This is a genomic window from Natroniella sulfidigena (genome assembly GCF_023223645.1).
Taxonomy (GTDB): Bacteria; Bacillota; Halanaerobiia; order Halobacteroidales; family Halobacteroidaceae; genus Natroniella; species Natroniella sulfidigena.
In genome coordinates, this window is sequence record NZ_JALKBY010000017.1 from 1 (window position 1) to 57,671 (window position 57,671).

Below are 57,671 nucleotides of genomic sequence, written 5' to 3' on the forward strand. Positions count from 1 at the left end.
AAGCTATAAATTTTTGATTGCTAATTTGATTTGATTGAGTTAGTAAATCTATATTTTTTAACAATGCAACGATAGTGCCTTTCGATATTAATTACATGAATTAAAACAACTTCTTTTAATCCTGTTAATTTAAGCTTTTTAACAGTATCGATCAAACTGTTAGCTCGTTTAGAAAAATCAGTAGCTAATAATATTCTCTCACAAATCATTTTCACAGCCTCCTATTTACAGTCTATTAAAAACGTACATTATCCATTATATTCTCTAAGTTTATAAAAATTACCTTCTTGTTAGGAGTAATTATTTTTTATAGCGGAATGTGGAACAATTATTATCGAAGGATTAGTAACAGATTTAGTTACTTCTTTAACCTGTTTAATACCATCATATTCTTTTTCTAGTTGAGCAATTGAAGCTGCATCTAAAGCACGCATTGGACAAGCTGCTACGCAAGTCGGCTTTTTGCCCTGCTTTACTAACTCGATACAATAATCACATTTAGCTACTTGCTTATCTTTTTTCAAATACTGAGGAGCATCATAAGGACAGCTTTGTTCACACTTTCTACAGCCAATACACTTTTTTTGCTCTATTATTACTAACCCATCTTCTTCTCTTTTAGTAATTGCATCTACTGGACAGACAGTTAGACAAGCTGGCTTTTGACAATGATTACAGCTTAAACTGATCCAATAAGCATAAACTTGTGGCTTCAAAGCAGCTCCTTGCTCTAGATAGCTACCACCTTCTACTTCAATAACCTCCCTGAAAAACTGGCCTACCCCTAAATTATTCTTATCTTTACAAGCTATTTGGCAAGCTTTACATCCCATGCATCGATTCTGTTCTATGGCAAATCCTAACTGCTTAGACATCTGCAACCTCCTTCTTATTTTAAATAGTACTGACCTCCACTAAGTTGGTATGTTGAGGATTGCCTTTAGCTAAAGGGGTTGGACGGTGAGTAGTCAAGGTGTTAATATTTCCTCCTCTATCCACTCCATCTTGATCAGGCTCCCACCAAGCCCCTTGGGGAATGGCTACAACTCCTGGTATTATTCTTGGAGTTATCTTAGCTGGAATCTGTATCGTTCCTCGATCATTAAATACTCTTACTTCCGCTCCATCTTCTATTCCTCTAACAGCAGCATCTTGAGGGTTAATCCAGATCTCTTGCCGAGCCACTTCTTCTAACCAATCATTATTATCATGAGTCGAATGACAACGACGTTTATAATGCCACGCAATACATTGGAGTGGATATTTTTCAGTTAATTGATCACTTGGCCCTTCCCAAGCTGGAATATACTTAGGTATTGCTGGAATCTCTTGTGGTTGATTCATCTTAAATAGACGTTTAGAAAAGATTTCAATCTTACCAGATGGAGTAGGAAATGGATTATTAGCTGGATCTTCAATCTGCTCCTTAAATGCTACCTTAGGCTCGTCATAACTCCACTTATAGATTCCACTTTTTTTAAACTCTTGATAAGTTGGAAATTCAGGGTGGTGTTTTTGAATTCCTTCTACAATCCACTTACACCAATCTTCCATACTCTTTTTACCTGCACTAAATTCTTCTTTAATTCCTAGTTTATCAGCTACATCAACTAACCAATCATATTCACTCCGACATTCAAATGGAGCATCAACAACTTTATTATTATAGATTACATAATCTCCATAGCCCCAAGGGGTTGAAATATTATTTCGTTCAAAGAAGGTATCCCCAGGTAATAAAATATCCGCATATTTGGCACTAGAGGTCATAAATAGCTCACTGACAACAATAAATTCTACTTTACTTTCATCTTTTAAGATCTGAGCTGTCCGATTACAATCGGAATGCTGATTAATTAAAGCATTACCAGCTAAATTCATGATCAATTTGATATTACTAGATAATTTATCAACACCTTTAACCCCATCTTCAGCTCCCATCTTCGTACCTCTCACAATAGCATCTGTCCATAAGAAGACAGGAATCTTAGCCTTAACGGGGTTAGGTGGAATCGGTACTTTAGGAACAGTCTGCCTGCTAACATAGCCAGCTCCTGAAGCCCAACCACCATTATTACCTACATTTCCAGTCATTGCTGCTAAGACAGTACCACCACGAACTACCTGTTCACCATAAGCATGGCGTTGTGGCCCCCAACCTTGGACTAAAGCTGCTGACTTAGCTGTTGCATACTCTCTAGCTAATCTTTTAATAGTATCAGCAGGTACTTTTGAAATCTCTTCAGCCCACTGCGGTGTCTTCGCTATATTATCAGATTCTCCTAAGATATATGATTTATAAGACTGAGCATCAGCAACGCCGTTAGGCATTTGTGATTGATCAAAACCTATACAATACTTCTCAACAAACTCCTGATCATATAAATCTTCTGTAATCATTACATAAGCCATAGCATCCATTACTGCATTATCAGTAGTCGGCAAGATTGAAATCCATTCATCTGCTAATGCCACAGCTGTATCACTATATCTAGGATCTACAACTATAATCTTAGCTCCAGCCTCTTTAGCCTGGTGTAAATGATACATCGTCGGGCCAAAGACAGTTTCGGCAGGATTATGTCCCCACAAAATAATTAATTCCGAATTGACCCAATCATCTAAGCTATTTCCTGTTTCTGTAGTTCCATAAGTATATGGCGTAGCATACTTTGTACAAGCAGTGCTATATGAGTTATATTTACCTAAATAGCCCCCATCCAAAGCAAGTAACCTCTCAGCTAAGCTCATAGCTTGGATTCTAGCATTATAACCCCAAGCATAATGAACGTAACGAGATGTTGGCCCGTATTGATCTCCAATCCTTCTAATCTCACTAGCAATAGTCTCAATAGCCTCTTTCCACGAAATTCGCTCAAACTTACCTTCTCCTCGCGGGCCAACCCTCTTTAGCGGATATTTCAAACGATGAGGACTGAAATTTGTCTTACGGTATGCTCGCCCCCTGACACAAGCTCTAGCCTGAGGAGTAGCTGGTTGATCTGGCTTTTGATCATCAGTACTTAAGCGAACTATGATATCATCCTTGACATGGGCTTTGATCAAACATCGCCCTCCACAGTTGTTAGTACCTCCAGTAGGTATAATCCGCTCTACCTCTTGAAACTCTTCTACAAATTCTCCTCTTTCCAAACCCCTACCCTTACAGCCAGTCAGATCTAAGCGTTGACCAACTTCCAACCCTACTAACTCATCTAAGTCAGAGATTAAGCCTTCTACTAATTTAGCATCTAGCTTTAAATACTGTAAAGTAAATAACGCTAATCCTGTATAAAAATTCTCTTCACTATTAGCAGTTACTCTAGTAACAAACTCATCTACCCACTGCAAAAGATGATCTGTTAGAAATTTGTGTTGTGTTTTAAGGAGTTTTAATAACCTATCTCGCTCCTTACCTTCAATAGCCTGCAAAACATCTGCAGTAGTTAAGGCCATAAACTCTAATTCCAAACCAAGGTGGTCATCAGGTTCTTTGATCTGACTAGCCAGCTGAAAGCCCCAGCATCGATAAAATCGCCGTACAGCTAAAGTATCTGCACTGAAGATAATATTTCCATCATTTCGATAGACTGATTGCCAAGGTGGAGCTACTAACTCCCCCGGGCCAACAAATAATCGTCGATATTCAGCTTGCAATTGCTCTAACTTTAAATTTGATAATTCAGAAATTTGAGTTACAAATTCAGTTAGATGCTCTACATCTAAACCCTGATCTCTTCCTAATTTAATTACTTGCTCAAAATAATTATCCTGTTTTAACTTTGTTAAGTCTTTGTAAGTAGGCTGACGATAAAAATATCTGCCCAATAGATTATAAATCCACTCTTTAATCTTAAGATCATCTATTACTGTCATTAGCTAACTTCTCCTTCCGATTGATACGAATTACAATTATTTTATCAAAAGAAGAGTCTTCTTTCTATTTTTTTGACCAATTTTCTTAAAAATTTCACTTTAATCCCTGCAAACTGAAAATCTCCTCAGAAATATCAGGCTCAAAATCTATCCCTGTAACTCTAAATAAGGTTTTAGAACCTGACCTTAACTTATAATCAATCAGCGATTCAGTCACATACCACCGTTTACCAAACTGCTCTACTTCTTCAGCTTCAATCGTTCTTAACAATCGTCCCTCGCGAGAATAAAGTTCTTCCTTTAAATAGACAAATCGCTCTTGATCAACCCACAGCTTTCTACGATAATAGGAGTTATTTACTCCATCTTTAGTCACACCTTCGATTAAATAACTAGCTCTTCCTTGATACTCCTGATGATCGATAATTTCAAAATCATACAACTCCAATAATTGCTCTTGTTCCATTAAATCCTGATAAGAAAAATCACTCCCTGCCATCCCTTGCTCTAACATCCGATTAGAAATCCTAACTGGATCATCTACATCAGGAAATGAAATCCATAAATCATCTTCAATCATTAAATATTTAGTCCCTTTATCAGTAGCATTAGTGAATTCAACCAAGGCTGAATTGCCAGCAAGATAAATAATTAACTCCTTAGTCATCTCTTTTCTATCAGTCTTAATAACCAGTTCAGATTCCATTCTTGCTTGCTCTACGTAATGATTATTATCTACCCGTTCTATGATCTCTTCAGCAGTCAACGCAGAAGCCTTTGGTGCTAATAACAAAATACTTGCTAATATTATAACTGCTAATAATCTGGTTTTATTCATCAGCAACCCCCTCAATATTAGTGTACAGTTTACAGTTTACAGTTGACAGTGGATACAATCTTTGTGGGTTTCATGGAGGGTCTTGATAAAGACCCGTAAGGATAGAAAAAATCTAAGAACTGATTTTTTCATCACGAAGGGTTCAAAGAACCCGAAGGAAAACCATTAAAGCAGAGAAACCACGAATCAATACAAGTTAAAATTAAAAAGTCTTAAATAACTTTAATAAGAACTTGATCTTCACTATTAATTGCACTTTAGTCCCGCAAGGCTTCACTAGGATCTAATCTCGCTGCTCGCCAAGCTGGAAAGATACACGCTATCGTAACAATCACTACCCCTAACAAGAAGCTCAAAAATAAATTTTGAAAGCTAAAATCAGTATAAGCAACTGTCTCTATTAATAGATCATCACTTAAAGCATCCATTGCTTCTCCATAATCAATCCCTCGTACTGAAAAAACCTTGGTCACTGCTCCTCCCAACAAGACCCCGCCCAAGCTACCAATTACTCCCATGAACATTCCTTCTAATAAGAAAAGTTGCCAAATCTCCCTCCTTTTAAGTCCTAGTGCTGACATCATACCAATCTCTTTAACTCTATCTCTAATTATCATCAACATGGTATTGATTAAGACGACACAACCCATCAACAAAAAGAAAATATAGATTACATTATAGATTCTTTCTCCAACCTTAAAATAATCGATTAGATTACCAGGTGCATCCCAAGGAGTAATGCTATACTCTACAGAACCCACACCTTCAAACAAATGCTTTGTTTCCATTAATAACTCCTCTGTTCGATTACGATGGGCTCCAATAAGCAGTAATTCTGTCGCTTCATCGGACATATTAAGCATCTGCTGGGCCTGAGCTAAATCAAGGACAAAGACATTACCATCAATCAAACCTAGTCCTGTCTCCAATGCTCCCACTATTTCAAATGTAGAACCTTGGAAGGAATCCAAGGCTGTATTGTATAAAATAGTAACCTCTTCTCCTACTGCTAGATCAAGTCGCTCTAGCAACCGTTGGCCCATAATTACCTCTTTACTATCTGCCAATGGCATCCGACCGGTCTTCAGTTGTTGGTCTAAGTCTATAGCCTCTATCTCTCGATCTATCTTTAACCCCCAGCCCATTACATTTGTCATCTCATCTCCTTGATTTACTGCCCCACCAAACTTGATTCTTGGTAAGAGGTATTTGGCTTCATCAATTTCAGCTAACTCTTCTTTCATCTTAGAAAGCCCCTCTTGGGCAAAGCCAGCTACTGGATAATTTAAAGAAAGTAACCGCTCCCGCCCTTGATAATCTTGATTAACAATCTTGACATGACCAGTATCATAATTAATATATGACTCATAAGTCGCTTCTAAATAACCTACAATATGTCCGCGGGCCATAGTAACTATGGCCACTACTAAAGCAATAGCAATAATCGAAACTAAAGTTCTTAATTTATGTCGACTTAAGTTTCTAGCAGCTATAACTAATAAATATTTCATTTAATTTGTTCCCCCTAAAGCATCGATTGGACTCTTGCAGGCGGCCCAATAAGCTGGAAAGATACTGGCTAATAAAGAAATAACAATAGAAAAAGTAATGATCAAAGTAAATGCTGAAGGATTGAAAACTCCATAAGTCCTCTCAATAACTGGTAAACCAAAGTCAGAATCTATTGCTCCCGTTAAATCTATTCCAAAATTGCTCAACCAATAGACACCAACTCCTCCCATCAAACTACCAAGCAAACTGCCGATTAGACCAATTCCTAACCCCTCGATCATAAAGACCTTAATAATCCCCTCTTCTTTCATTCCCATAGCCTTCATCATCCCAATCTCTTTAATCCGCTCTAAAGCAGCTAAAATAATCACATTTATGATCCCTACCGCTGCAATTAATAAAAATAAAGAACTAATAATTCGATTTTCAATACTATGTACCTCAGTTATAGCTACTATATCCTGAGCAGAATCCCGCCAGGTATAAACTCCATAGTCATCCGCCCCTGCAATTATATTATCCTTAATAAATTCCTTAGCCTTTATTACATTATTATTCTCTAATCTTAATATAACCTCTGTTGCCTTATTCTTTAAATTAAGTGCTGTGCTAGCTTTGTGATAAGGTATATAAACTTGATGCTCATTAATTTGAGGATTAGGAGTATTAACTAATCCCACTATCTCTACTTCTAAAGTATTAAAGGCCCCCTCTTGGGTTGTAAATACCAATAATAAGTAGTCGCCTATTTCAAAATCCATTAACTGGGCCAAATTCTCTCCTAATACCGCTCCTGATTGGTCAGCACTAAATAACTCCCCTGCTACCAGATGCTCCTCTAATTTAAAGACATCCTTTTTTCTGTCTCCATCAACCCCTACTGCCGTAATTGGCAACTCATCCAGTCCATTATTGATATTAGCCGAAAATCTAATTTGTGGTGCATAAGATTTCAATTCAGGAACTTGAGCAAGACTCTGCTGTAACTCATCATCAATCGCAATCAAATCACTCAATGGCAATTCAGCTTGTGTAGTCCAATAATTATCATCAACTAACTGTAAATGGCCACTTTCAAAGTCAATTACATTATTATAATAATTTCTTTCTAATCCTAAGACCAATGAATCAAACATAACAAAGAAAGCTATTCCAAAGGCTACAATCAGAGCCACTAATAAAGTTCTCTTCTTATTGCGAGTTAAATTTCTGATAGCTAACCTGACTAAAAACATAAAAATTTAACCCCTCTCATCAGCAATAATCTCTCCATCCTTTAATTTAATTACTCTTCTAGCCGACTCCATAACTAAAGGATCATGAGTAGAAAAGATAAAGGTAGTCTTTAATTTTTGATTCATCTCAACCATCACTTCTAATACATCAAGACTGGTTTCTGAATCAAGATTAGCTGTTGGCTCATCAGCTAGTACAATCTTAGGTTCCTTAACCAAAGCTCTAGCAATGGCTACTCTCTGTTGTTGGCCCCCCGATAATTCATTCGGTTTGCGATCAGCCATTTTTCCTAAGCCAACTGCTGTTATAATCTTCATTACCTGCTCTTTGATATCTTTATTTGATCTATCCTTTAACAATTTAAGGGCCAACTCTACATTTTCATAGACAGTTAAGACAGGTATCAGATTATACCCTTGAAAGATAAAGCCAAGATTTTCCCTTCTCAATAAGGCCAGTTGATCTTTATCCAAGCTACTAATTCCTGCTCCTTCTAAGTATACTTCACCAGTAGTTGGTTTGTCTAAACACCCCACCATATTTAACAAAGTAGTCTTCCCCGAACCAGAAGGCCCTGCTATAGAGGTAAACTCCCCTTTACCAACCTCTAAGTTTACCCCTCCTAAAGCAGCTACTTCTATCTCACCTTGACGATAAATCTTTTCTACCTCTTCTAGCTTTAACAACCCCATACTAATTCACCCTTCTTTTACTAAATCATTTATTGAGATCTATTCTAATTATTTACATAATGTATAAAAAATATTCTGAATTGAAATTTAATTGATATATAGCTTAAGTTTAAGGCTGAGGTTAAGTTTAAGTCAACCACTAGAAACATAAGGCTTAGACTTAGACTCAAACTTAAACTGAATTGTAATATAACCCTACAAAAACATGAAAAACACACCTGAAATCAGGTGTGCTTTAGTAAAATCAACTATCCAGTTTAGAAGCTGCCTGTTCATCTAGCACAAATGTAACATCAGGATGTAACTGTAGTACTGATGCAGGTACTTGAGGTGAGATACTTCCCTCAATTGTCTTCTTGATTGCATCAGCTTTCTCTAAGCCATTAGCCAGCAATACTACTTTCTTAGCCTGCATAATATTCTTAATCCCCATACTAATAGCTGTTTGGGGTACATCTTCTGGATTATCAAAGAATCTAGCATTAGCTTCTATCGTCTCATCATCTAATTTCACAAAATGAGTACCTACTTTAAATTCAGTATCAGGCTCATTAAATCCAATATGACCATTTCTTCCAATCCCTAGCACCTGCAAATCAATACCACCTTCTGCCTCTAACAGTTGATTATATCTGTCACATTCTGCAGAAACATCATCTGCCATCCCATCAGGAATATGAATATTCTCAGGTTTAAGATTGATATCTTTAAAGAAGTTTTCCTCCATATAATATCTATAACTTTGCTCATCATCACCAGATAATCCATAGTATTCATCAAGATTGAAGGTAGTAACATTCTCAAAGTCGATCATTCCTTCTTGATAGAACCTGATCAACTCTTGATACATTCCTACAGGGGTTCCTCCAGTTGCTAAACCAAGAATAGAATCTTTCTTAAGCCCTATCTGGCTGGCAACAATAAAAGCAGCTTTCTTACTCATCATCTCATAATCTTTAGTTTTAATAATTTTCATACCTCACAACTCCTTCAATTATAGTTGTTACAATTTCAAAATCTTCGTCAAACATTATAAGATCAGCATATTTCCCTTTCTCAAGGCTTCCTCGCTCAGAATCAACATTAATCACTTTAGCTGGATTTAAACTTGCAAAGTTTATCACTTGATTTAAGGATAGATCACTATTTTGATATACATTCTTTACTGCCTGATTCATTTGCAGAACACTACCTGCTAAAGTCCCATCAGCTAGTCGTGCACTATTATCTTTAACCTCTACTTTTTGCCCTCCCAAATCATAGACTCCATCTTCAAGACAAGCAGCTCTCATAGCATCGGTGATCAATACCAGCTGATCGTTTTGCTTTATCTTACTCAACAAATCATAGATAGCTTTATTTAAATGAATATTATCTGCAATAATTTCAGCACTTATTTCTGAATTCATAACTGCTCCAACTACTCCCAAAGCTCTATGATGTAACGGGCTCATTGCATTAAACAGATGTGTAGCATGTTTTACTCCCCTATTTATTGCTGCCGCTGCTTCTTCATAACTAGCATCCGTATGTCCTAGTGCCAAGACGACATCTTTATTCTCCAGTACTGAGTTTAAAAATAAAAATTGCTCATCTTCCTCTGGAGCATAGGTAATTATCTTGATCAAATCTAAATAATCCTTTATCAGTTCATAATCCGGTTTTTTAATATACTTTGAATTCTGAGCTCCTTTATATTTCGAGCTGATAAATGGACCTTCAAGATGTGCTCCTAAAATCTTAGCCCCGTCTAAATCTTTCTCCATAGCTCTTCTAATTCCTTCTAATGCTTGATATATAAGTTCAAACTCCATCGTCATCGTCGTAGGCAAGAATGCTGTTACCCCGCTTCGAGCAATCGAGTTACTAATCTCTTCTAATGCTTCCATACTTCCATCCATCACATCGAATCCTTTTGCTCCATGAATATGAAGATCTATCAAACCAGGTGCTACATAATTTCTTTGAGCATCAATAATTTCAAGATCTTTACTATCAAACTTCTTTTGATCAACTATATCTATTATCTTGTCTTCAAATATAATAACCTTTTCTTCAGATATTTTATCGGGAAAAATAACTTTACCATTAATTATTGCTTGCATACTATCACCTCACAACTATAGCATATTAAATTCCTTATTTATCTAACTTAAAATCTTCTACACTTGCCCTTGTCTTTTTAATGTAATTAGATATTATTTCAAAATCATTCTTGGTATAACCAACAAATAAAAGATCTATCGCAGTTAATTGAGCAATCCTTGATGTTATAGCTCCAACCCTGATATTTGATTCAGTACCTGCAACATCAATATTAATATCAGCTAGATCGCTTAAAGGATTTTGACCATATTTAGTTATAGATAGTGTAGTTGCTCCTTTTTGTCCTGCTTGTTTGAGTGCCTGATATATTTCAAGAGTCTGCCCACTATAAGAGATCCCGATTGCTAAATCATCCTCTTCAATATTAACAGCAGATGCAAGTTGGGTATGACTATCAAGATATGAGATAACAGTCTTTTTTATTCTCATTAACTTATATTGAAAATCTTTAGCTACTAATCCCGAAGCACCAACACCAAATATATATATTCTTTCCGCAGTATCTATTGCTTCAATAGCCTTTTTTACTTCTTTTTCATCTATAAGTTTCATAGTATTCTCAATTACCTCAATATTCTGATGAGCCAACTTCTGCATCGTCTCAGCTATCGTATCATTAACAGTAATATCTTCATAGACTTTAGTTTCCTTATTTTTACTTTCAGTTAAATCTTTAACTAGATTAATCTTGAATTCTTGAAAACCATTATATCCTACTTTTTTACAAAATCTAATTACACTTGCTGGGCTAGTACCTGCTAAATTAGCAAGCTTTTGCACCGAAAGATTAGATACCTCACTTTTATTCTCCAATACATACTCAGCAAGTTTTGTCTCAGATTGTGTAAAATCATCTTTCCTCCTTTTAATTTTTAAGACTACACTCATACTACTCCTCCTTAATTTGAAATTCGAACTTATCCCCTGGTTCTAAAACTTCTATCAACATCGCAGCTTCCGTTGCATCTGCTACTACATTTACTCTTGGATCTGCTGTTAAATTCTTCTTCAAAATCTGTAAATCTCCTTCATACCTTAAATATTTTTGATTATCTATTGTAACAGAATATTTTAATCTTTCAGTTGTATTATTAGGAAGAATCCTTCCCTGCTTGTAACCTCTAGCTTCCTGAGCTCTAATTATAAATTCTCCAGGATCTTTTCTATTGGTATAAGTCTGCTTTAGTAGATATCTTTCCTGTTCATTTAAATTAGTATGAGCTTTAATAGGGAGTAATACAGTATCTTTCTTAATTCTTGCTAACCTTAAAAGTTCATCATCAGAAGCACGAGAATCACCAACTAACACTAAATCAGTACCTAACTTAATTAAATGTTGAGCAGCAACCAAAGGATCACTGCCTCTATGTTTTTCAAGAGTCGGAAGCCCTTCATAAATTGGCCCTCTTGTTTTGTAATCAGAAGAAATAAAGGCTATCACCTTAATCCCGTATTGATTGAATAGTCTATTTCTCTCTTTAAATAACTCTTCTGACATCCCTGTCTCTCTTCTAGGATAATAGTTATAACAAGCATTAATTTTAGAAAGATCCCCGCCCGCTTTCAATATCTCTTCTAACTGAATTCGATCTAAAGTACTTGCATTTAATGTTATACTAAAATCACTACTATTGGTAAGTTCAGCAATCTCTTGCTTAGAAAAGCCAAAATCAAGCCGTAAAGAATCTAATTTATAATCTTTAAGTTCTAACCTTTCATAGTACTTTTTCGAAATATCAGCAATAATACTCATATTTAATTTGCTAGCCTCATTCAATAGCTCTAACATTTCAGCTTCAAATTCTTCACTAGCTTCTGGAATATGCAGTGAAGTAAATAAGTTATTAATTCCTAGCTCAGAAGCTTGCTGAATATATTCAATATTTTCAGTTAAAGTACTTTCCATCCCTGCAAAAACAGATATACCTATCATTTTATCTCTCCTATAAATAAAATAGTAAGGACGGCTCCTCTTCTATCTTTCCTAATAAAAGAACCGTCCCCCACTTTTAAATTAGTTTAATTCTGCAATCTCTTGCTCTTTGATGAAGAAATAAGTTATTACAAAACCTCCTAAATATGAAATTGCTAATCCTAAGAAGTAAGTTAACATTGACCCAGGCTGCATTAAAGGTATCGCTGAAATACCTGATGGCCCCCAAGCACTAGACATAACATCTTGTAACATAATAAATGCTCCACCAAAACCTGCTCCTAATCCAGCAGTAATAAACGGCTTTCCTAAAGGTAATGTAACTCCATAGATTAATGGTTCTCCAATCCCTAAAATACCAGCTGGTAAAGCTCCAGATATTATCTGCTTCAATTTATCATTATTTACTTTCTTAGCCTTCAAATAAATAGCAATTGCAGCACCTACCTGACCAGCTCCTGCCATCGCTAAGACTGGGAATAATGATACTCCACCCATACTCTCTAACTGAAGTGCATAAATTGGTATCAAACCATGATGTAAACCTAGTAAAACCATCGGCAAAAAGAGTGCTGCTAAAATAAAGCCTGACATAATATTTACAGCAGCTATCTCTGAAGAAACCAATAAACTCAAGAAGTTAACCATCCCATCAGAGATAAATCCAGATAGAGGCATCACTACAAAGACCATTCCTAAAGCCATAATTGATAAAGATATTACTGGAGTAAAGATTAAATCTAAGACATCTGGAACAATCTTTCTAACCTTCTTTTCAACTATAGAAAGAAGGAAGACACCTATAATAACCCCTATAATTCCACCCCTGCCTGAAATCAAGATTGACTCTAAAGGTGTTTCGGCATTATACATTCCAACTGCCTGAGAAATATCATCAATTTGTTCCATAATCGTTAAGGCACCTATCATTCCTCCTAAGCCTTCTGTAGCTCCAAATTGTTTTGCTGCATTAATCCCTGTAAAGATAGCAAAGTAACTAAGAAAAGCTCCTCCAAGTAATGATAAAATCAATTGAGTAATCTGCCAAAAACCTTCTGCAGGAAGAGTTCCTGTACTTTGAAAATTCGTTATTAATCCAGCAAACCCATTAAAAATACCTGCAGCTATAATGGCTGGAATCAATGGAATAAATATTTCCCCAATCATTCTTAATCCTTGCTTAAGCTTACTTTGTTTTTGTTTGCCCTTAACTCTATCCTTATTCTCTTCCCAATCCTCTCCTACTTCTAAATCACCTTCAAGATCAACATTCTTCTGCAAAAGATTCAAAAGTTTAGCTGCTTTTCCAGGGCCAACAACCACTTGAAGCGTCTCATCTTCGACAACTCCTAATACCCCATCTAGCTCCTTTAATGCTTCTAACTTAACCAAACTGGAATCATTTAACTTAAATCTTAAACGGGTCATACAATTTGTCACCTGCTGAATATTCTTTTCGCTTCCAACCAATTCAACAATTTTCAGCACTAACTCTTTGTTATTCATTATCTTCCCCCCCATTTTAATAAATTAATTAACTTAAGCCTGAGCGGCTTTGATAGCCTTGCTTAAATGTCCAGCGTTCTCTGCAAGAACTCTTTTAGCTTCTTCTAATTTCAACCCTGTCTTAATCATCAAAATAGCCAACTTAACATTATAATCAGTCTTTTCTAAATATTCAGTAGCTATTTTTCGCTCACTACCAGTAGCTTGCATAACTATCTTTTTGGCCCGTTCTACTAACTTCTGATTACTGGTCTGAACATCAACCATCAAATTCTTATAAACTTTACCCAATTTAACCATTGTAGCAGTCGTTAGCATATTTAAGACCATCTTTTGAGCAGTACCAGCTTTCATTCTTGTAGAACCTGTTATTACCTCTGGCCCTACTACAGGAGCTATTGAAATATCTACTATTTGAGCTAACTCTGATTCTGGGTTACAAGTCAGGCCAATAAGATCAGACCCAATCTCTTTAGCATACTCTAACCCTCCTATAACATAAGGGGTTCTACCACTTGCAGCTATCCCTACTAGTACATCTCCTGCCTTAAAGCCTATCTCTTCAAGTTGTTTAACTGCTTCTTCCTTACTATCTTCAGCTCCCTCAACTGCATTTCTTATCGCTTCTTCTCCACCAGCAATAAGCCCTTGCACCAACTGATCACTAACTCCAAAAGTTGGAGGACATTCTGAGGCATCCAAGACACCTAATCTTCCACTTGTCCCTGCTCCTAAATAGATCAACCTTCCTCCAGCTTCTAGCCTCTCAGAAATAAGCTCAACAGCAGTTGCAATATTAGGTAATTCTTTCTCTACTGCTAAAGCTACTTTCTTATCTTCTTCATTAATCATTTTGACTACCTCTAATGTGCTTGCTTGATCAATATTAACTGTGCCTTCATTTCTTGATTCAGTTACTAATTTGTCTAATTGCTTATTCACTTTATCACCCCATTGCAAATACTTTGTATACTAATATAATAACATCTTTGAAATAATATTTCAATAACTTTTTAAAAAATCAGAAATATTATTTCAGAAGTGTGCTAAAATTTATCTGCGTAATAAAAATAGACTAGCATTGGATAACGCTCCAACACTAGTCAGCTTTAAATACTTATTTTTTTAACTCTATCCTTTAATACTAGAGTAAAAAGTATAATCATTTTTTTCTTCCTTAGCCTCATACATTGCAGAATCAGCAATTTTAAGAAGTTGCTTTACTTTTTGAGCATCATCTGGATAAATACCGATCCCTATACTTGCTGTTACTGAAATTTTATTTCCTTTAATCTCCACTGGTTTAGCAAAGAGAGCAATTATTTTTTCTACCACATTCTTAACATCTGCTTTAGATTCGATATCATTTAGTAAAATAATAAATTCATCGCCCCCAATTCTAGATATAAAATCCCTTCTTCTTAAATTTGACTGCAATCTGCTCGCTACCTCACAAAGTAAAACATCACCTACATCATGACCATAATAATCATTAACCTCTTTAAAATTATCTAAATCAAGAAATAAAGTAGCAATTTTACTACCTCTATAATCAGCAATTTTAATCAATTTAGCAAATCTTTCTGTAAAGAACTTTCTATTTGGTAAATTAGTCAAACTATCATGATAAGCTATATATTCAGCCTGTCGTATTAATTTATCCATCAGATAACTAAAAGCTAAAAAGACGAAACTGATCAAAATAATATCAACTACAAATGATCCTCGCTCTCTTCTTAAGGTTGCTATCTTAGAACTATTATCATAACTAATCTCAGCAATATAAGAATTCCACCAATCGACCTCCCCATCAGCCAAGTAAACTAAATAAGGTATATAACGATAAATATTTGTAGCATTATCTTCAACTGTAATAGTTTCACCTTCAAAAAATGCCTCCTCAATAAACTCTTCTTTCTCTTCAAAAAGACCAGACTCTAAATAAGGCTCTTCATAATTTACCTTACGGCTCGATTTTTCTTCTATCCCTATATTTTTATAAAAAGAAATATCTTCAACCAAATCATAATTAGAACTTAATTGCTCAGCCACAGAGATCATATTAATCTGATCTATAATCGGAAGTTTTTCCTTGATATCAATACCTAATTGTAACAAGTATTGTTGATCAAAAGTAGGCATATAACTATATTTTTTCAATTCTCCTGTATTTAATGAAAGGTTCATCCGATCAACTACAAACTCATCTTTTGTTAAGCGCTCTTTAAGTAACTCGGCAAAAATAGGTACTTCCTTAAAATCAAGATTTAAATCTGGTTTGTAAGTTGTTGCTACAACCGTTAAGTCTTGATCTATAATATAAAGCTCATAACCTTCAAATTCAGCTTGTAAGCTCGTAAGATCCCAATTAGAAATGTCAGGCTCTTCTTTATACTTTTCCTGTAACAACAAAGAATATTCTTTCATTTCTTCATTCAAATTCTTTTCAAAGTTCTCATACACAATATTGGTATACTTAAAAGAATTTAAAATATTGCTTTCAATTAAAGATTTCTGAGTTTGATGTTCTTCCTTAATTGATTCAATCCTTTGTAGATACCCATGATAATAGATAAATACTAATAGCAAAAAGACAAAAATCACAATCACATATCTATTTCTTTTAATAATCTGCAACATCTACATCAGTCCTTTTTATACATATTTATACAAAAATATAAAATATCCTCTTCGATACTATAAAAATCATTATATACCCCTCTCTTATAAAATAAATTTATATTAGTTATTGATTTTTTTTATTATTTGTGCTATATTATAATCAAAAGTAATCTTAAGGGGGATCTAGTTTTGAATACAAATGTTAATAAAGAACAAGTAAGAGAAGATGCAGAAGAATTATTTAATAGTGGTCAATTTTACTGCTCGGAGGCAATCATCAGCAGTATTAAAGATCATTTTGAATTGGATATATCTGATCGGATCATTGCTATGGCTTCCGGTTTTCCTGTTGGCATCGGCAAATCTAAATGTGTCTGTGGTGCTGTCTCAGGTGGAGTAATGGCCATCAGTTATTTCTTTGGTCGTACTACAGGTGGGGATCCACGAGTTGAACATAATCTAAGACTGGTCCATGAACTCCAACAGAGCTTTAAAAATAATCATAACTACCTGTGCTGTAAAGTCTTGACCAAAGGATTTGATATGGCATCTGGTGAACATAAAGAACAATGTGCTTCATTTACCGGTGAGATTGCTGCTAAAGCTACCGAGATAATTATAAGAGAACTAAAAGCAGGTAATGCTACTGTGGAAGGAGAAAAATAATATGGTTGAAATCTTTAAACAGACTCCAGTACCAATAGCAGGGTTAATGCTCGGTCTAGCCGGCACAGGTAATTTAATTCTTTCTTATGGTAGTCATTATCGTTATTTAGCTGGAATATTAGCCGTAGTAGTATCCTTACTTATAATTGGAAAAATAATCTTTGCTCAGAAGGGATTTATCAGTGAATTAAAAAATCCTATCATAGCAAGTGTTGCTCCAGCCTTTTCTATGGCAGTTATAATTTTAGCCAGTTATCTAATCCCATTTACTAAACAGTTAGCTTTATATATCTGGTATGGCGGAATTATTCTTCATAGCTTACTAGTTATCCTATTTTCAATTCGTTTTCTCTTAAACTTTGATCTAAAGAAGGTCTACCCTAGTTATTTTATCGTTTATGTAGGGATAGTAGTTGCCAGCGTAACTGCCCCAGCTTTTGATCAAATTCAATTAGGACAGGCAATCTTTTGGTTTGGTTTTATTGCTTATATGCTCTTACTTCCGATAGTTACTTACCGGGTTTTCAAAATTGGAGAAATCAAAAAACCGGCCTTACCAACTATCTCTATCTTTACAGCTCCAGCAGGCCTTTGTCTAACTGGGTATATGAATGCTTTTCCGGATAAAAATATGTTAATCTTTGGCTGGTTACTTTTACTAACCTTAATAATGATCATTGCTGTTACAATTTATCTACCAAAGATGCTCTCAGTTGGCTTTTATCCTAGTTATTCAGCCTTTACATTTCCTTTTGTAATTACAGCTATGGGATTAAAAGAAGCTACAGAATTTTTAAAGCTGAAATTTGGTATTTCTCTACTTAATCATCCTACTCAAATAGTAGAAGCCCTAGCAGTCACCTTAGTCATCTTCGTCTTACTTAAATATTCAATCTACTTAACTCAAAACAGTAAAGAAAAAATTTATCAAAATAAAAAAGCTGCCTCTCGGCAACTTTAGATTAAACTTGTTTTAGCTCTTACTTAAACTCAGACTTAAATTTATTCATCGTTAAGTATTGGAATTTCAGAAATACTATCTAAAAAGCTTAAGACCAGATCCGGCCGATCAGTTATATAACCACTAGATTGAAAATAAGCTAATAGTTTAATCTGCCACAGTTCATTTATTGTATAAGGAAAGACAAATAGCCCTTGCTCATGAGCTTGAGCAATATACCAGGGCCAACTCATAAACCCCTTAGTACCTAAGCCATCAGCCAGCCCATCTGCTCTTTTCAACCACTTTCTCCAACTGCTTCTACTAATCATATTATCTGTAACCAATAAGAGTCTAGGTACTTGAGGGGCCAACTCTTTAAATTTTTGCAAACTTTTTTCACTAAAAGAGAAGAAGATAGTCTTAGCAAACTCTTTTTTTTCATCACTTTCCATCCAGCCCTCTTCTTCTAAAATAGCAACTACTTCTTCTTCAATCCCAGGATATTTCTCAGAGTCTTTGGTTTCTAAAATCAAACCAGGAGTATATTGCCCCCCTTGAGCAATCTCTATCAACTCTTCTAAAGTAATAATCTCCAACCCTTCATACCTTTCATCAAACCAACTCCCAAAGTCCAATCTTTTTAATTCATCATAAGTAAAACTTCCAAGTTTGTCCTCTTTTCGTTCAGGAAATACTTCTTCGACATTTGAGGTTCGTTCTAAAGTTTGATCATGAAAGACAACTATCTTCCCATCTTTAGTGCGCTGTAAATCTGCCTCTAGATAATCAACCCCCATATCCCGCGCCTTAAGATAAGCCTCAGCAGTAGATTCAGGAGCTTTAATGGAAGCTCCCCGATGGGCAATTACAGTTGGATAAGGTATCCCCCGCTTGGTGAGTATCTCTTCTCCACGCAGATCGGGATTGACTAAATAGTAAGCACCATAAAATAACAGCAACAGAGAAAATAAAATTACTACTCCTATAGCCAACTTTACTTCCATTTAATCACCCTTAGTATTAAAGATAATCCTTATTCTAAACGTTGTGTAGACATCATCTTCTGTCGCACATAATTAATAATCTGTAAAGCTTCATCCTTTTTAGCTTGCGGTAACCTTACATCTTCATTACTTTTATTCTTCAAATGACCGACCTGTTCAAACTGATTAAATTGTTTAACAAAAAGATGATCTTGATAAAAAACCTGAGGTAATTCATGTAAAAAGAGAACTGGAGCTTCTTTCTCAGATAGCAAAGAAGTACCAATAAATCCTTCCGGTTTTTCACTTACACCGATCAAATCCAAGAGTGTAGGTGCTAAATCAGTAATTGTACCTTTCTTTTCTATGCTCCCCGCTTCAAGCTCAGGATGGTTGATTAACAATGGAATATGCTCAGGCTTTTTGATATTTCTATCAACTTCAAAATTAATATTAGATGAATACTCTGGATTATCAACCGCCGCATCATGATCAGAATAAATTACAACTAAAGTATCTTCCTTTAACCCCCGCTCTTCTAATTGATCAAAGAACATCTCTAAGGATTTATCGACAAAAGAGATTGACTGAAAGAAGTCATGAACCAATTGATTTTCAATATCACTATACTCATCTATTTTCTGATCAGGAGGATAAAAGTTAAAAGGTGTATGGCTTGTTACCGTAATCATATAAGCAAAGAATGGACTATCAGCCTCCTCTAAATAATCCAAAGACTGCTTAAAGAAATCATAATCATTAATCCCTAAATAAAATTCTTCCTCTAACTCCATTACCTTATCGTCACTAGAAAAATCTTCTCTACTATAAAATTCATCAAATCCAAGTTCAGGATAAGCTTGATGGCGATTAAAAAAAGTTTTATCATTACCATGAAAGGCTAAAGTTTGATAATCTTTCTCTTTGAAAACTCTAGCTAAAGAATCAAATTCAGTCATATCATTCGCTTTAAAAACAAAGTTACTATTTGTCGGATAAAATGATGTTAAAAAAGAAAAGTCAGCATCAAAACTTCCATTTACATGCTTAGTATAAAAGTTTTCAGCATACAAGCTTTCCTCTTTTAATTGATTTAAGAAAGGAGTCACTTCCCGCCCATTATGTTTATAATTGATCAACTTTTCATCTAAAGACTCCACTTGAATTACAACTATATTCTCAACTTCTTCTATTAATGCTTCATCATCTAGCTCATCTTCTAATAAAAACTCAGGAGTTTCTAACTCAGTTGCATATGAATTCTCAAAACTAATAGCGTCATAAGCTTCATAGACATAAAGAGGGAGAACTCCATAAACATTAACAAATCCAGCACTACTTCTTTGATAAAGCTCCATTGGACTTTCATTCTCCAATAATGAGTTTGTAATCAAGACTTGACTACTCAATAATAAAATTACAATCACTATAACCGTTCTTAATCCTTCTTTTCTCTTACTAAAAAGTGTAGCCGCTTTAACTTCTTCTTTCTTTTTATCAGAAGAAAGAAGAAATCCTAAAAATAATAGATCCAAAATAAAAGCAAGATCCCACAGATTAATAATATGTCTGAAAAGAACCTTAATAGATCCAATTCCTTCACTTCTAGTCATATCAGTAAAGCTTAAATAATTGCCAAAATAACGATTATACCAAAGATTCGCTAAAAAGAATAAAGAAGATACTGTTAATAACAGTATTAAAGAAATTCGCCCTTTTTTTAATTTAACCACTGGCAAAAATAGATATCCACTAAATATAACCAGGACTAAATTCCTTAAAATAACACCTGTAATAGAAGGAACATTAAATATACGAACTACTAGATAATTATATTTAATTAGAAATCCAACTAGGAAAGTAATTAAAAAGTATCTTTCTTTTTTTGTTAAGTTCTCAAACTGTTTCATTAATATTCCCTCCTAAATAATTGACAGCTTTTAGAGCAATTATATGAAATTTAAAAGCTATCTAACAATGCATTAAAATTATATGACATTTTTATACTTTATGCAAATCAGATCTTTAAAAGTCTCCATCTTATCTAATCAAATATTTTGCACACTATATCTATCTTCTATACTTTTTTATTTAACTGTAATAAGATAATGACATACTTAAATACTCTCTTCTGCCTGATTTAAGATCCCAATAATCCCTCTTACTGACGCATAAACAGGAACAGCAAACAAAGCACCTAAAATTCCAAATAGTAACGTCGCAATCAAAATTACAAAAATAATAATCACTGGATGAATATCTAACCTACCACCTTGCAAGATCGGTCTTACTACATTTCCCTCAAATTGCTGAACAATTAACATCAAAAGAGTTACTTTAATTACCAAATCTAAACTGGTAGTTAAAGCAATAAATACTGCTGGTAAAACCCCAATTGCTGGCCCTATAAAAGGAATTACTGAAGCAACTGCCAGTATAATAGATAAACCAATTGCATTAGGCATCCCAATAATTATATATCCCACAAACATAATAGCCCCCGAAACAAGCCCCACCATTAACTGACTTGGAATATAAATTCCAAATACCGAATCAATGACCTGTAAAATCTTTTTGACTAAAGGACGCTTCTGTGGTGGAGCTATCTTTATTATACTCCGGGCCAACTTTTGATCATCTTTTAAAAAGTAGAGGACTAAAAATGGAATCAATAAAATTACTACTGCAAATTGAGTCAAAGAAGCAAAAACTCCAAAATAATCATAATCACTAATTCTATTCACCATATCTTGTACTAAAGAGGTAATCCTTCCTTCTAGATCAAATTCACCTAAAAACCCTAACTCTTCTATCTGTTCAAATGCTTGATTGATTACCCTTCCACTTACCTCATAATCAGAAAGAAAATTAATCAATCTCCTGATCTCAATATAAATTATACTCCCACCAAAATAAGTAATAAAGGCGATTAAAGCTAGCACCCCTACAAAAGTAATTAAAATCGATAATTCTTTATTATCTATCTGTTGGTGCAAAAATTTAACCACTGGTCGCAACATGTAATAGAAGAAACCAGCCAATAAAATAGGTAACAAGACAAGATAAATCATATCTTTTAGAGCATTTGTAAGATTAGGTATCTGTAAGCTCAAAAAGACAATCAACAAAATCATGATTATTCCTGCTGTAACTCGAAAAAACTTATCAGTAAACATTTGACAACCTCCCATCAACAAATAATTTTCTACTACCATCATATATATAAATTAATACTTTTCCCCAATATAACTAATTAACTATTACTTTTAGTTATATTTCTCTAAAACTTCCTAAATTCCTAGCAAAAATCAAAATACATTTTTTACAAATGATAATAAGTAAAAACCAGGCTAAATACCTGGTTTTTATCCGGAAGTAAATTCTTCTATTTTTAGACCTTACTATTTATTAAACAGTTGACTTAACTTCAAATGTCTCCTCAAACTTAAAATTTATTCTGCTTTTCCACTTATAATACTTTGCTATTATCTCTTTAGTATCTTTTGTTATTTGAATCTTTTTGCCACGTTTATAAAAGTCAATGTACCTTACTTCATTTTTAGGTTTAGGATTTCCATTAGCTTTAATTAAGACGACGGTATGACTATTATTAAGACCTTCATGCTCAAATAATACCCTAGCATAATGTGCGATCAAGTCTGTCTCTTCTTTTAGTTCCCTAATTGTAGCACTAAATCTACTCTCGCCTTGCTTTGCTTCTCCCCCAGGCAAACGATATCTATTCTTATTCATAGCAGTTAAGAGTATCCCTCTATCAGTCTCAACAATTGCAGTTCCTCTACGCCGTTTATTCACCATTTTTCCCCCTTTACTCTTAATTTAATAATAGTCAATCAATATAACCAATCCTGTAATTCACGATAATCACTGATATTTTCAAAATCAAATTTCAGTCCATAAAAATAACCATCATCTTTCTGATTTCTCCAAACAACCTCAGCAGATAATTTATTAAATGAAAGACCAATAAAACTTAAATCTAATTCTATCTTATTTGCAGAAATCTTTTTCTCACTAATTAACTTAGCACCAGTAGCACTTAAATTTTCAAGTAAGCCTACTCTTTCTTGAGCAGAAAAGAAATAATTGACCTCTTTGTTAATTTCTATCCTCTCAAAACCCCTTCGCTCAATATGCAATACGAAATTATCCAAATTAGCAAGACAGATAATTTCATCTTCCTCCATTCTTTTATCTGTGATAATAATCGGCAAGTGATAAATACCACTATCAACTCTAAAGGCTAGCACCAGTTTTTTCTCAAGTGTCAATTTTTCTAATAAGCTACTTTTATTCGATAAGAACTTCAAACTCATCCTTTTTTCAGCTAGTATCTCGTTTATTAGCAAAGAATACGATTGACCACCTATCTTTATTTCAATTTCCTTAGTAGATAGTCCATTTTCTTCAAAGAAAGCTTTCAAATCAAGGTCATCAATCAATTTTGTGGCCATTTCTTCCACCTCTATCCTAAAAAAAATTGATCATTAAATTTAAACTACTACATTTTAAATTCTATAAGATATAATATTCTCCTGCAAATTTAGTGAATTTTTTAACATTTATACTACTAAAAAATTATTCTTGCTAATTATCGTTTATGCTATTAATTTCATCTAAAAACCAAAACTCAATCTAAGAGTAGCTGTTGGCCCGTGAGTATTGCTCATTGGCCCACCTCGAACAGCTGAATCAGCAATTTCCCAATTATCACCAAAATCATGGGTCAAGATATATCCTACTCCCAGATCAACTCCAGTGAAAGCTCCAAATTGATAACGCAAATTTAGCCTTGGCTCCAATAAAGCAAACTTCTTTTCTAAGGTAGCAGTATTTGAACTTCCCTCTGCTGTCTTATCAACTATATCTTCAAAACCTTCTACACTATCATGTAATAAATCTAACCTTAAATTACCACCACCCAATAAAGCACCAACAGCAAGATCAAACTTTTCACCAACCCAAACTCCTCTTTCATACACAAATCCACCATAGTTAAGTTCTAAAATTGCTTCATTAGTTGTTCCAGTTTCATCCTTCTTACTTGTACTTGTTCTTCCATGCATACCAAAACCACCAAAACGACTACCATTTCTAATTCCAATACTTCCACCACCACCGATTAAGACTATATAATCATCAAACTGACCAAAATCATTGTCAATTATTTCATTTAAGTCACTTAAATCAAGCCCTACAACTCCCAACTGTGGCCCACCACCAATACGAAAACCTCCAGAATCAGAAAATTGAGAAGTAATCTTCTCTACCCTTTCTTCCTCTAGTTCCACACTTTTTACATCTTCTTCAGCACCAACAATAGTACTAGTTAAAATAGCTGTCAATAACATTATAATAATTAATAGCTTCTTCATACTTCCTACCTCCTTCTATAATTTAGACTTATTTCGCTTTATAGTAAAATTATACTAATAATTTTTAAGATTGTCACTCCTATCCCTTTATATCAGTTGACAGTGAACAGTTGACGGTTGACAGTTAAAACCATTTAAAACTTAAACCCAAAACCAATCTAAAGCTATAATTTTAAGGCTTTTTATAGCTCTTAAGATTTTAAGATTTTGATCTTAACTGTAAACTGTAAACCGTAAACTGTCAACTCAATATTGTAATAAAGTCCTATTCTATGGTATCGTAATTGAAGTATAAAAATCACCTTTTTAGCAAAAAATTATTAGTAAAACAGCTAAAAATTTAAACTAGGAGCTGATTGAGATTATTACCGATAAATCAATTAAAGAACTGGCTGAATTAATCGGTTCTACTGAAGAAACAATTCCCGGTGGCGGGCCAACAATTGCCATTACAGCCTTACTGGCAGTCCAATTACTAAAACTGACTTATAATATTAGTGATATCAAAAATTATCAAGAACAAAAGTTGGCCCTTGATCAATTAGAAACTACTTTATTACAAGCAGTTGATAATGATGTAGAAGCTTTCTTAGAAAATAATGAAAACCACTTTACAGACCAAGAACAATTACAAGAAATTATCGACATCCCCTTAAGTATAGTTGATAGTGCACTTACAACTTTAAAGATAGCTCAACAGATCAAACCTCAAATCAGCCCCACAGTCAAAGCTGATCATCAAGTAGCCATCTTCAACCTAATAACTAGCTGCAAAGGCGGAATCAGCATCATAGAATCTAATTATCACTTCTTCCCTGCAGAAAATGAATATCTAACAGAGGTTAAAAAACAAGTAACAGACTTTAAAAAACGACTGAACAACTATGAAAATACTGGTTGTTGATTGAATAAAAATTTAACTCTAACTACTTCTTTAACCTCAAATAGGGTAAGCACTGATCAGTGCTTACCCTATTAATTATATTTTTTTAGTTTCGGTTTTACTTAGACTTAAACTCAGACTTAGCCTAAAGTGGGCAATTGCCCACTTTATTCTTAATCTAATATTTCTGCCTCTTCAGGATTAGAAGCTGTTGCTAACTTCTTTTCTTCAGCAGAAGCAGTCTTTTCCGTCTGATCAAGCTCGACCTCCCGATACAACTTATAACCCCCACTTAAATTCTTAACTTGCTTAAACCCTCGTTGCATCAAAATCCTACTGGCTAAATAACCCCGCAGTCCAACAGCACAATAGATTACTACTTCTCGCTCCCGATCAAGTTCATCTAATCTATCTCGTAAACTATTAAGTGAAATATTGATTGCTCCTTCTAAAGCTCCAAACTTCAACTCAACCTCTCTTCGAACATCTAACAATATAACATCTTCTCCTAATTCATCAACTTGATCCCACTGTATTACCTCAACATCCCCATTGACAATATTCCCTGCTACATAACCTGCCATATTGACTGGATCCTTCGCCGAACCAAACGGAGGAGCATAAGCTAACTCCAATTCTTGTAAATCATAAACTGTCTTTTGATACCTTAATGCAGTCGCTAACACATCAATTCGCTTATCAACACCCCGTTGGCCAACAATTTGAGCTCCAAGCAACTTTCCTTCAGTCGGAGTAAAGAGTAATTTAATCGTCATTGAAGTAGCATTAGGATAATAACCAGCATGGCTCTTAGAATTAGTATAAGATACCTGATAATCAATCCCAGCTTCTGTAAGTCTTTGTTCATTACTTCCCGTCGTAGCTACCGTCAAATCAAAGACCTTAAGTACTGAAGTTCCTTGTGTCCCTTTATATTCCTCAGTTCTTCCAGCAATATTATTAGCAACAATCCTACCTTGCTTATTGGCCGGCCCAGCTAATGGAATATGAGCTGGTTTCTTAGTAACATAATCTTCTACTTCAATCACATCACCAATAGCATAAATATTTTGATCAGAAGTCTGTAAATAACTATCAACCTTAATTCCTCCTGTTACTCCCAACTCCAAACCAGCCTGCTCAGCCAACTCAACACTTGGACTAACTCCAATTGCTAATAAGACTAAATCTGCTTCTAATTCTCGCTCACTATCTAATTTAACTCTAGTCTTATCTTCTTGCTTGCTAAATTCTGTTACACCATCATTTAAGTACAACTTAACCCCTTGTTCTCGTAAGTGATTATGTACTATGGCAGCCATTTCATAATCTAGAGGACCCATTACCTGCTCGCCTCGTTCAACAACAGCAACATCAACTCCTCGTTCAACTAAATTTTCTGCCATTTCTAATCCAATAAACCCTCCACCAACCACTACTGCCTGCTCAGGCTGATTTTGATCAACAAACTCTTTAATCTGATCAGTGTCAGGAATACTCCGTAGACTGAAGATGTTTTCTCCCTCAATTCCAGGAATCGGAGGTCTAATTGGATCAGCTCCTGGGGCCAACAATAAATAATCATAATCTTCATTATAAGTCTCATTTGCAACTAAATTTTTGACCTTGATCTGTTGTTCTTGAGAATCAATTTCAACTACTTCCTGCTTAACTCGAACCTCAAGGTTGAATCTATCCTCCATTGCCTCTGGAGTCTGAATTAATAGATCACTCCGTTCCTCAATTACCTCACCTATATGATACGGCAGGCCACAATTAGCAAATGAAATATAGTCCCCTTTTTCAAAAAGAATTATTTCAGCTTCTTCATCAACTCGACGCAAACGAGCAGCCGCGCTAGCTCCTCCAGCTACTCCCCCTACAATCAAAACTTTTTTACTCATCATATCGCCTCCCTTTTTAATTTTACACTAATCTAACTACTACTAGTATAAACATCACAATCAAGATTAATCAAATTATTTAAAATAACTCTTTCTAATAAACAATAATCAATACCACCCCTATACCCCTCGGGAGTATATTAATTATAAGACTTTTCCCTCTTATTGTCAAGCAAAGTGTTGAACTAGTTTTGTAATAAATTTATGATCTGTTAAAATTATGATAAATATCACAAAATAAGCAGGGATTTTACTGATAGTTATTTAATTTATAGTATTAGTTAAAACTATATCTATTGTGAGGTGCTAGTAAATTGAATTTAAAACAATTATTAAAAGATAATTTTAGGCAGGAAGGAATAAATTTTGCAGAAAATTATATAGAGATTTTAAATAATTCTCATGATATTATAATTTATCTAAATTTAGATTATAAGATAGTCTGGGCCAACAAAGCAGCTCTAAAAGAGTTAGCTAAAACTCCTGATGAAATAGTAGGACATTACTGTTATCAAGCAATTCATAACCGTAATCAAATCTGTAAAGATTGTATCGCAAAAATGACCGAACAGACAGGAAAAGTTGAAGAAGATGAAGTTGTGCTTTCTAATGGAAATAAATATCTGATTCGAACATATCCCTTGAAAAATAATCAGCAAAAGTTAGCAGGAATTATTATTTCTGCTTTGAACATAACTAAGCGTAAGGTGTTAAAAGAAGAACTTGAACAGAGTAAATTAAAGACAAAAATCTTTGCTAATCTTTCCCATGAATTTAAAACACCACTCAACTTAACATATTGTAACACGCAGATGTTAGAAGCAAAACTTAAAGAAAATGAAAATTTTGCTAACTACAATAGATATCTCAATATTATCAAGCAGAATAATAGCCGCTTATTAAAGCTGATTACTAATTTAATTGACATCACTAAAATAAACTCTGGAGCTTACAAATTAAGCTTACAAAATCTTGACCTAGTAGATCTGATCAAACAAATAGTCTCTTCTATTGAAGAGTATGCTACAAATAAGAAGAGGAACTTAGAATTCAAATCAGAAATAAAGAGTAAAATAATTGCCTGCGATCCTTTAAATCTAGAAAGAATCATCTTAAACTTACTCTCTAACGCTATCAAATTTACAGATTCAAATGATGCCATAACAGTAAATATCCAAGACAAAAATAGCAAGGTTCTTATTTCCGTAAAAGACACTGGAATTGGCATTCCCAAAGATAAACAACAGATTATCTTCAACCGCTTTGGTCAAGTAGATAAATCATTTACAAGAAATAGTGAAGGCAGTGGTATAGGTCTCTCTCTTGTTAAATCACTCGTCGAAATTCATGGAGGAGAGATCTATTTTGAAAGTGAATACGGCATAGGTAGTGAATTTATTGTAGAACTTCCAGTAAAAAGATTAGCAGAAAATAATCAAAAAGAATTAGAAAACAATCATAAACACTCTTTTAACAAAGCAGATATAGAATTATCAGATATCTACTTTTAAAGAGAAGAATCCTTACTCTTGCCGATTCTTCCTCTGCTCTGCCCTCAAGTCCAGATATCTCTCCTTGGCCATCTGTTTATGAACATGCTTTGTTTTAGGATTATGTACCAGCTTACCCAATACTGATATAGCTTCTTTAATCTCACCATGTCGATAACATAACATAGCCAGTAACAAGGCCAACTTGTCCTCCTGATCAGACCCTTGCTGATTAGAAGAACTAAAATAAAAATCACGTAAATTCTCCATTGCTCTAAATGAAGCAGCAGAGGAGAGTTTCTCTTCTTCTAAATCTTCATAAATCCAGCTCAATCTTAACCATATATAAGCAAAATTATCCTTAGAAGCATCAATCAATTTATAAAGCTGCAAACTCACATAATAAGCATTAAAAACTTCTGTCAACTGGCGTGGTTGACTATAACCTACTTGATAATCATCTCCAAATAATTGTTGAATCTTAGCTTTGAATTCAGCTCTGATCTTACTCTTTTGCTCAGGCTCCAAATCAAAATAACTAGCTTTACGGGCTGTATAAAAACATTCTGGACAACACCATATTTTATACCACTCCGGTTTGAAATTTTTATAGATTGGTCGAAGATCATCTCTGATCTCTTGTAGTCGCAAACGAGATTGGCGAACCTTCTTCACCTCAATTTTAGCATTACAGACTGGACATTCTATCTCTTTACTATACAGATAATGATCAAAATTATCCTCAGTAATCTCAGAATAATCTCCATGTCCAGAAAGGTAAAGATCAATTCCCTCTTCAGCTTTAGCTGTCTGTTTTTGAACCTTCTCTTTTTCATCTGATCCTAAAACTTCAGTCAGTTCTGGCAAATCTATTACTGGCTTTTGAAGAATTTGAATTCGCTTACAAAGGCCAGTGATTAATTTTTGATTTAAGACAGGTTGTTTCTGCATCAATTCTTTCATCTCTTCAGCAGTAAATACAACTACTAAAGTATCCTGATAGGCAGTTGCTCGAGAGCTTCGTGTCCCCTCTTCTAACAAAGCTAACTCACCAAAGATATGCCCGGCTGTAAACCTAGTTACTTCTTCTTCCTGTCCATCTTTATTCTTAGTAAATAACCGAACTAAACCTTTGATAACCAGATAAATCTCTACTGCAGCTTCTCCATAACTGAAGATATCTTCACCTGCAGTTATCTGCCGACGAGTACGCTCCCCTAATGAAGTATTGATTGAATCTGCCATCTAACTATCGCTCCTTTCAAAATCATACCTTATAAATCATTTCAATCTATTATACCATAAAAATCCAAGCAATTTAAATTTATGCTTGTAGATTGAATTTTTTGAAAATAATGAATGTTTTAAATAAGCAGGATTTTTAATCACTTAAGCTTAAATTATAGATAGTTAAAGGATTATAAAATTATTCTCAGTTAAAATAAATATTGTAAATTAAGGAATATGATTGTTTGACAGCTCTTGATTATTGAGTCTTTAGATTTTTTGCTTTTGATACTTTAAATTTAATTGTGAATCGTTTTTATTACGAAAAGAAAGTTTGATAAAACTTGTAGATAGAATCGAAAGGCTATGCCTTAAACTGAGAGCATTATATAACTGTTGTGGGGTGTTGACAAAATGGATTTAAAAGAATTATTAAAAGAAGTTTTACATCAAGAAGGAGTAAATTTTGAAGATAATTATTTGGATATCTTAAATAATTCTCAAGATATAATAGTCTATCAAGACTTAGATTATAAAATAGTCTGGGCCAACAAAAGAGCTCTAAAGGAGTTTAGTAAACTAAGTAGCGAAGTGATAGGCCACCACTGTTACCAAGTAGTTAAAAACCGTGATCAAATCTGTGAAGAATGTATGGTCAAGAAGGTTGAAGAAACAGGAAAAGTTCAAGAAGCAGAAATACATAATCCCAATGGGAATAAGTATCTGTCCCGAGCATATCCTATCAAAAATGAGCAGGATGAATTAACAGGAGTTATTAAATCCTCTTTAAATATAACTGAGCGGAAAATTTTAAAAGAACAGCTTGAAGAAAGTAAGCTGAAGACAAAGATATTTGCTAATCTTTCCCATGAATTTAAGACGCCATTAAATCTGACCTCCTGTGGAGTACAGATGCTAGAAACAAAACTTAAATCTAACAATATCTTTGCTGAATACGAGAAATATATTGATATTATCAAACAGAACAATAAGCGCTTGTTACAGTTAATTACTAATCTAATTGACATTACTAAAATAGATTCTGGGGCTTATGAATTGAATTTACAAAATCATGACCTAGTAGACCTGATCGAAAAGATAGTCTCTTCCGTTAAAGAATATGCTACAAGCAAAGAGATAAAATTGCAATTTAAATCAGAAATAGAGAGTAAAATAATTGCCTGTGATCCTTTCAATCTAGAAAGAATCATCTTAAACTTACTCTCAAATGCCATCAAATTTACCGATGCAGGTGATCAAATAGAGGTCACTATCCGTGATAAAGATTCTAAGACCCTTATTTCAGTAAAAGATACTGGTGTTGGTATTCCTAAAGATAAGCAAAAGAACATCTTCAACCGCTTTGGACAAGCAGATAAATCTCAGGCAAGAAATAGTGCAGGAAGCGGCATCGGTCTCTCCCTCGTTAAGCTACTTGTCGAAATGCATGGTGGTGAGATCTATTTGGAGGGTGAGTATGGGGTAGGTAGTGAATTTATTGTAGAACTTCCCGCAGAGAAATTAAAAAAAGAAAATAATCAAAAAGAACTAGAAAAGGATCATGAATCTCTTTTAAATAAGGCCAATATGGATATCGCAGATATATATTTCTAAAAAGATTTAAAAAAGAGAAAAACCGTGTTATAATTAAATTGAGCTATTTAAAAATGAATAAAAGGAGGAACTACTTATGCATAAAATGAAGACCTTTATGCTAATGTTTGCACTATTTATTGTATTCATCTTTCTCGGTGGAGCTATTGCAGGAGAAGATGGGATGGTCATGGCCTTTATCTTTGCCTTAGGAATCAATTTCTTAAGTTATTGGCATAGTGACAAGATCGCCATCAAGATGACCAAAGCAAAACCATTGAGTGAACAAGAAGCACCAGAGATTCATGATATGGTGCGACGACTGAGTAATAAGGCTCGCATTCCAATGCCGAAAATTTATATTACTCCATCTAGCCAACCCAATGCTTTCGCTACAGGTAGAAATCCAGCTAATGGTGTGGTAGCAGTAACCAGAGGGATTGTCAATCTCTTAAATAGAGATGAATTAGAAGGGGTTATTGCCCATGAGTTGGCCCATATCAAAAATCGTGATACCCTAATCAGTACCATTGCTGCAGTAATGGCTGGAGCTTTGGCGTTTTTGGCCCGGATGGGAAGGTATCGCATGATCTTTGGCAGACGCCGTCGTAATAATGATGGAGGAGCTTTATTACAGATTGCAGCTATGATCTTGGCCCCATTGGCAGCAGTCATTATCAAAATGGCTATCTCTCGCTCCCGAGAATATTTAGCAGATCAAGAAGGAGCACGAATAGCAGGCAAACCCGATGGACTAGCCAACGCTTTACAGAAGATGCAACGCCATGTCCATGGTAAGCAGATGAAGGTCAATGAGGCCACATCTCATATGTTCATCTTAAATCCTTTCTCTGGTCGAGGAGGAATGACTAAATTATTTAGCAGTCATCCCCCAACCGAGGAAAGAATTCAAAAATTAAGAACTATGAGATAGAATAAAGTTGCCCAATGGCAACTTTAGATTAAGTATAAATCTCAGTTTAAGTCTAAGATTGAGCTTAAGTAAAATCAACAAATACAAACTAGTAAAAGTTATCTACAACCTCTAAAAACATAATTTCCTTAATGATAAAAAACACTAAGATTAAAACTTAAGTTTTAATCTTAGTGTTTTTTTAGTAAATCAAACTTTTAAAATTCTTCTACTAACTTTTCAGCTAGCCGATCCATATAACGGGTTATCTCATTTGAACCTATTCCTTCAGCAAATTCATACTCATATTCAATCTCCTCTAAGACACTATTATCTTCAACATCTATAATCTCCAATTCAAATTCTAAAGTAACTTGATCGGAGCTGGCATCAAGATCTGTAAGTTGGCCCATGATAATTTCTTGAGCACCTACCAGATTGGCTATATCTAAGCCAAGGGTTCTGTCTCGATTATCACTTAAGGCCTGACCTTGTTCATCCATTATCTGTTGGACATTCTTACGATCGATCATATAGAATTCATCAGTAATCTTAGCTTCTAAACGAGACTGTAAAGCATTGATAAATGTTCTCTCTAAACCAGATTGACCGGTTCGATTAAGCACAAAAATCAAGGCTCTTAAAGGTATATCTCCTTCAACTTTAGCTTGGGCTCGATGATAGCGATCTGCTAAATCTTGATAGTTAGGATCGACATTATAAGCTTCTTGATACTCCAAATATGCCTCTTCCCAATTACCTTGTACTTCAAAGCTATGTCCTCTGCGATAATGGACTGCTACCAAATCCTGTTCCATCTCATCTAATCTATTTTGAGCTCTAAAAGCAGTAGGATGGTATTTTAAAGCTAATTGATAGTACTTTCGAGCTTCTTCAAATTGTTCTGCTTCTTTAGCTTCATCCCCTAACTCAACATACATTGCTTCTGCTTCAACCCTAGCTTTTTCTAAACGGACTTTAGTATCTTCATAATCATCGACATATTCTAAAGCTGCTTCGTAAGCCTCTACAGCTTGGCCCCACTCTCCTCTACTAGCATAGGCTTGAGCTTCATCATATAAATCTCCTGCCTTAGATCTTCTATAATACCGTCTTCCAAAATAGAACAAGCCACCGACTACTACTAATGCACTTCCAACCTTAATGGCAGTATCAGAGTCAGAGCTACCATTATCATTATTAGAATTACTAGCTAATGCAGGTGCTGTAGTACTAAAGATCAATACGAATATTAAACAAAAGATAATCTGTTTTTTCATCTTCTAATTCCTCCTATCAATTCTTCAATTTACAATGTACAATCAAATCCAAAAAATAAGATAAAAACCAACTCCTAAGTATACTTAATCTTGGTTGTTATTTTTTGCTTTTACTAATTACTAATTACCAATTACTAGTTACTAATCGATAATAAAGACAACTGCTCTTCGCTCAACAATCCCATGTTCCTTATCTAAATCTCTAAATAATCTAGCATTATCAGAATCTAAAATCAGATCAGTTGGTGCCTCACCAGAACGATTTATTACACTAGCTGCTTCAATTATCAATGGATTGTCTCCCACTCTATCGATCCCCATAATCCCCTCTTCACTGCGAGAATAAGCAACTAAAGAAGATACATTATCTGGATTGTCAGCACTTACTTCTGTTGGCCCGTAAAGACTATAACCTTGGCTATCAAAAATTTGAGGATATAAAGCAGTTGCTACATCAAAGCCACGAGTATCTATAACTACCGAAGTATATTCGATCCCCCGTTCCACCTCTTCTTCTATTTCTATTTCCTCTCTAGGAGGAACTTCACGCCTTGGCTGATCAAGATGTTCTTCAACATCATCAATCCTATCTTGTGAATCTTCTCGAGCATCATCCTCTAAATAATAAGCTAAACCTTCTCTACCATCTAACGGTAACTCCATTGTTACTGTACTGATCTTCATATCTGGATCATATTCAGAATCGACAAATAAAGCACCTTCTATAAAACCACGTACTTGGGTCTCTACACGATCAGATGTTGCTATCATATCTTCCATAGTAGTCTGACTGTTAACCCTAACTCCATCAATAAACTCAGCAGCATTTCGGTAAGCATCAACTCTAGCAGCTCGCTGAGCCATTAACTTAGCTTGGCCCCCAATATGATGTTCAGCAGCCACACCTTGACCTTGAACTACAACAACCCCTCTCTCCCAATCAACTTCAGCAGTCTCTTCTTCAACACCAAAAGCTCCTGCCTCAAGATTGATCAATAATAATAAAGAAAGAATTAATACAGGTATATAAATCGCTTTTTTTAAATTCATTATCATTAACTCCCTTCAATTAGATGACAGTGTACAGTTTACGGTTTACAGTTGATAGTTGATAGTTGATAGAAAAAATCTAAGATCTGATTTTTTCATCACGAAGGGTTCAAAGAACCCGAAGGAAAATCATTTAAAGACCAAAATCAAGAACATCATAATCCTATAATCATAATAATTTTCAGCCTTCGTAATCTTTTTAGGTTTTGATCTTTAATTGTAAATTGTACATTGTCAACTGTACATTATATTACTCCTTACTTAAATTAATCTGACTACCAGAAACTCCAGTCACCTCAAGTGAAAACTCACTTTCATTTGCAATTTCTCTAGACAGCTGCATAGGCAGAATACTAGTATTTAGATCAAATCTGGCTGAACCTCCTGAAAAATCCCTTAAATAGACAGCATCAACAAAGCTCATCTCCTTTAATTCAGCTTCAAAATCATCAACATCTGAAAAGCTAATCCCACTAATAGTTAGTTGAACACTTCGTTCACCATCTGAGATAGCCTCAGAAACTACATCCAATAAGTACTCACCCATCTTGGCCCCTGCATTGGCCAATGAGTCTCTAGCAGCAGCAGTCTCTGTGATATCGATCCCACTCTCACTGACACCATGTGAGGCAACTAGCTCAGCTGTATCAGTCTCAACAACCTCAGTACTCAATGTAGCTCGATAGGAGTAAAAACCTTGCCTCTCTTCTACAAACTGACTAGTAGCTTCTCCAATCACCAACAGATCAGCATCATACTCTGCTCTCAACTCACGAAAAGCATCTGCATCACCAGCTAATGCCCGTCGGACTCCTTCACTATTTCGAGCTTGATCTACCTGGTTTTGATCGATCAATCTAAACCCAGCATCTAACAGTTGCCGAGTAATCTCTCTCTCTGCTGCAGGAGTTGAAATAGCTCTAGCACTATTCCACCTTCTTCTAATATACTCTTCACCAGGGATAACAACCATAACCCTTGGATCTCCTGCCCGATGAATAACCAGATCTAAAGCATCTAAATCATCTTCTAAAAGTTCTTCTTGTACCAAAGCTCTTATTTTTACATAAAAGACACCATCTTGATTCCAAGTATCTAAAACCTCATAATCAGCTACATAACCTTGTGCTTGGCTGAAAATAGAGTCCTCAATTAACTCATAATTATTAGTTTTGGTCTGACTATCTATAAAAACACCGACTCCTTTTTCTACTGCATTGCGAAAAGCATCCGTAGTTGCCATATCTCTAGCTTGGACTAGATTTCCAGCACTTATATTGGCCCTTCCTTCTACCTCTACATAGTTACCTTCTTGAGCAAAGGCTATTGGAGAAGAGAATAAAACTATAATCAAAGCCAGTAAGACAGCTCTTTTATTAATTCGCATTAAACTCACTTCTCTTTCAATCAAATTGTTTTTTATTGATATTAAGTTTAAGGCTAAGTCTAAGTTTAAGTAAAACCTAAGCCCTTATGCTTTTAACGGTTGGCTTAGACTTACCTTCGGGTTTATAAAAACCCTTCGTAATAAAAACCATTTCCTCAACCTTAGACTTAAGCTATTTTGTAATTAAGCTTCACTTTTCTCAATTAAAAGATATTCATCGGTATAGTAGCAATAATATTAAATCCTATTCCACTCAAATCAATCTCAGAATGAATACCTTCATCAACACTATTACCTGAGTCTGTATCCTCCCAATTATCAATAGTTGAACCTAACTGACCTTGCAGACCTGCTCTAATTCTAAAGCCCTGATCATAATCAGAATAATACTTTATTCCTGTTCCTAGATTGCCATAAAAGCCTGAGTCAGAAGCTGTTCCACTAGCCCCCATATGATTATCATCATGATCTTGCCTAGCAACATTAAAGCCAGCTCCAGCACTACCTAGTAGATAAAGCCTACCTGGAGTTAAAGCTTTCTCATAAACTCCTTCTACACCTATATCAAACATAGTTACATCATTTGCTCTACCACCAGAAAGAATTACATTCATTTCAGATTCAAAAGCCCGCTCCATAACTCCCCTAAATTCAAACATAGGCATCATTTTAGACTCCCCATCAAATGAGTAATTTCTAGCACTAAAACCGATCGCAGTCATTGTCTGACGATCATATGGAACCTCTTTAACTGTATCATTCTCCTCAATCGGCTCTTCTTGCCACAAAATCTTGGCCCGCGAATCATCAGAAATTACCTGTTCTACCTCGATCATTCCTACCTTCCTACCAAAGCCTGCTTCATCTTGACGCATAACATAATAACGATGACCAGTTCGAATTCCCATCTCTGCTCCACCAAGTAGATCTACATTATCTCTACTGACATTAGTCACAAAAGAAGTAATCGCAAACGCCTCACGAATTGGATTGCTTAAATCACTAATTGCTGCTTCTAAAGCCTCATTTCTGGCTTCAGTCCTATTATCTTCCGAAGAGGAACTCCCTTCACTTTGAAAAGACTGTAATACAGTCCCTGTCTCTACATCGATCAATTGGACAGTAACCCTAGCTTCACCATCATAATCACTCCAAGACCCGCTAGTAGTCAATCGATCAATATTTCCTACAAAGATTCGCTCGACTCCTAATACATTCCCAGCATCTCCTGCTGTATCACCATCTACGAAGCCGGACTTTTGAAAATGTTGTTCATCTAAAATACGATCAATCTCATTTCTAGAAATAACATCTACCCTATCTAAATCAATTAAAATTTGAGTTAGATAATTGGCTGCTGCTTGCTGATATTGGCTACTTCCTTCCCCTCCAAACTCCAAAACTGCAACACCATCTTCTGCAAATCCGGGAGTAGAAATAACAGATACAATTAATATAGCTAATAAAATAGTAATTAAACTACGCATTTTCCCCCAAAAATAATCTCCTAAAAATTTATTTCTTACTTCTTGATTCATTCTAAACCCCTCCTAGAAATATGTAAATCATACTATTAAGTATTCAATTCAATAAAACCACTTAAAACCCTTTATAAACCCAATTTTATTCTCAGGTTACATAAAACTACATTAGCTTTTAAAAAAATAAAACCTCTAAGCTCTTTTTAAAATACTGGAAACTTAGAGGTGTTATTATCTTTTAACATAACTAAAATTCAAGCATCAAATTCCCACCAAACTCAAGACCACTATAGTCATCCTCACCAAGCTCTAACGATCTATAACCCCCTCGAGCTACCAAGCTTATATCACTACCGAGTAATTTGGCTTCTATCCCCGCTTTGTAACCAATACTTGAATCTTCATCTTCTGAATAATGCCCAACAGAACCAACCAGATTTATACTCTCCTCTACCATAATAGTAGCAGTCCCTAAGGCTCCAACTATAGAAGTATCTATTTCATTATCATCTATAGTTAAATATTCGACCTCACCACCTACTGCCAAATCCTCTAATACCCATCTTCTCATTCCTCCATATACACCAGGAGCAGAATCATCAACAAAATCTATCTGGTTATTACTCCCCCCTAGATAACCTTCAATCAATCCCACTCTAGTCTCTTTCCACGGGTTTAATTCCTCTAATAATTCTCCTAATGCTACCGCTGGTGAGCTAAATAAGATCACTGTCGATACCACCAACATAACAACTAGCCCCTCTTTTTTCATTTTAACTCCCCCTTCCATATTTTTTAGTTTCCAAGTTCATCGCTCCCATTGCTAATCTAATTAAACCCAATCAACTATTAATTGATCTAACTTTAATCTAGGTCTCTGACTTCTTTCTTCCTGAGGATACCCAAGCGGTAATAAAGATACAATCTCTAAGCTATCATCTAGCTCTAAAAGTTGTTTCACTTTTTGTTGATTAAACATCATTATCCAACAGCTTCCTAAACCCAATTCAGTAGCCTGCAAAGTCATATTTTCAATAGCAATTGCACAATTCAAACGTAAGTAAGCCTTCATCTCCTCTTCAGCCTTCTGCCTACCTTTATAATTAGAAAAATCCATTTTCTCTAATTCTGTCCCCTTAAAAGCACCTGCCTTATGCAACTCTACGATTCTTCTTTGACGATATTGATCAGCATCCAACTTAGCACAGCAGACTATTACTGCAGGAGCTTCAGCTACAAAATCTAAAGTATAATCCTTTAACTTTTCTCTCATTTCCTCTGATTCCACCACTACAAATCTCCAAGGTTGAAGATTAGTCCCTGACGGGGCCAACCTCCCTGCTTCTAAAACCTTTTTAATATCCTCTTGACTGACTGGATCAGATTTAAAGTTTCTGATACTCCTTCTTTTCTCAATTGCTTCTTTAACCTTCATTATTCCACATCCTTTTAATAAATTTTAGCGAAAAATAAGATATAGATACCAACTGATCATTGTCAACTGGAGGCCAATCTTGATTATACTACTACTAAAGAAGGCCATTATCGTACCTAGTGCCCTTTTAAAAGCAGAAATCACACCAGTCTGCTCTACAAAAAAGGTTACTGTAAAGACCATTACAAACGGGCCAACAATAATCCCAATAGGCCCTAAAAGTAATGAACCTCCAATCAAGCCTATACTCCCCGCCAATATTGTCCATTTACTACCACCTTGCTTCTTGATAAAAAAACTATTCATAATAAAATCTGAGCTCAAATTTAATAGAGTAATTAACAACATGGCAATCCAGAAGCTAGTAGGTATACTTATCGGCGGTTCAAAGAATCTACTTAGAAAGAAAGCAACCCATAATAAGATAGTGTCTGGAATTAAAGGCACAACAACCCCTATTAGACTAGTAATAAATAAGATGGCTGTTAGACTTACTAAAAAAAGATTCATATTTCCCCCCTGTTCTCTAAATGATCTACCCTACATCTTCCTTTCCTCATATAGTTGCTTATACTTTTTAAACTCTTCTTTAAAAAGGCTCATCAAATGATCAACACTCTTACCTTCACCATAATATTTGTAAGCTACTCGACCAACTGCCCAAGTTCCTCCAGCAGCAATACCAGCACTGACAGCACTTCCTAAACCAGGAATCACATTTAATGCTTTAGCTGCTTGTTGAAAACCTAAAGCAGCACTCCCCAGCAGACCAAAAGAGCCCATAAATTCTTTAGCAGACTGATAATTAATATCCCTACCTGATAAGTAAGCAATCACTGTTACCAGCATAGCCTGCAACGGAGTTAAAACATATAAATCAGAAGTTGGGATTGGAGTAGCTCCTATAACTCCTGCTACCTTAGCAAAACCTGTAGTTAGCTCTTCAGATAAATACTCAGCAAGCCTTTCATACTCGATTAAATTAATTGCAGCTCTAACCTCTATATTACTTACTAAAACATCCAATAACTTATCTATATTATAAAAACCTTCAAACTCAATCTCTAACTGATTAGAAGAACTAACCCCTTCAGGATTAGCACTCCATTCAACATAAGCCGAAACAGGAATAATCTCTAAGGGATTAATATTATTTTGCTGACAAATCCTTTCTAATTCTGTAACCGACTTCTTTATATTTTCACGTTTCCTTGCTGGATAATTACTAGGCTTTTTATAGCGTGATGGCTCCAATTCATCAACTTGGGTTCGCAAAGCAACTATCGGTATTTGATTATTAAAGAGATTACTGATCATTTTTAAACTCTTTATATCTTGATCAAGATGACCTCTTTCTTTAGCTTTAGCCAAAAATAAAATTGCATCAGGAGAAAAATCTTCAATAGTTCTTTTTAAAGCTTCTTTTGCCTCATTATTATTTCGAGATTCTCCAATTCCACGTGTATCAATAATTTCAACAATAGTCTCTCCATTACTTTGATAATTATATTGAGTACTAGTTTGAGTTCCTATCTCTACATCACTAGTTTCAGCTAAATATTCTCCAAACATAGCATTGATTAAACTACTCTTTCCTGCTCCAGTTCTTCCAACCAAAACAAATCTAGGGGGACGTCGTTCTTTAACTTCAGTAATTAATTGATTTATCTGGTCATTATTGAATAAGTTATCGATAATCATTTCCCTAATCTTGGTTGGGATATTAATCGGAAGTGACTTTATTAAACCATCCAAATAACCATAAAAGTTTTCAATTTTACTCAGTCTTTCTTCTAACTCAATATTATCCATATTGATTACCCCTTTCTAAAATTGGCTTTTAACTAATTATATCATCTTTCAAGATTGATTATTATATTTCCTCTTTAGTAAAATAAAAATACTTGCTTCTAATTAAAAGCAATCCTAAAAGTAAAAAAGAGTTAGTATGACAACCCCAATTGTCTAATACTAACCCCCGGTTCAATTAATAATTTACAATGTACAATTAACAATTTATAGTTAAAGATCAACCCCTTAAATTCAAAGACTTTTAATTGTAAATTGTACATTTCGTCAATTGTCAAGTGTGAAGCTATTTTATAACCAAGCTAAACCCTCTCGCTAATTTAACAATATTTATCTAAATCTTTTTCATAATCTTTAATACTAGCCAACAAAGCATCGTCAAACCGCGGTTGTGCCCGTGGTAGATCATGTGTAGCTTCAGGTATATCGATCAACTTAGCAGTTGGTAACTTCTTAACAGTCTCATAAGCAATCTTGCGTAACCCTAACTGACTTCTTCCACCAGTATAGATATAGATCGGTAGAGATAGATCTGTAATTTTCTCAGAAGAATACTCCGCTGGATATTCTTCATTGATTAAACGCTCTGTCTCATCTAATACCTTTTGCCAAGCTAGTGAGTCTCGTAAATGCTCTGCAGCTTCAGTACCGATCATTGTCTCAAAAAATCCTTTAGCTAGCTCTTCAATCCCTCGCTCAGAACTTTCTTCAAACAGTGATTTAATCTTATTATTTAATGAACTTACCTCAGGATCATTAGAAAATAAACTAAAACAAGGTGGCTCTAATAAGTGCAGAGTCGATATCTTATCTGCTAGCTGGTAAGCTACTTCAATAGCTACTAGCCCTCCATAAGAATGACCAACAAGATGAAAAGAATCGATCCCTATCTCTTTTAAGATAGCTATAATATCTTGAGCATCCTGAGCAATAGTATATGGTTTTGGATCTTGAGGACTCTTGCCATGCCCTCTCCGATCACAAATAATCAACCGATACTGCTCACCAAGAGTATCTATCTGTCTCCTCCAAGTTAAATAGCCATTACTAAAACCACCATGGATTAAAACTAATGTATCTTCTGCTGATTGATTTAAGTCTCGATAAAATAAAGGTTTCTTCTGCATTTTTAGCTCCTATTTTAATTATTTGTTATAGTCATATCTGCTAGTTTTCGTCGCATCAACTTACCAGTAGCATTTCTAGGTAATTGAGGAACGAAATAGATAGATTTCGGCACTTTATAGCCGGCTAAGTGTTCTCGACAGAAACTAATTAACTCTTCTTGCTCAACTTCTGCCTCTGCTTTAACATATGCCACTGGTACGTGGCCCCACTGCTCATCAGCTTCTCCAACAACCCCAGCAGCTTCGACTGCTGGATGATTGGTCAGTACATCCTCTACTTCCGCAGGATAGATATTTTCACCACCACTAATAATTAAATCATGTAGGCGATCAACAACATAAAGATAACCTTCATCATCTAAATAACCCAAATCTCCTGTATGTAACCAACCATCTTGAATAGCAGTTGCTGTTGCCTCCGGCTTATTGAAGTATCCTTGCGTAATAGTTGGCCCGCGAACTATGATTTCTCCTACTGTACCAGAAGCTACCTGTTGGCCCTTCTGGTCGGCAATATAAAGTTCAGTAGGAAATAATGGTTTCCCAGCTGAACCTAATTTATCTAAGGCCTCTTCAGGGGCCAAAGTAGCTACTTGAGAAGTAGTTTCAGTTAAGCCATAGGTCTGAACTACAGGAGCCTTTATTTGAGCACAACGCCTTAAGAGATCCTCAGGTACTGGTCCTCCTCCTACTAATAAACAACGAAGAGTTTCAGGATAAGGTCGATCATTACGTTGATTTAGCATTCGTAAAAGCATATTACTGACCAATGAAATATGGCTTACCTTGCCTGCATCTATTGCCTGATTGATTATCTCTGGCTCAAAAGAAGAATGAAGCATCATCGGAATACCATAAATCACACTGCGGATTAAAATCGAAAGTCCCCCTACATGAAAGAGGGGCAGACAAGCCAACCAACAGTCATCATCATAAAGACCTAGATTAAGAAGAGAGCCCATAGCACTTGACCAATAATTTCCATAGGTCAATAAAGCTCCTTTAGGATTACCAGTTGTACCTGAGGTATAGATAATACTATGAATATCAGACTTTTGGTGTTGCTGCTGAAGTGAAATTTTTGCTTTGCTGTCTGGTAGTTCGGTAATTTTAACTTTTTCTTCTAGGTTCAACTTAGTTCCTAATTCTTCAGTCTGCTGATCATAAATTAATAATGAAGCTTCAACATCTTGAAGTTGAAAATTTAACTCTGAAGTAATTAGGCGGGTGTTCAAAGGAACTAGGATAGCTCCTAGTTTATTCAAAGCATAGATAACTCGCACAAAATCTAGACTATTATACATTAAGACAGCTACCCGATCTTTAGAGTTTATTCCACAAGCAGCCAACTGCCGGGCCAACTCTATAGCCTGATTGTTAAGCTCTGAAAATGACCAGTGCTTATCTCCAACAATTACTGCAGTTTTGTCAGGTGAAATATGAGCCCGCTTACTGAGCCAATCTTTCATAACTAACGCCCCTTTCTAATCTAGAGCAGACTGATAGCAAACAACACTCCGAAGATTAGATGTAATTTACCAGTATTTTTTAAAGTTAGATTAAGTACTGTTCCACTCTTTTGAAAAACATCCTTAATCAATTGACCACCCAATGGTAAAGTTAGAAGTGGTAACCAGAAAAGGTTAGTAGCCAACATTCCATTAATCCATAATAAAAGCGGAACAAGATATGCTCCTACAATCAAAAGAGTAAATTGAAAACAAGTACCCTGTCGCCCTAAACGTACAGCCAGGGTTCTTTTATTTGCTTTACGATCTGTTTTAATATCCCGTAGATTATTTACAACTATGATAGCTGTTACCAAAAACCCAACCGGTAGGGAAATATAAAACGAAAATAAATTAATACTGCCAGTATGAAGATAAAAAGTCCCCATCACTGCAACCAATCCAAAAAAGATAAAGACAAAAAGATCCCCCAACCCATGATATGCTAAAGGCCACGGGCCAGCAGTATAAAGAATCCCTGAAATGATACCCGAAACACCGATCACAAAAATTGGCCAACCACCAATCTGGATTAGATAGAGACTGGCTAAAAAAGCCAGTCCAAAAGTAATCCAAATTCCAGCAGTAACCTCTTTGATCGAAAGAAGACCAGTCTGTGTCACCCTTGTTGGGCCAAGACGTTCTTCAGTATCACTACCTTTTTTGAAATCATATAAATCATTAGTTAGATTCGTTCCTATTTGAATTAACAAAGTTACTACAAGTGTTACTATAGCTGCTGATAGATTAAAATAACCAAATCTAATGGCAGCAGTTGTGCCTACCAGCACTGGCACTATTGCTGCTGGTAGTGTCGGTAACCTTGCTGCCATTATCCAAGCTTGAACCTTAGTTACTTCATCTAGCTGTTGATTAATTCCCATAAGATACCTCTCCTTTCTTCTGCTTCGCTAGCTCTATATTATTAAGGAAAGCGAGGGAATTGACCAAAGTCAGGCTTTCGCTTTTCTAAGAAAGCATTCTTTCCTTCCTGAGCTTCTTCTGTCAAGTAATAAAGAAGTGTTGCATCTCCAGCTAACTGCTGAATACCTGCTAGTCCATCTGTATCAGCATTGAAAGAAGCTTTAAGGAATCGTAAAGCTGTTGGGCTCTTTTCTAAGATTTCGTTGGCCCATTTAATCGTTTCTGCCTCAAACTCTTCAAGTGGTACTACAGTATTCACAAGTCCCATATCCAAAGCTTCCTCAGCAGAATACTGGCGACATAAATACCAAATTTCTCTAGCTTTTTTATGTCCTACAGTCCGGGCCAACAATGTTGCTCCATACCCAGCATCGAAACTACCGACCTTAGGGCCAGTCTGTCCAAAGACCGCATTATCTGCTGCAATTGTAAGATCACAGATTAAATGTAATACATGACCTCCACCAATAGCATAACCTGAAACAGCAGCAATAACTGGCTTAGGCAAAGTTCTAATCTGACGTTGTAGATCGAGTACATTTAACCGAGGTACGCCATCATCACCAATATAACCTCCATCTCCTTTTACATTCTGATCTCCTCCGGCACAAAAAGCTTTCTCTCCAGCACCAGCCAAAATAATGACACCTACTTCATGATCTTCTCTAGCTCGAGCAAAAGCATCCATCAACTCCATAACTGTCTCTGGTCGAAAAGCATTACGAACCTCCGGTCGATCAATGGTAATTCTAGCAATTCCTTGATATGTCTCATATACAATATCTGTGTAATCTCCAAATGATTCCCAATTTACTTCCATGATTTACACTTCCTTTCATTTATTTTGTGTCAGTGTGAGTAATGAGTGTCAGTTAAAGTCAAGAACTTAAAAACACCTTGAATTAAAGGTTTTGTACTTATGTTGTTTCACTCACACAACCACTAACCACTCACACTAGATATTAATAAACCTTTTATTTTAAATAATTACACTCAGCTTAACTTATTTATATAATATTACTTTGTCGCAAGGCAGCAGTCACTACCTCCCACATTTCACGATGTCTAGCTGCATTTATCTCTCGGTCAGTACAAACTTCAATAACCTGCAATCCACCATCTGACATGCTAGCTTCAATGGCACTATTAAACTCTGGCCAAGTATCTGCCTTGATAAATTCCCCTTGATACATCTGAACAGCATGCTCAAAATCAAGCCCAATCGGTGTCCCAAATAACTCTTCAAAGTATTCAGGATAATTAGCCTGGGGTAGAAATGAGAAGATTCCCCCTCCATCATTATTAACCACGATTATCGATAGATCCAATTGATGAAGTTTGGCAGCCAATAGACCATTGAGATCATGATAGAATGATAAATCACCAATCACTAAGATCACTGGATCATCAGTAGTGGTACTTACCCCTAAAGCAGTAGAGACAACACCATCGATCCCATTTGCTCCTCGATTAGCTACTAACTTAATCTCTTTATCAGTATTAGCAAAAAATGTATCCAAATCACGTACCGGCATACTATTTCCAGCAACAAGGGTTGCCTTATCAGGAAGCAATTCTGCTAACTCAGTAAAGATTCGACCTTCAAATAGGTCATCATAATCAGACAATCTCTCTTCTATTGCTTCCTTACTAACTTGAGCAGCTTTTAACCAACTTTCACTCCAGTCAGTATGCACAGTTGAATGCTTTCTACCTTTTAACTCCCCTGCTAACATTGAGCAAAAAGAGTCTGGATCTACATAGATAAACTCACTTGCTAAGGCAGTAGGATCATGCCAACCAGCTCCACCATCAATCACAAGCTGTCTCGTATACTGATGCTCCTTTAAATACAGAAATACGGCCTTAGAAGTAGGCATCGCTCCAAAGCGAATGATAACTTCCGACTGATAAGAATCACAAAACTCATGATTTCTCAAAAAAGCATCATAATTATCAATCACAAGTTCTTGATTATGCTTACCACAACGGATTTGTGATAAAGGATCAGCCAAAATTGGAAAGTCAAGTTGATTGGCCAACTCAATAACCGAAGTCGGTAGCTCTTCACCAATTTGAGGGCCACAGACAATTAAGCCTTCTTCCACTTTGTCCAGTTCAGTAGCCAACTCTTCTAATTGTGCTTGAGCAAGCTTAGGATCTGCCTGTGTAACAGTAACATAACCTTGATTATTTTCACGTCCATTCCGCCCCAGAGATTTTGCTTGTTGAGCCTGATTCCCCGCTAGCGGTACCAATGGCTTACGGAATGGGAAGTTTAGATGTACCGGCCCAGCAGGAGAATGCTTAGCAGTAGCAACAGCTCGTCCTGCTGTAGTACGAACATAACGTAACATATCTTCTGTTGCCTCAGGCAAAGCCATTTCAAGAGACCACTTGGCATGGCTTCCATATAGATTCATCTGATCAATAGCTTGAGGAGCCCCTATATTCTGTAATTCAGGAGGACGATCAGCAGTCAATACCACTAGAGGAATTCGAGAATAATTAGCCTCAATAACCGCTGGTAAAAAATTAGCAGCTGCAGTTCCTGAAGTACAGACTAAAGCCACTGGCTCTTGATTAACTTTGGCCCTACCTAAAGCAAAAAAAGCAGCTGAACGTTCATCTATATGCCGCCAAACCCTAACTTCTTGATGTTGAGCCAAGATCATAGCTAGGGGTGTTGATCTAGAGCCAGGACATAAGCAGACATCTTTCAATCCAGCTTTGACCAATTCATCAACAAAAGCTGTAACATAATCATGAGTTATTTGCTGTTTATTCATTAAAATCCCCCTTTAATGCAGACAAAATTGGTTTTAACTTAAGATATGTTTCTTGGTATTCATCTTCTGGCTCTGAATCAGCTACAATTCCACAACCAGCATACAGGTAAGCATTATTTTCCTCTAATAAAGCAGAACGAATAGCTACTGCAAATTCCCCATCTCCAGCAACATCAGTCCAACCGATAGGAGCACTATACCAACCACGATCAATACCTTCCCTCTTACGAATAAGTTCAATAGCAATCTTTTTAGGCAATCCCCCTACAGCAGGAGTAGGATGTAACTCTTTGATCACATCAAATAAAGAAGCCTCATCTTTTAATCTACCTCTTACTGGAGTATGTAAATGTTGCACATTTTCTAATTTCAATAATCTTGGTTGATCAGGAATCTCAAGTTCTGCAGCTACCCTCTTTAAGGAATTACGAATACTTCTGAGCACTATCATATGTTCATGATAATTCTTTGTACTATTAAGTAATCTACTACCCAATAGTTGATCTTCTCTCTCTGACACTCCTCGAGCAGTAGAACCAGCCAAACAGCTTGTTTGGAGTTGATCGCCTGCAAATTTGACCAACCGTTCAGGTGTAGCCCCTAAAAAACATTCACTTCCTTGACCAACTGCAAAGATATAACAAGTCGGATACTGACTCTGTAATTGATCAAGAATACGGGTAGCCGAAAAATCCTGTTCAGCCTTAACATGTACTTGACGGGCCAACACAGCTTTTTCTAACTGCTCATCTTTTATATCTTCAGTAAGCTGTTCTACTGCTGCTTTCCACTCTAGTGCCTCATCTTCATCATCTTGTAACTCAACCTCATCAGCAACAGTCCTCTTCCAACTTCTATCGCTAGCTTTACTTTCAATCAAACTCCACTCTTGTTCTATTTCTTCCAACAGTTGATCAGCCTTACTATCCGGTTCAACCATAATATTTGTAGTCAGCCAATATTCTCCCTGAGATATAGTTAGGAGAAATTTTGGTAGAACCAATAGGGCATCAGGGTAGTTGGCCCAAATAGTAGATGATTGATGTTCAGGGTCAAAATTAAAACCACCCATTAAGAGTGGCCCTGTACCCTTCAATTGGGTAGCATTCTCTATAATAGCCTCTTCTAAAATCTCAGACCAAGCTTTTTTAACTACAGAAAAACGCTCTTTACCTTCAGCAGCTATAATCTGACTAGCTCCTAAGCCGACTAAATAAAAATCCTTGCTAGGCCTGCCCCAAAAAAGAACTTCTTCAAATAATTGACGTCCAGCTGCAAAATATGTAAGGGGCTCAAAAACAGATAACTGTCGACTACAGCTAACTAGCAAACTTCGTTCTTCTTGGCGAGCTTGATTAATCCCTCTTTCTAGCAATTTGTATAAATCTTTATGTATCGAAAAAACCGTATTAGTAATAGACATTATTCTCATCTCTTTCTGTCTCTTTACTTTTTATGTAAGTAATTTATATTAGAATTCAACTTAATCAATAGTTTAACACTAATTAAAATTAATATGTGTAGTAATTATTAATAATCGATGCTAGCAAACAAAGGATAGATTACTACAATAAGTCCCTTGATGTGGCTTCATGTACAGCTTTCTAACCATAATTATAATATCATAATTATTAAATTTTTGCAATTAATATCTTATAGTTGTTAATTTTTAAAAACAAGCTAGATCTTAAGATGATATGTAATCTTAACCAAATTAAGTTTAAGGTTAAGTCTAAGTTTAAGTAAGACCTAAGATCTTATGCTTTTAATGATTGACTTAGCCTTAAACTTAGCCTTAAACTTAGCCTTAAACTTAGCCTTAAACTCAGCCTTAAACTCAGCCTTAAGCTCAGCTTTAAACTTAGTTAACAAACTCCTCTTTCCTGACCGTATATTCCTCCAATAAGTCTCGCTTCACCTTAAATCCTAACCCTGGCCCTGTTGGCAGTTCAATATAACCATCTTCGGACAATGTCACTTCCGGAGTAATAATATCTTCCTCCCAATATCTAGCCGAGGCTGAAATATCACCTGGCAAACTAAAACCTGGCAAACTAGATAAAGCCAACGCATGGGCCCGACCAACGCCAGATTCAAGCATTCCTCCACACCAGACAGGAACTTCTCTTTCCTGGCAAAGTTGATGAATCAACAATGCCTGCCTTAACCCTCCAACTCTAGCAATCTTGATATTAATAATCTGACAACTACCAAGCTCTATGGCCTTCCGAGCTTGGGCAACACTCTCTATACTCTCATCTAAACAGATTGGAGTACCTATCACCTGCTGTAATTTAGCATGATCAATAATATCATCCTGGGCCAACGGCTGCTCAATCATCATTAATCCAAAACGATCTAATCTCTTTAATCGATTAGCATCAGCCAGTGTGTAGCTAGCATTGGCATCTACCATCAATGGAAAATTACCATACTTTTCTCTTAACGCCTGTAATGGCTTTTTATCCCAACCAGGTTTAATCTTGATCTTAATTCGCTGATAACCTAACTCTAAATAATCCCCCACTACTTCAACTAACTGATCCAGATCAGGATAGATACCCACACTGACTCCAGATGGTACTGCTCTTGATTTTCCATTAAGCAAAGAGATCAAAGAAGTATTATTCTCACGGGCATAAAGATCCCAAACTGCTCCTTCTAACCCAGCTTTAGCCATATGATGTCGCCTAACTTGTTCTAATAATTCAGCTAATTGAACCGGCTTATCCCACTCCTCTTTAAAAGCTAAAGGAAGCAAAAATTCTTTTAAGACATACCAAGATGTTTGGGTCGTTTCCTCAGTATAATAAGGAGCAGACAATGCTGAAACCTCACCATAACCTATTCCTTGCTCTGAATGGGCTTCAACTATGATCAAACGCCGCTCATCTTCCTTACCAGAACCAGTGACAAAAGGATTCTTCATCTTCATTCCAATTTCACGCAATATAACTTTAGATAACTTCATGCGATTACTCCTTATCTTCTTTTATCCCGCTCAGTGATAATTTTCACTTTCATTATTAAAGATTAATTATTCATCATCCTCTTAAGTATTATACTAACGCATTGTGCTAGTATAAAAAATGAACTTTATTGATATATAGATTAAGTTTAACCCAACCATTAAAAAACATAAGGGTTTAGCTCTTACTTGGACTTAGACTTGGACTTAGACTTGGACTTAGACTTAAACTCAGACTTAAACTTAGACTTAATTATAGTTAAGCCAGTTTAATTTGTCAAATATATCTATTCCTGATAAAACTGATTAAACTCCCCCAGCCAAATACTATTAAAATCCTGCTCAATCTTCAACTTTTTAGCTTCCTCCCAAGTTGTTGGCCCGCCTTGCTCCTTAATCTCCTCTATATCACGCTTGAATTTTTGATAGTTGTTACGCCTAATTTTGCTACCAGAAATTATATTTCCAGCGGTATCAAGCCCAAATGAACTGACCAAGACCCCTCGTTGATCCCAATATTTCTTGGCAGGATAATCAATTAGTAACTTATCACCGATCAAGCCTCCAGTCACTTCTAAGTATAAGTCATACTCTTCCGCTCCCCAAAAATTAAGTTCCTGATACTTCTCAACAAAGCTCTGATAAGCCTTAATAAATTCCCCTTCAAACTCTTCATAAGTACAAAAGCCCCTAAAGAACCAACATGCTGAGTCATCATCATTTTTTCTCGGGCCAACAGGCACATCCTTACGCCCTATAAATATTACCCCTTCAAACTCATCCATAGTATAATCAATAATCACTCTACTTTTTAACTCATCTTTAGCGATTGCTCTTTCAATATTTTCCAAATCATTTTCGATCATTACCTTTTTATGTACCTTATTAATTTCACCTAATAACTTCTTTGCTTCTGCTAAATCAGGATTATCGATTGCCTCTTCTAAACTTACATACATCCCTTCTAATCTACTAAGAGCCTCTAATACCCTTTCGTTTCCCATCTTCTCACCTCACAATTTTATAATGTCATTCTAAACAATAATTGCTATTCTATAGATTTACTTTAAATTTTTTATTTTAAAAATTTCATCTCACTATATTAAGAAAATCTTTAGTTCAATTTAGAACCTTTTTTAAATCTACTTAATATCAATACCACTAAAAATTGAGATTATTAAATTAAGTATATCATATACTGGAGAAGAAAAAAATATTTCACTCTAAATAATTAATAAAAAGTTGCCTCCGCCAACTCAGCTTAAGTCTAAGATTAAATTTAAGTAAAACTAACAAATACAAACTAATAAAAGTTATTCACAACCTCTAAAAATTATACCTTCCTAAAATAACAAAAAAGCCATCATATATGATGGCTTTTTTATTAATTCAATATAATTTCAATAATTTCTGTAAGTAACACGAAAGGACTAACTAAAGGTATCTCTAAAACTACTACTGAAGCATACACCGTTGCCATTAACCACAACCCAAGAAAAGCAAACAAATCTTTATAATATCCTTTTTGAATTAAGTCAGACACCTGTAAAAAGGCAATCGTCAACATTATTGCTAGTAACCCCATCAGTCGCAACATACTTTATTCCTCCGAAACAATTATTGATATAAAGTGGCAAGTGCCACTTTATATCAGTGTACAGTTTACAGTAGATATGGTTTCTATGGGTTTCACGAAAGGTCTTGACAAAGACCTGTAGGGACGGTTGACAGTAGATACGATCTTTGTGGATATGATTTCTATGATTTTCACGAAAGGGCTGATAAGCCCTGTAGGGGTTTCATGGAGGGTCTTGATAAAAACCCGTAAGGATAGAAAAAATCTAAGAACTGATTTTTTCATCACGAAGGGTTCAAAGAACCCGAAGAAAAACCTTAAAACCAAAACCACTCTAAGCCTATATCTTTTCATAGATTTTAATCTCTTAAGATTTTGCTCTTAACTGTAAACTGTAAACCGTAAACTGTCAACTCAATATTGTGGCACCTTGGTGCCACAATATTGTAACCCTACCGCGGTTGCGCATCACGATTGACCACACCACTTCTCACTACTGTCGCCTTGACATCAATATCAACAGGCAACTGGGCAAAGGTGCTCTTCCAATCTTCTTCCAATTCAGCCCACACCTTAGGTTTAATTCGATAAAAAGCAAACCCAAACCCAAAGACATCACTCTTTACTGATTGCGCCTTCTCTAACCCCTGGTTAATATCATTTTCAATCACTTGAGCCATCCGCCGTTCAATCCTCCTAGTAATCTCTGACTCTTCTTTGAAACTGGTTGGCCCAGAAGTATTAACAATTATCCCTCTAGCATTAACTTCAACTTCTATTCTAGGTCGACCATCCTTAATTACCGGTTTAATTTCCGAATCTGCCCGCAGAACCCTAATATCTACTTCAATCTCTTCATCCCTAGGATACGGTACAAATAAGTTAGCTGAATTTATTTCACCTTTGACCCAATTGATCCCTCTCGTCTGGCGATCATTAGCATAACCTACTGCTTTACCATTATCAAACAGATAGGCACCAGAAATCATAATCGGGGCAGATCGACCAGGATCAGCCATTTCCTCTGCCCCTTCATCCTCTTCTCTTTTAAACTTCAAAGCGCCTAGATATGGTTGGTACCCCGGCTGACCAAATTTTTTAAAGAAATCATTTGTATTTTCTCTTGCAGTCCCCCCTACATTTTCAACAGTGAGATCGATTAAATTCATCACCCCTAAAGCATTAGCCGATTCAAGTGGTATCTCTGTTGATAATAACTCTTTTACATCATTACCTTTAACAACTGCTAAGACCATAACCCGCCGACTCTCTCTACTTCGAGCTATAGTATTAGCTACAGGTAATACTCCTTTATGATAGGCCATCCTTTCCGAAACCATATAGATCAAAGAATGGGCAAACAAAATATTTCTCGATGTCTTTTGCCTCAAATTAGCAAGTGCATCATAGATAGAGTGACCCCAGGCTGAGACAGTCCAGAACCTCTCATCTCCCCCTTCTCCTTCAAATTCTCCTCCCGCTAAACCTAAAGGGCTAGCCATCTGGAAGATCATTTGATATAATTCCGTTTCGGGATCATAATCATAACCCCCAGCAATTACAATTGCATGCTCTTCTGGTTCCATTCTATCCCAACAGCCACTTACTAAAAGAAGAGAAGAAATCATAAGCAAAATCAGCAACCTCTTATTCACGATCAGTTCTCCTTCCTAACTTTATTGACAATAGTTCGTACACCATAAGCTGACCACAGCAAAACTAATGGCCCCAGTAAATAAGCAGCTCCATAAGGGCCAACAATAGATGGCTTTAAGAAGCTATAAACTTCAAAAATACTATCAAAACCATGAACTGTCAAAAAGACCCAGAGAACAGCCATTGGCCAGATAATAGATCTATAATCCTCTAAACCTAACCACTGAGCCATACCTTTAGCTCCAGCATAAAGAAAGGTCGAAAGTGAAATAAAAACTCCAAACCCCCAAGAAAAAATAACCAGAATTTCAATTCGTTCTATAAATTTACTGACACGAACCGCCCTCATCAAGACCATGAATGGAAAATTAACTCGGGCCCCCTCCTGCGGACTTAAAACAGCAATAGTTGTTAAAACTATCAACAATAAAGTGAATAAAGAAGCAGCTATTGAGGTTAAAGCAACTTGAATACTTTTTTCTGGCTCTGCTGTTACAGGGGCCAACATCCCCAACACCCAGATCTGAACAATAAAAACAATCGGAACGACTGCTCCTCTCAGTACTGGGCCCCAGCCACGAGCCAAGACTGGCTGCAGATTAGTTAACTCTATTTCAGTACCTGTTAAGAAAAGTGCTATCAAGATTGCAATCACAAAAACAATAAATAAAAGATCAGCTACTCGCCCCAATACCTCAACACCTTGCTGAACACAGATAGTAGCAGGTAAGACCATTCCAACAGCAATAAAGAGTAACGGAGTTTGGGGCAAAAAACCGGTCATAAGTAATTCACCATACAATCGCAACTCTACTACCGACAACTGAAGAAAGAGTGCCAAAAAGGCTAAACCAAGTATCTTACCCAACCAATTTCCTAATAAGACCTGACTATACTCAATCAAGGTCAACTCAGGAAATTTAGCACACAACATTGCCACTAATAGAACAATAATTTCTGAACCTACCAAGACAACTAAGACAGAAATCCAGGCATCCTGTAAAGCATCTGCCGTAGTTAAAACCGGAAGAAAAGCTAGAACTGCTGACATTCGCATTATAAATAAAATAAACCATAATTGCCGATTAGCAATCTGCTCTTGACTCATCCTTTAGTTGCCCCCTCTATTAGGAGGCTGGGATTGTTGGCCCTTCTCTTTTCTCTGTAATTCCCTCTTAGCTGTAGTCTGAGGTCGAGTTTGATTAAACCAGCGGGGCAATCTGACTATACTATCTTTGAGATCCTGCCAGATTAAAGGAGCAAAAGGCTTGAAATAAGGTTGCCCAAAAGAACGCAAAGCAGCTAAATGAACTATTGTAATTAAGATTCCAAATTGAAGCCCAAACAGACCACTAGCCCCTCCTAGAATTAGAAAAACAAACCTGAGTATACGAGCCGTAATTGAAAAAGAAAAATCAGGAGTCGTAAAGGACGAAATAGCAGTTAAGGCTACAACTACTACCATCGGTGGTGAAGCCAATCCAGCTCCAATAGCTGCCTCTCCCAAAATTAACGCCCCTACAATACTGATCGCAGGACCAATAGCCTGCGGTAAACGAAGACCTGCCTCCCGTAAAATTTCAAAAATCACTTCCATTAACAGTGCTTCAACAGTTAATGGAAAAGGAATCCCATCTCTAGTAGAGGTTACTCTCATCAATAACTCAACAGGAATCAATTCAGGGTGATAATTAAGAATTGCTACATAAAACCCAGGCAACAATACCGAGATAAAATAAGCAAAATATCTCAATGCCCTAATCAAAGAACCAACAGGAAATATTTCATAATAATCATCAGGTGCCTGTAATAAAGCATGAAAATCGACCGGTAATAATAAGCAAAAAGGAGTCCCTTCAGTTAAAATTGCAACCTTCCCTTCTAACAGATAGGACACAACTATATCTGGTCGCTCTGTCCGCTTGACCAGCGGAAAAATAGTCATCTCATCCATAATACTTTCTTCTATATAACCTGATTCCAATACAGCATCAGTATCCATCTCTTCTAAACGTGACTTAACTTCTGTGATCAATTCTTCATTGACCAGACCTTTAATATAAGCTAAAGCTACTTTAGTTTTAGATAATGAACCTAGTTCATTATTTTCAATCCACAGATGCGGAACCCTTATTCTATGGCGCAAAAGAGCAACATTAGTACTCAATGTCTCCACAAAGCCATCTCTAGAGCCTCTCAGCGTAATTTCTGCTTCAGGCTCTTGAATATCTCGCGTCTCAAACTTTGTTGTATCACAGATAATTGCTTCCTTTAATCCTGTAACAACAATAATCGTACTACCTAATGCCAACTGCTTCAATATTTCTGCTATCTGATCTGTAAAGCTTAAATCCTTATTATTCAAAACTCTATCAATTAAATCAAGAGATAACGAACCCTCTACAGTCAACTGTTGGATCTCTAATAAATTTATTTGTAATTTTTCCAAGATCTCTTCAATTGCCTGCTCATCTGTTACTCCATCCATAAAAAAGATCGCACACTCTGTCTTTGTGACACCTATTTTAGTCTCTCTAATGCTCAAATCAAGACTAGAACCTAGCAATCCTTTAATATGATCAATATTTTTTTGAAAATCAGCTTCCATCTTCATCTGATTAACATACTCTTCTCTTTCACTTAAATCAAGATCCTCTAATTGATAAACTTCATCCTCTTGCTGTTTACCAATTAAGCTCTTAAGAAATTCGATTATCTCCATCACAAACACCTCATTTATAATCAAAATCACTACTAAGTATTATGATCATAAAATAGATAATTATACCTTTATTTGAATCTATTATTACTTATTCCAGATAAAAAAGTTGCCTCCAGCAACTCAGTTTAAGTCTAAGATTGAGTTTAAGTAAAACCAACAAATACAAGCTAGTAAAAATTATCTACAACCTCTAAAAAACATAATTTCCTTAATGATAAAAAAAGAACAGATCCATTAAGATCTGACCACCTTTACTTCCTGCTTTGACAAAAGTTAAATCAAATAAAAAATTCCTAACCTATAATAGTCAGGAATTTTTTGTTAACTATCACTATCCAATTGTCACTAATCTAATCACAAACTTTGACCCGTTAACCTCTTAATTTATTATTCATTCAGCCAGATATAATTCATTCGAAGCTTGTACATTATAGAAAGATACTATTGATTGATCTAATTTTTGACTTTCTTTGACCACTTCTTCAGAAACAAGGCTTCGTTCTTTCTCTATCACTTCTGAAAGCTTTAACTTTGATCTACTTATTTTTTCTTTCAATTCCTTAATATTAGACATTGCAGGCACCTCCCTATTATATCTTAACAGTCCAAAAAACAAGAACGTGATGAGTGAGTTTGATTGAAAATAAAAAAACCTAGAATAGTTAAATTCTAAGGTGGGTTCGCTACTAACTCCATATAGCTCAAGCGACCAGATACAAGCTATACTTCATCGTTTCTTTATGATATTAATCCTATATTCATTTTTAAATTATGGTATAAATTTACATCAATTGACATAATATATGTTATCTTAATTTCTGATTGATCTCATTATACATTCTTATCTAATAATTGTCAAATAAGAATAAAAATCCTAAAAAATTGTTCTTGTGATTAATTCAAATATGAGTAGTGTATGAGCAAAAGCAAAACCTTAGCCCTTATGTTTTTGACCTTACCCACACTTCTACACAAAACTGACACATAATTGTCTTACATCTTGTATTCAGCTACTAACTCCTGTAATTCTTGAGCCATTTTAGCTAACTCTTGTGATGAATTAGAAATCTCTACAGACATATTATTTACATCATCTGTTGCATTTGTTATTTCATCACTATCCTGGGCCAACTCATTAGTTGCACTAGCAGTCTGTTCTATCTGTTTTGATGTTTTTTGAACTGAACTCTTAATTTGATCAAATACATCCCCTGTATTTTCTACAATTTTTTGACCTTGCTTAGTCTTTTTTGCTACTTCTTTGATCTTTTTTATACCTGCTTGGGATTGTTGCTGTGTTCTTCTAACTAAATTAGCAATTTGACCCGTTGCTTCAGCAGTTTGACTTGCTAACTCCCTTATTTCTTCTGCTACCACAGCAAAGCCTTGTCCCCCTTCTGCACTAGACATAGAACTTGCTCTAGCTGCTTCAATTGCTGCATTCAAAGCTAATAGGTTGGTCTGTTCTGCAATATTATTAATCAAATCAATAATCTGGCTTATCTCTTGGGATGTATTATCTAAATCAGCAATTACCCCTACTGTCTCTTCAACCACCTGATTAATTTCTTCAATACTCTTTACTGTAGTCTCAATATTTTGACTACCTAACTCAGTCTGTGAAGTAGCTTCTTGAGAAA

General features: G+C 35.6%; 50 protein-coding genes and 1 riboswitch (1 of these 51 running past the window's edge). Of the genes, 6 read left to right on the top strand and 44 right to left on the bottom strand.

Annotated features, from left to right (window positions below; all coding sequences use genetic code 11):
• Window positions 1-20: 20 nt before the first annotated feature.
• From MWH28_RS10780 to MWH28_RS10845, 14 genes are all read right to left on the bottom strand, one after another.
• Window positions 21-209 carry an adenine nucleotide alpha hydrolase family protein gene (locus MWH28_RS10780; RefSeq protein ID WP_248619386.1) on the bottom strand — a complete coding sequence of 63 codons (189 nt, stop codon included), beginning with the start codon at window positions 207-209 and terminating at the stop codon, window positions 21-23.
• A gap of 81 nt (window positions 210-290) precedes the next feature.
• Entirely contained in the window at window positions 291-875 is a 585-nt protein-coding gene (locus tag MWH28_RS10785) for a DMSO/selenate family reductase complex B subunit (RefSeq protein WP_248619387.1), read from the bottom strand.
• A gap of 19 nt (window positions 876-894) precedes the next feature.
• Window positions 895-3,876 (bottom strand): DMSO/selenate family reductase complex A subunit, encoded by a 2,982-nt coding sequence (locus tag MWH28_RS10790; protein ID WP_248619388.1) that lies wholly within the window; start codon window positions 3,874-3,876, stop codon window positions 895-897.
• 94 nt (window positions 3,877-3,970) lie between these two features.
• Window positions 3,971-4,714: an outer membrane lipoprotein-sorting protein gene (locus tag MWH28_RS10795; RefSeq protein WP_248619389.1), complete on the bottom strand. Its 744-nt coding sequence runs from the start codon at window positions 4,712-4,714 to the stop codon at window positions 3,971-3,973.
• 257 nt (window positions 4,715-4,971) lie between these two features.
• Window positions 4,972-6,225, bottom strand: coding sequence for an ABC transporter permease (locus tag MWH28_RS10800; RefSeq protein ID WP_248619390.1), 1,254 nt, complete (start codon window positions 6,223-6,225; stop codon window positions 4,972-4,974).
• On the bottom strand, window positions 6,226-7,461 hold the full coding sequence (locus tag MWH28_RS10805) for an ABC transporter permease (protein WP_248619391.1): 1,236 nt from the start codon (window positions 7,459-7,461) through the stop codon (window positions 6,226-6,228).
• A gap of 6 nt (window positions 7,462-7,467) precedes the next feature.
• Window positions 7,468-8,154 carry an ABC transporter ATP-binding protein gene (locus MWH28_RS10810; RefSeq protein WP_248619392.1) on the bottom strand — a complete coding sequence of 229 codons (687 nt, stop codon included), beginning with the start codon at window positions 8,152-8,154 and terminating at the stop codon, window positions 7,468-7,470.
• A 244-nt stretch (window positions 8,155-8,398) separates the two neighbouring features.
• On the bottom strand, window positions 8,399-9,130 hold the full coding sequence (nagB, locus tag MWH28_RS10815) for a glucosamine-6-phosphate deaminase (RefSeq protein ID WP_248619393.1): 732 nt from the start codon (window positions 9,128-9,130) through the stop codon (window positions 8,399-8,401).
• Window positions 9,117-10,259 carry an N-acetylglucosamine-6-phosphate deacetylase gene (gene nagA, locus MWH28_RS10820; RefSeq protein ID WP_248619394.1) on the bottom strand — a complete coding sequence of 381 codons (1,143 nt, stop codon included), beginning with the start codon at window positions 10,257-10,259 and terminating at the stop codon, window positions 9,117-9,119. The genes nagB and nagA overlap by 14 nt, the downstream gene beginning before the upstream one ends.
• 34 nt (window positions 10,260-10,293) lie before the next feature.
• The gene (locus MWH28_RS10825) at window positions 10,294-11,148 is read right to left on the bottom strand and encodes a MurR/RpiR family transcriptional regulator (protein ID WP_248619395.1); all 855 of its coding nucleotides are present in this window, start codon (window positions 11,146-11,148) and stop codon (window positions 10,294-10,296) included.
• Window position 11,149: 1 nt separating this feature from the next.
• Window positions 11,150-12,193, bottom strand: coding sequence for a MupG family TIM beta-alpha barrel fold protein (locus MWH28_RS10830; RefSeq protein ID WP_248619396.1), 1,044 nt, complete (start codon window positions 12,191-12,193; stop codon window positions 11,150-11,152).
• 81 nt (window positions 12,194-12,274) lie between these two features.
• Window positions 12,275-13,699, bottom strand: coding sequence for a PTS transporter subunit EIIC (locus MWH28_RS10835; protein WP_248619397.1), 1,425 nt, complete (start codon window positions 13,697-13,699; stop codon window positions 12,275-12,277).
• 33 nt (window positions 13,700-13,732) lie between these two features.
• The gene (gene murQ / locus MWH28_RS10840; RefSeq protein WP_248619398.1) at window positions 13,733-14,641 is read right to left on the bottom strand and encodes an N-acetylmuramic acid 6-phosphate etherase; all 909 of its coding nucleotides are present in this window, start codon (window positions 14,639-14,641) and stop codon (window positions 13,733-13,735) included.
• 189 nt (window positions 14,642-14,830) lie between these two features.
• On the bottom strand, window positions 14,831-16,339 hold the full coding sequence (locus tag MWH28_RS10845; RefSeq protein ID WP_248619399.1) for a GGDEF domain-containing protein: 1,509 nt from the start codon (window positions 16,337-16,339) through the stop codon (window positions 14,831-14,833).
• Between the two features lie 171 nt (window positions 16,340-16,510).
• Between MWH28_RS10845 and MWH28_RS10850 the strand changes: the two genes are divergently transcribed.
• Together MWH28_RS10850 and MWH28_RS10855 are read left to right on the top strand one after the other, a co-directional pair.
• Complete coding sequence (locus MWH28_RS10850; RefSeq protein ID WP_248619400.1) at window positions 16,511-16,987, top strand: C-GCAxxG-C-C family (seleno)protein; 477 nt, start codon at window positions 16,511-16,513, stop codon at window positions 16,985-16,987.
• Window position 16,988: 1 nt separating this feature from the next.
• Entirely contained in the window at window positions 16,989-17,948 is a 960-nt protein-coding gene (locus MWH28_RS10855) for a TDT family transporter (RefSeq protein WP_248619401.1), read from the top strand.
• Window positions 17,949-17,989: 41 nt separating this feature from the next.
• Here the strand turns inward: MWH28_RS10855 and MWH28_RS10860 are convergent, their stop codons facing one another.
• The 6 genes from MWH28_RS10860 to MWH28_RS10885 all read right to left on the bottom strand — a co-directional run bounded on the left by MWH28_RS10860 (window position 17,990) and on the right by MWH28_RS10885 (window position 24,309).
• Window positions 17,990-18,934, bottom strand: a complete 945-nt coding sequence (locus MWH28_RS10860; protein ID WP_248619402.1) for a glycerophosphodiester phosphodiesterase family protein — start codon at window positions 18,932-18,934, stop codon at window positions 17,990-17,992.
• A gap of 29 nt (window positions 18,935-18,963) precedes the next feature.
• Entirely contained in the window at window positions 18,964-20,823 is a 1,860-nt protein-coding gene (locus tag MWH28_RS10865) for an LTA synthase family protein (protein WP_248619403.1), read from the bottom strand.
• A 207-nt stretch (window positions 20,824-21,030) separates the two neighbouring features.
• Complete coding sequence (locus MWH28_RS10870; protein WP_248619404.1) at window positions 21,031-22,089, bottom strand: AI-2E family transporter; 1,059 nt, start codon at window positions 22,087-22,089, stop codon at window positions 21,031-21,033.
• A 232-nt stretch (window positions 22,090-22,321) separates the two neighbouring features.
• Complete coding sequence (locus MWH28_RS10875; protein WP_248619405.1) at window positions 22,322-22,729, bottom strand: NUDIX domain-containing protein; 408 nt, start codon at window positions 22,727-22,729, stop codon at window positions 22,322-22,324.
• Between the two features lie 38 nt (window positions 22,730-22,767).
• Window positions 22,768-23,388 carry a PilZ domain-containing protein gene (locus MWH28_RS10880; RefSeq protein WP_248619406.1) on the bottom strand — a complete coding sequence of 207 codons (621 nt, stop codon included), beginning with the start codon at window positions 23,386-23,388 and terminating at the stop codon, window positions 22,768-22,770.
• 162 nt (window positions 23,389-23,550) lie between these two features.
• Window positions 23,551-24,309 (bottom strand): hypothetical protein, encoded by a 759-nt coding sequence (locus MWH28_RS10885; RefSeq protein ID WP_248619407.1) that lies wholly within the window; start codon window positions 24,307-24,309, stop codon window positions 23,551-23,553.
• Between the two features lie 388 nt (window positions 24,310-24,697).
• Here MWH28_RS10885 and MWH28_RS10890 point away from each other — a divergent pair, with 388 nt between their 5' ends.
• On the top strand, window positions 24,698-25,213 hold the full coding sequence (locus MWH28_RS10890; protein WP_282580215.1) for a cyclodeaminase/cyclohydrolase family protein: 516 nt from the start codon (window positions 24,698-24,700) through the stop codon (window positions 25,211-25,213).
• A 152-nt stretch (window positions 25,214-25,365) separates the two neighbouring features.
• On the opposite strand, the gene MWH28_RS10895 is transcribed toward MWH28_RS10890, so the two are convergent.
• A complete protein-coding gene (locus MWH28_RS10895) occupies window positions 25,366-27,096 on the bottom strand; it encodes a CoA-disulfide reductase (protein ID WP_248619408.1) in 1,731 nt (576 codons plus the stop codon).
• A 314-nt stretch (window positions 27,097-27,410) separates the two neighbouring features.
• Between MWH28_RS10895 and MWH28_RS10900 the strand changes: the two genes are divergently transcribed.
• Window positions 27,411-28,607 (top strand): sensor histidine kinase, encoded by a 1,197-nt coding sequence (locus MWH28_RS10900; RefSeq protein ID WP_248619409.1) that lies wholly within the window; start codon window positions 27,411-27,413, stop codon window positions 28,605-28,607.
• Between the two features lie 12 nt (window positions 28,608-28,619).
• On the opposite strand, the gene MWH28_RS10905 is transcribed toward MWH28_RS10900, so the two are convergent.
• On the bottom strand, window positions 28,620-29,831 hold the full coding sequence (locus MWH28_RS10905; protein ID WP_248619410.1) for a DUF2225 domain-containing protein: 1,212 nt from the start codon (window positions 29,829-29,831) through the stop codon (window positions 28,620-28,622).
• A gap of 396 nt (window positions 29,832-30,227) precedes the next feature.
• Between MWH28_RS10905 and MWH28_RS10910 the strand changes: the two genes are divergently transcribed.
• Entirely contained in the window at window positions 30,228-31,427 is a 1,200-nt protein-coding gene (locus MWH28_RS10910; RefSeq protein ID WP_248619411.1) for a PAS domain-containing sensor histidine kinase, read from the top strand.
• A gap of 76 nt (window positions 31,428-31,503) precedes the next feature.
• Complete coding sequence (locus tag MWH28_RS10915) at window positions 31,504-32,340, top strand: zinc metalloprotease HtpX (protein ID WP_248619412.1); 837 nt, start codon at window positions 31,504-31,506, stop codon at window positions 32,338-32,340.
• A 197-nt stretch (window positions 32,341-32,537) separates the two neighbouring features.
• Here MWH28_RS10915 and MWH28_RS10920 read toward each other — a convergent pair whose 3' ends face one another.
• From MWH28_RS10920 to MWH28_RS11025, 22 genes are all read right to left on the bottom strand, one after another.
• On the bottom strand, window positions 32,538-33,599 hold the full coding sequence (locus MWH28_RS10920; protein ID WP_248619413.1) for a tetratricopeptide repeat protein: 1,062 nt from the start codon (window positions 33,597-33,599) through the stop codon (window positions 32,538-32,540).
• Window positions 33,600-33,740: 141 nt separating this feature from the next.
• The gene (locus tag MWH28_RS10925) at window positions 33,741-34,649 is read right to left on the bottom strand and encodes an LPP20 family lipoprotein (protein WP_248619414.1); all 909 of its coding nucleotides are present in this window, start codon (window positions 34,647-34,649) and stop codon (window positions 33,741-33,743) included.
• Window positions 34,650-34,899: 250 nt separating this feature from the next.
• A complete protein-coding gene (locus tag MWH28_RS10930; RefSeq protein ID WP_248619415.1) occupies window positions 34,900-36,036 on the bottom strand; it encodes a flagellar assembly protein T N-terminal domain-containing protein in 1,137 nt (378 codons plus the stop codon).
• A gap of 203 nt (window positions 36,037-36,239) precedes the next feature.
• Window positions 36,240-37,574: a CsgG/HfaB family protein gene (locus MWH28_RS10935; protein WP_248619416.1), complete on the bottom strand. Its 1,335-nt coding sequence runs from the start codon at window positions 37,572-37,574 to the stop codon at window positions 36,240-36,242.
• 190 nt (window positions 37,575-37,764) lie between these two features.
• Window positions 37,765-38,289, bottom strand: coding sequence for a hypothetical protein (locus tag MWH28_RS10940; RefSeq protein WP_248619417.1), 525 nt, complete (start codon window positions 38,287-38,289; stop codon window positions 37,765-37,767).
• Window positions 38,290-38,349: 60 nt separating this feature from the next.
• Window positions 38,350-38,952 carry a nitroreductase family protein gene (locus MWH28_RS10945; protein ID WP_248619418.1) on the bottom strand — a complete coding sequence of 201 codons (603 nt, stop codon included), beginning with the start codon at window positions 38,950-38,952 and terminating at the stop codon, window positions 38,350-38,352.
• A 24-nt stretch (window positions 38,953-38,976) separates the two neighbouring features.
• Complete coding sequence (locus MWH28_RS10950) at window positions 38,977-39,462, bottom strand: DUF456 domain-containing protein (protein WP_248619419.1); 486 nt, start codon at window positions 39,460-39,462, stop codon at window positions 38,977-38,979.
• Window positions 39,463-39,492: 30 nt separating this feature from the next.
• Entirely contained in the window at window positions 39,493-40,764 is a 1,272-nt protein-coding gene (locus MWH28_RS10955) for a GTPase family protein (RefSeq protein ID WP_248619420.1), read from the bottom strand.
• Window positions 40,765-41,081: 317 nt separating this feature from the next.
• Window positions 41,082-41,888: an alpha/beta fold hydrolase gene (locus MWH28_RS10960; protein ID WP_248619421.1), complete on the bottom strand. Its 807-nt coding sequence runs from the start codon at window positions 41,886-41,888 to the stop codon at window positions 41,082-41,084.
• Window positions 41,889-41,902: 14 nt separating this feature from the next.
• The gene (locus tag MWH28_RS10965; RefSeq protein WP_248619422.1) at window positions 41,903-43,357 is read right to left on the bottom strand and encodes an o-succinylbenzoate--CoA ligase; all 1,455 of its coding nucleotides are present in this window, start codon (window positions 43,355-43,357) and stop codon (window positions 41,903-41,905) included.
• A gap of 20 nt (window positions 43,358-43,377) precedes the next feature.
• A complete protein-coding gene (locus MWH28_RS10970) occupies window positions 43,378-44,280 on the bottom strand; it encodes a 1,4-dihydroxy-2-naphthoate polyprenyltransferase (protein WP_248619423.1) in 903 nt (300 codons plus the stop codon).
• A gap of 41 nt (window positions 44,281-44,321) precedes the next feature.
• Window positions 44,322-45,140 carry a 1,4-dihydroxy-2-naphthoyl-CoA synthase gene (menB, locus tag MWH28_RS10975; RefSeq protein ID WP_248619424.1) on the bottom strand — a complete coding sequence of 273 codons (819 nt, stop codon included), beginning with the start codon at window positions 45,138-45,140 and terminating at the stop codon, window positions 44,322-44,324.
• Between the two features lie 187 nt (window positions 45,141-45,327).
• Entirely contained in the window at window positions 45,328-47,109 is a 1,782-nt protein-coding gene (menD, locus tag MWH28_RS10980) for a 2-succinyl-5-enolpyruvyl-6-hydroxy-3-cyclohexene-1-carboxylic-acid synthase (protein WP_248619425.1), read from the bottom strand.
• Entirely contained in the window at window positions 47,102-48,532 is a 1,431-nt protein-coding gene (locus tag MWH28_RS10985) for an isochorismate synthase (protein ID WP_248619426.1), read from the bottom strand. The genes menD and MWH28_RS10985 overlap by 8 nt, the downstream gene beginning before the upstream one ends.
• A 438-nt stretch (window positions 48,533-48,970) precedes the next feature.
• Complete coding sequence (gene menC / locus MWH28_RS10990) at window positions 48,971-50,080, bottom strand: o-succinylbenzoate synthase (protein WP_248619427.1); 1,110 nt, start codon at window positions 50,078-50,080, stop codon at window positions 48,971-48,973.
• A gap of 284 nt (window positions 50,081-50,364) precedes the next feature.
• The gene (locus MWH28_RS10995; protein WP_248619428.1) at window positions 50,365-51,081 is read right to left on the bottom strand and encodes a hypothetical protein; all 717 of its coding nucleotides are present in this window, start codon (window positions 51,079-51,081) and stop codon (window positions 50,365-50,367) included.
• A gap of 380 nt (window positions 51,082-51,461) precedes the next feature.
• Window positions 51,462-51,674 carry a hypothetical protein gene (locus MWH28_RS11000; protein WP_248619429.1) on the bottom strand — a complete coding sequence of 71 codons (213 nt, stop codon included), beginning with the start codon at window positions 51,672-51,674 and terminating at the stop codon, window positions 51,462-51,464.
• Between the two features lie 431 nt (window positions 51,675-52,105).
• Entirely contained in the window at window positions 52,106-53,308 is a 1,203-nt protein-coding gene (locus MWH28_RS11005; RefSeq protein WP_248619430.1) for a Ger(x)C family spore germination protein, read from the bottom strand.
• A 2-nt stretch (window positions 53,309-53,310) separates the two neighbouring features.
• Window positions 53,311-54,417 carry a GerAB/ArcD/ProY family transporter gene (locus tag MWH28_RS11010; RefSeq protein WP_248619431.1) on the bottom strand — a complete coding sequence of 369 codons (1,107 nt, stop codon included), beginning with the start codon at window positions 54,415-54,417 and terminating at the stop codon, window positions 53,311-53,313.
• 3 nt (window positions 54,418-54,420) lie between these two features.
• Complete coding sequence (locus MWH28_RS11015) at window positions 54,421-56,031, bottom strand: spore germination protein (RefSeq protein WP_248619432.1); 1,611 nt, start codon at window positions 56,029-56,031, stop codon at window positions 54,421-54,423.
• A 391-nt stretch (window positions 56,032-56,422) separates the two neighbouring features.
• Window positions 56,423-56,605 carry a Spo0E family sporulation regulatory protein-aspartic acid phosphatase gene (locus tag MWH28_RS11020; protein WP_248619433.1) on the bottom strand — a complete coding sequence of 61 codons (183 nt, stop codon included), beginning with the start codon at window positions 56,603-56,605 and terminating at the stop codon, window positions 56,423-56,425.
• A 90-nt stretch (window positions 56,606-56,695) separates the two neighbouring features.
• Window positions 56,696-56,778, bottom strand: a riboswitch (cyclic di-GMP riboswitch).
• Window positions 56,779-57,024: 246 nt separating this feature from the next.
• On the bottom strand, window positions 57,025-57,671 hold the final stretch of the coding sequence (locus MWH28_RS11025) for a methyl-accepting chemotaxis protein (RefSeq protein WP_248619434.1). The gene runs 985 nt beyond the window's last position; the window shows 647 of its 1,632 coding nt (coding positions 986-1,632); the start codon falls outside the window, past its right edge; its stop codon occupies window positions 57,025-57,027.

Coding starts and splice junctions, on each gene's coding strand:
- MWH28_RS10780 (WP_248619386.1), bottom strand. CDS start 209: ATGATTTGTGAGAGAATATTATTAGCTACTGATTTTTCTAAACGAGCT.
- MWH28_RS10785 (WP_248619387.1), bottom strand. CDS start 875: ATGTCTAAGCAGTTAGGATTTGCCATAGAACAGAATCGATGCATGGGA.
- MWH28_RS10790 (WP_248619388.1), bottom strand. CDS start 3,876: ATGACAGTAATAGATGATCTTAAGATTAAAGAGTGGATTTATAATCTA.
- MWH28_RS10795 (WP_248619389.1), bottom strand. CDS start 4,714: ATGAATAAAACCAGATTATTAGCAGTTATAATATTAGCAAGTATTTTG.
- MWH28_RS10800 (WP_248619390.1), bottom strand. CDS start 6,225: ATGAAATATTTATTAGTTATAGCTGCTAGAAACTTAAGTCGACATAAA.
- MWH28_RS10805 (WP_248619391.1), bottom strand. CDS start 7,461: ATGTTTTTAGTCAGGTTAGCTATCAGAAATTTAACTCGCAATAAGAAG.
- MWH28_RS10810 (WP_248619392.1), bottom strand. CDS start 8,154: ATGGGGTTGTTAAAGCTAGAAGAGGTAGAAAAGATTTATCGTCAAGGT.
- nagB (WP_248619393.1), bottom strand. CDS start 9,130: ATGAAAATTATTAAAACTAAAGATTATGAGATGATGAGTAAGAAAGCT.
- nagA (WP_248619394.1), bottom strand. CDS start 10,259: ATGCAAGCAATAATTAATGGTAAAGTTATTTTTCCCGATAAAATATCT.
- MWH28_RS10825 (WP_248619395.1), bottom strand. CDS start 11,148: ATGAGTGTAGTCTTAAAAATTAAAAGGAGGAAAGATGATTTTACACAA.
- MWH28_RS10830 (WP_248619396.1), bottom strand. CDS start 12,193: ATGATAGGTATATCTGTTTTTGCAGGGATGGAAAGTACTTTAACTGAA.
- MWH28_RS10835 (WP_248619397.1), bottom strand. CDS start 13,699: ATGAATAACAAAGAGTTAGTGCTGAAAATTGTTGAATTGGTTGGAAGC.
- MWH28_RS10845 (WP_248619399.1), bottom strand. CDS start 16,339: ATGTTGCAGATTATTAAAAGAAATAGATATGTGATTGTGATTTTTGTC.
- MWH28_RS10855 (WP_248619401.1), top strand. CDS start 16,989: ATGGTTGAAATCTTTAAACAGACTCCAGTACCAATAGCAGGGTTAATG.
- MWH28_RS10860 (WP_248619402.1), bottom strand. CDS start 18,934: ATGGAAGTAAAGTTGGCTATAGGAGTAGTAATTTTATTTTCTCTGTTG.
- MWH28_RS10865 (WP_248619403.1), bottom strand. CDS start 20,823: ATGAAACAGTTTGAGAACTTAACAAAAAAAGAAAGATACTTTTTAATT.
- MWH28_RS10870 (WP_248619404.1), bottom strand. CDS start 22,089: ATGTTTACTGATAAGTTTTTTCGAGTTACAGCAGGAATAATCATGATT.
- MWH28_RS10880 (WP_248619406.1), bottom strand. CDS start 23,388: ATGGCCACAAAATTGATTGATGACCTTGATTTGAAAGCTTTCTTTGAA.
- MWH28_RS10885 (WP_248619407.1), bottom strand. CDS start 24,309: ATGAAGAAGCTATTAATTATTATAATGTTATTGACAGCTATTTTAACT.
- MWH28_RS10895 (WP_248619408.1), bottom strand. CDS start 27,096: ATGAGTAAAAAAGTTTTGATTGTAGGGGGAGTAGCTGGAGGAGCTAGC.
- MWH28_RS10905 (WP_248619410.1), bottom strand. CDS start 29,831: ATGGCAGATTCAATCAATACTTCATTAGGGGAGCGTACTCGTCGGCAG.
- MWH28_RS10910 (WP_248619411.1), top strand. CDS start 30,228: ATGGATTTAAAAGAATTATTAAAAGAAGTTTTACATCAAGAAGGAGTA.
- MWH28_RS10915 (WP_248619412.1), top strand. CDS start 31,504: ATGCATAAAATGAAGACCTTTATGCTAATGTTTGCACTATTTATTGTA.
- MWH28_RS10920 (WP_248619413.1), bottom strand. CDS start 33,599: ATGAAAAAACAGATTATCTTTTGTTTAATATTCGTATTGATCTTTAGT.
- MWH28_RS10925 (WP_248619414.1), bottom strand. CDS start 34,649: ATGAATTTAAAAAAAGCGATTTATATACCTGTATTAATTCTTTCTTTA.
- MWH28_RS10930 (WP_248619415.1), bottom strand. CDS start 36,036: ATGCGAATTAATAAAAGAGCTGTCTTACTGGCTTTGATTATAGTTTTA.
- MWH28_RS10935 (WP_248619416.1), bottom strand. CDS start 37,574: ATGAATCAAGAAGTAAGAAATAAATTTTTAGGAGATTATTTTTGGGGG.
- MWH28_RS10940 (WP_248619417.1), bottom strand. CDS start 38,289: ATGAAAAAAGAGGGGCTAGTTGTTATGTTGGTGGTATCGACAGTGATC.
- MWH28_RS10945 (WP_248619418.1), bottom strand. CDS start 38,952: ATGAAGGTTAAAGAAGCAATTGAGAAAAGAAGGAGTATCAGAAACTTT.
- MWH28_RS10950 (WP_248619419.1), bottom strand. CDS start 39,462: ATGAATCTTTTTTTAGTAAGTCTAACAGCCATCTTATTTATTACTAGT.
- MWH28_RS10955 (WP_248619420.1), bottom strand. CDS start 40,764: ATGGATAATATTGAGTTAGAAGAAAGACTGAGTAAAATTGAAAACTTT.
- MWH28_RS10960 (WP_248619421.1), bottom strand. CDS start 41,888: ATGCAGAAGAAACCTTTATTTTATCGAGACTTAAATCAATCAGCAGAA.
- MWH28_RS10965 (WP_248619422.1), bottom strand. CDS start 43,357: ATGAAAGATTGGCTCAGTAAGCGGGCTCATATTTCACCTGACAAAACT.
- MWH28_RS10970 (WP_248619423.1), bottom strand. CDS start 44,280: ATGGGAATTAATCAACAGCTAGATGAAGTAACTAAGGTTCAAGCTTGG.
- menB (WP_248619424.1), bottom strand. CDS start 45,140: ATGGAAGTAAATTGGGAATCATTTGGAGATTACACAGATATTGTATAT.
- menD (WP_248619425.1), bottom strand. CDS start 47,109: ATGAATAAACAGCAAATAACTCATGATTATGTTACAGCTTTTGTTGAT.
- MWH28_RS10985 (WP_248619426.1), bottom strand. CDS start 48,532: ATGTCTATTACTAATACGGTTTTTTCGATACATAAAGATTTATACAAA.
- menC (WP_248619427.1), bottom strand. CDS start 50,080: ATGAAGTTATCTAAAGTTATATTGCGTGAAATTGGAATGAAGATGAAG.
- MWH28_RS10995 (WP_248619428.1), bottom strand. CDS start 51,081: ATGGGAAACGAAAGGGTATTAGAGGCTCTTAGTAGATTAGAAGGGATG.
- MWH28_RS11000 (WP_248619429.1), bottom strand. CDS start 51,674: ATGTTGCGACTGATGGGGTTACTAGCAATAATGTTGACGATTGCCTTT.
- MWH28_RS11010 (WP_248619431.1), bottom strand. CDS start 54,417: ATGAGTCAAGAGCAGATTGCTAATCGGCAATTATGGTTTATTTTATTT.
- MWH28_RS11015 (WP_248619432.1), bottom strand. CDS start 56,031: ATGGAGATAATCGAATTTCTTAAGAGCTTAATTGGTAAACAGCAAGAG.
- MWH28_RS11020 (WP_248619433.1), bottom strand. CDS start 56,605: ATGTCTAATATTAAGGAATTGAAAGAAAAAATAAGTAGATCAAAGTTA.